The organism is Eubacteriales bacterium mix99, from assembly GCA_038396605.1.
Lineage (GTDB): Bacteria > Bacillota > Clostridia > Caldicoprobacterales > DTU083 > UBA4874.
This window is the reverse complement of sequence record CP121690.1, coordinates 2,595,216-2,652,886: the sequence shown is the minus strand read 5'-3', so window position 1 is coordinate 2,652,886 and position 57,671 is coordinate 2,595,216. Positions and strand designations below refer to the sequence as shown.

Sequence of the window (57,671 nt, the reverse complement as noted above, 5' to 3'; positions counted from 1 at the left end):
GTGCTGCTGGGAAGACTTGTTTCCGGTTTTGTTCCCATGAAAACCATTCAGATGATTGCGGGTTTTGCGTTCCTTTTGTTCGCATTCTGGTCCCTGAGGGTGGAAGAAGGAGGGGAAACGGAAAATAGCAGCCAAAAGATTCAACTCGGACCGGTTCTGACCGTTGCAACGGCTTATTTTATCGGTGAATTTGGAGATAAGACCCAATTGACGGCCATTGCGCTGGCGTCCGATGCTGACGCTCCCCTCGCCATTCTGGCAGGGACCGTATCCGGAATGATCGGGGCGGGAGGAATTGGAATTTTCATTGGGAAAAAGCTGGGGGATAAAATACCGGAAATGGCGCTGAAGCTGGCTTCCGCTGCTATTTTCCTGTTTTTCGGTATCTCAAAATTGATGCAAGGCGTTCCAAAGAAATACTGGACGGTTTGGAATGGTCTGTTGGCCGGCATTATCCTGACGATTGCCCTGACGGAATCGGTAAGGCGATTGATACGGGCACAGAAGCAGGGACGGGAATCTGCCCTGATCCGAAAATCCAGGGAACTGTATGATTATTATCATCAGATCGGCAGGGATTTCGACCGTATTTGCCCTGGTACCGGAAAGTGCGGGAAGTGCCAGGGAGACCACTGTATTGTCGGTTCCACCAAAACACTGATTCAGTCCTGTTTGAGCGGAAAGCCTCCAGCGTACAGGGATCCATCCGGCATAAACAAAAGCACTCTTCGCAAGCCCTTCAACAGGGAGCAGGCAATGAGAAGCCTGAGAATGACATGGGAAGTGCTGAAGGAGGATCCGGATAATCCGGGATACCAGTCGATTCATAAAATAAGAAAAAGTCTGGAAATCATTCTTTTTGGTCAAAGCATGGACCGGGTTCATGACTGGGAGGAATATGGAAGGTTTCTCTCACAAAAAGAGGCCAATATTTCCGCAGACCTTTCGCCCAACTTGAAAAAATCAAAAAATGACGGGTAGTTTATAACGGATAGCTTATAATATTGTGGGGAAGCTGTTTTCCTTCATTGCACTCTTCGAACGAAGAGTGTTTTTTTGTCCGGGAACAAGTATAACGAATGAATACTTACAAAACATAGTAGCAGGACTTTGATAGGAAAGGAGACGGAATTTTATGCACACAATGTGGAAAGGATCCATCAGTTTCGGATTGGTGAACATTCCCATTAAAATGTTTGCGGCAACGGAAGACAAGGATGTGCACTTCAAATATATTCATAAGGAATGCAGAACCCCGATTCGATATGAAAAAGTATGCCCCACCTGCAACAAGAAGATTAAACAGGAGGATATTGTCCGTGGTTACGAATATGAGCCTGGAAAATTTGTGATCATCGACGACAAGGATCTGGAATCCTTGCAGCAATCCACCGGCAAGGCAATAGAAATTCTTGATTTTGTAAATCTGACGGAGATTGATCCCATTTATTTTATAAAAACCTATTATCTGTCTCCCCAGGATACCGGGGAAAAGGCATATAATCTGCTGAGAGAAGCCATGAATCAATCCGAAAGGATTGCAATCGCAAAAATCACCATACGGAACAGGCAATCCCTGGCAGCAGTACGGGTTTATCAGAATCTGCTGGTTATGGAGACCATCTTTTATCCGGACGAAGTACGTGACATTGTGCAGGTGCCAAATATACCGGAGGCCGGCAAGACGGATGAAAAGGAGTTATCCATGGCGATGCAGCTGATTGATAATCTGACAACTGCATTCGATCCGGGAAACTATACGGATGAGTATCGGAAGGATCTTCTGGGACTGATCCATAAAAAGATCGAAGGGGATGAGGTAATCCTTCAGGAAAAGGCTCCCCGGCAGAATGTAATCGATTTGATGCAGGCTCTTCAGGAAAGCGTGAAGGAAACGGGACGGCTGAAACAGCCTACCGACTCTCCACCAAAGCCGGAACGAACTGCAAAAAAGAAAAAGACAACGAGCGGTTAAAGGAGGAAACACCATGGAATGGATTCCCCCTATGGAGCCGATATCAACCGGAACCCTGCTTACCGGGCCGGAGTGGGTACATCAGATCAAATGGGATGGGATCCGGGGCATGACCTATTATCAGTCCGGTTCCGACAGCGAAGGTCTGCATATTTTTACCAAAAGTGGCCGGGACCGGACACAATTCTATCCGGAATTGCATGGCATCCGGGATGGAATTCGGGCAAAGAACGCTGTTCTGGACGGAGAAATGGTGGTATTGGGACAGAATGGCAAGCCTTCCTTCCATTTTAGCCTGATACGGGAGCAGGTGCGCAATTCAAACCGGCTTGCCCATTATACCCGGGCTTATCCGGTTGCCTATGTCCTGTTTGATATTCTGTTTCGAAATGACCGCCTTCTTACCGGGCTGCCCTGGAAGGAGCGAGCGGAAATCCTGCGCGACACAATATCGTTCCCGGGAGGTTCCAATATTGCTATTACCGATGATTTCTCGGATGGACAGGCCTTGTTCCAGCTGATGAAGGAGAAAAACTGGGAAGGAATCGTATCCAAAAGAAGGAACAGCCTTTATTTTCCTTCAAAAAAGCACCATGACTGGTATAAGCATAAAGCCCTGAAAAGGATCCTGGGTGCAGTATGCGGCATTCAGTGGAAAGGTGATTCCCCAAATTCCCTGGTTTTGGGCATTCATCCCCAGAATCAATGGATCTGTGTCGGAAAGGTTTCTCTTGGCCTGACCCAGAAAGATCTGAAAAACCTGAAAAGATTTTCTCAGGTACAAAAAAAGGAAAGCTGTCCATTTCCCGATGCCGTCCGTTCCTTTGTGGAGGGTTCCTCCGGGCCCATCGTCTGGCTGAATCCGCAAATCACCTGCTGGGTTCGCTTTTTGGAATGGACGGATAAAGGCTACCTGCGGCACCCCAGGATTCTGGGGTTTACGGACCTTCGGGCAGAAGATGCAAACGGGAGGGAATGGTCGATGGATGAATGATTTGATGGTGGACGGCAACAGGGTGAGGATTACAAATCCGGAAAAGATGCTGTGGCCGGAACTGGGCATTCGGAAAATAGACTACATTACAAAACTGATCGAATTGGCGCCATATATATTACCTCATGCCAGAGACCGCCTGTTGACTGCAATCCGTTATCCGGACGGGGAGGGCGGAAAATCCTTTTTTCAGAAAAGCACGCCGGATTATGCACCGGAATGGCTGGAAAAAGCGGAGTGGAGGGAACACCGGTATACCCTTCTGAATTCCCTGTCCACACTGGCCTGGCTCGGTAATCAGGCGGCACTGGAGTTTCATACCGGCTTTAACCGGGTCCGGAAGGAAAATTATCCGACCGATCTGGTTTTCGATCTGGATCCTTCAGAGGGACAGGAGTTTGAAGATGTTATCGAAGTGGCACTGGATATCCACGAAACCCTGATGGGACTGAATATTCAAAGCTGGATCAAGACTTCCGGCGCTACGGGACTCCAGATTTACATCCCCATCGGGCAGCGCTATGATTACAATGCTGCCAGAAAAATCAATGAATTCTTTGGCCGTTATTTCAGTCAGAAATACCCTCAGAAAATCACCATAGAACGCATGGTAAAAAAAAGGGGACACAGACTGTATTTTGACTATCTGCAGATGTGGAACGGAAAAACCATAACCATGGTCTATTCCCCACGGGCTACACCCAAAGGAACGGTTTCCATGCCGGTCAGCTGGGAAGAAGTCCGGATGGGAATCCGTCCGGAGGATTTCCATCTGCTCAATGCAGCATCCCGGCTGAAGGAAAAAGGGGATCTGTTTCAACCGCTCCTGCTGCAGGAAAATGTGCAGAATATGGACTTCATACTGGAACACATCAATCAAGAAAAAAATAGCCAGATGACTGAAAAATAGAATATTCTGCTCCGGAAAGAACATCACCTGTTGGATTGCATATAATGTAATATCCAATTGGAGGTGATATTCCGTATGTATTATGACGAATACGATATGTTTCAGACCTGCCCGGCAGGGACGCAGCCTTATACGATCCGTGCGGGAGATACGTTTTACGCCCTGGCCCAGCGGTTCAATACCACCATGGCAGCCATTATAGCGGCGAATCCAGGAGTGGATCCGAACCGTCTGCAGATCGGGCAGCGCATCTGCATTCCCGGCGGCACAACGCCCGGACAATGCCCGGCAGGAACCACGCCCTATACGATCCGTGCGGGAGATACGTTTTATGTCCTGGCCCAGCGCTACAATACCACGGTGGCAGCGATCATGGCAGCTAACCCCGGAGTGAACCCGAACCGCCTGCAGATCGGGCAGCGCATCTGCATTCCCGGCGGCACGACACCCGGACAATGCCCGGCAGGGACCATGGCCTATACGATCCGTGCAGGAGATACGTTCTATGTTCTGGCTCAGCATTACAATACCACAGTGGCAGCGATTATGGCGGCCAACCCCGGAGTGGATCCGAACCGTCTGCAGATCGGACAGCGCATCTGCATCCCCGGCGGTACGACACCCGGACAATGCCCGGCAGGAACCACGGCTTATACGATCCGTGCGGGAGATACGTTCTATATCCTGGCCCAACGTTACAATACTACAGTGGCAGCGATTATGGCGGCCAACCCCGGAGTGGATCCGAACCGTCTGCAGATCGGACAGCGCATCTGCATTCCCGGCGGCACGACACCCGGACAATGCCCGGCAGGAACCATGGCTTATACGATCCGTGCAGGAGATACGTTCTATGTTCTGGCCCAACGTTACAATACTACAGTGGAAGCGATTATGGCGGCCAACCCCGGAGTGGATCCGAACCGTCTGCAGATCGGACAGCGCATCTGCATTCCCGGCGGCACGACACCCGGACAATGCCCGGGAGGAACCATGGCTTATACGATCCGTGCGGGAGATACGTTCTATGTCCTGGCTCAGCGTTACAATACCACAGTGGCAGCGATCATGGCGGCCAACCCCGGAGTGGATCCGAACCGTCTGCAGATCGGACAGCGCATCTGCATCCCTATGGCATAACAGTATAAAAAGGTATAGCAGTAGTTCCCTGGAACTACTGCTTGTTTTTATCCGCTTTCATCGTTTATCTGCCAGAAAGAACAGGCAAAGGCTGTCCGGACCGGCGTGGGCACCGATAACAGGGCCCATGGGGTGAATCCAGATGTCTTTTACCTTATATTTGGATCGAATCATATCGGCCAGATGATTGGCATCTGCCTCCGCATCTCCATGGCTGATGAACAGGATTTGATCCTCCGGATGGACAATGGTTTCCTCCATTTTTTCAAATAAGGCCCGAACGGACTTTTTCCTTCCTTTTACCTTGAATACCGGAATGAGCCTGCCTTCCTCATCCACATGCAGGATAGGCTTAATATCCATCATGGTACCAATAAAAGCCGAGGTGCCGGAAATGCGTCCGCCTCTTCTCAGATGATTCAGATCGCTTACGGTAAACCAATGGGCCAGCTTTGGCTTATTGCTTTCCACCCTTTGGATGATTTCGTCCTTGCCGGCCCCCTTTTCCAGCAGATCGACTGCATACCAGATCAGCAGGCCTTCTCCCATGGATGCAGAACGGGTATCAATGATCGTAATATCTGCGTCCGGATACTTTTCCAGCAGCATGCTCCGGGCCAGAACAGCACTGTTGTAACTGCCGCTCAGGGCGGAAGAGAAGCAGAGATAAATGATGGATCTTTTCTCTTTGACATGGGGGGTAAAAAATTCGGCATAGGTTTCGGCATTGACCTGGGTGGTGGTTGACATTTCCCCGTTACGTACCCCGTTGTAGAACGTCCTGTAATCCATACTTTGCCCGAAGTCATCCAAATGGTCCCATCCCCGGAAGCGATACATAAAATGGATGACGGGAATATTATGCTCTTTCACATAAGAATAGGGAAGATCAGCGCAGGAATCAATAAGAATAACCGGATTCATACAATCACCTCCTGTTTGATTGTACTGCTATAAATTATAAATATATTTCAAGGATTATTATAATATAGAAGAAGTCAGACCGGAAAAGTACAGAAAAACAGATCTTCCAGAGTATCCCTGTGTCGGATCATCAGGAGGATCCCATCGAGGAATATGCATAACGATACATGACGAATAAAACGATAGCTTATCAAACCGTAAAACCTTTGGTTTTCTGTCGTGGATTTTTGTGATAAACTGCATATAGGAAAACAGGGAGATCAACCACGTTTCTTATGTGGTCCCGTCCATGTATTCATTCGCAGATGGGAATGGTTTTCCAATTTCAGGACAAGTGGAGGGTATATGATAAATATTGCAAGTCAACTGGCAAAAGAGTTCCATATCCGAGAACACCAGGTTGAGAATACACTGAAATTAATTGACGAAGGGTGCACCATTCCCTTTATTGCACGATACCGGAAAGAAGCAACCGGCGGCCTGGACGATGCCGTCCTCCGGGACATGCATGACAGACTGCTCTACATCAGGGGCCTGGAAGCACGCCGGGAAGAAATTATCCGTCACATAGAGGATCAGGACAAGCTGACTACGGAACTGCGGCAGGAAATCGAAAAGGCGCGGACCATGACGGAACTGGAGGATCTTTACCGTCCTTTTCGCCCCAAACGCAGAACCAGGGCAACCATTGCAAAGGAAAAGGGTCTGGAGCCTCTTGCCGATATTCTGTGGAATCAGGACAGAAGGGAGGGCAAAGTGGAGGAACTGGCTCAAAGCTTCATAAATCCGGAAATAGGAGTCGATACAGCCGAAGACGCTGTACGCCTTGCCCTGGATATCCTGGCGGAACGAATCTCAGACGATGCAGAGCATCGCAGACTTGTCCGGGAATACACCTGGAACCATGGCATATTGGAAACAAAAGCGATAAAGGACGAATCATCCGTTTATGAAATGTATTACGATTACAGTGAGACAGTAAAACGGATCGTTCCTCATCGGATCCTGGCCTTGAACCGGGGAGAAGCAGAGGAATATCTTTCTGTAAAAATCCGGCTTGAGGAAGAAGAAATCATAGGACGGCTGTCCAAAAGAGTGATCCTCCGGCCCAGTATCGGCGTTGAACTTCTGCAGAAGGCAACGGAGGATTCCTACAAACGGCTGATTGCCCCTTCCATTGAACGGGAGATCCGCAGGGAACTGACGGAGAAGGCGGAAGAACAGGCCATCCGGGTTTTCGGGGAGAATCTGCGCAATTTGCTGCTGCAGCCACCGGTGAAAGGGAAAACCGTTCTGGGAATGGATCCGGGATTCCGGACAGGAAACAAAATCGCTGTGGTGGATGATACCGGAAAAGTACTGGACACGGCAGTGGTTTACATGACGCTGCCAAACCACGATAAGGCCGGGGCAATGGACATTCTTAAGAAACTGATCCGGAAACACCATGTGCAGGTGGTTGCCATTGGAAATGGGACAGCTTCCAGGGAAAGTGAAATGGGAACCGCGGAGCTGTGCAGGGAGCTGGACAGAAAGGTTTCCTATGTCATGGTAAACGAAGCGGGTGCTTCGGTCTATTCCGCTTCCAGGCTGGGCAGTGAGGAGTTTCCGGAGTATGATGTGTCCCTCCGCAGTGCTGTTTCCATTGCCCGGAGGCTTCAGGATCCCCTGGCGGAGCTGGTAAAGATTGATCCCAGGTCCATCGGTGTCGGTCAGTACCAGCACGATGTCAATCAGAAGCGGCTGACAGAGGCCCTGAAAGGTGTGGTGGAGTCCAGCGTCAACAGCGTGGGCATTGATTTGAACACTGCCTCGGTGTCCCTGCTTCAGTATGTTTCCGGCATTACCCCTGTTATGGCAAAGAATATCGTTTCCTTTCGGGAGGAAAACGGGAAATTTCGAGACAGAAAACAGCTTCTGCGTGTAAAGCAGCTGGGACCCAAAGCCTTTGAACAATGTGCCGGCTTTCTCCGGATACCTGGCGGAGAGAATATTCTGGATAATACCGGTGTCCATCCGGAGTCTTATGAAGCGGTGACCGGTTTGATGAAAAGGATGGATTGCCCAAAAGGCATGAACGAAAAAGGACTGAGGGAACTGGCTGCGAATTCAAAAAAGTGGGACTTAAAAGAAGTTTCCCATGCTCTGGGTCTGGGGCTTCCCACTCTTCAGGATATTGTCCGGGAATTGCAGAAGCCTGGGCGGGATCCAAGGGATGAGTTGCCACAGCCGATTCTTCGGACCGACGTCATGAGTCTGGAGGACCTGAAGCCGGATATGATTCTAACCGGTACGGTGCGGAATGTCATTGACTTTGGCGCTTTCATCGATATCGGCGTACACCAGGATGGGCTGGTTCATATCTCTCAGATGTCGGATCATTTCGTGAAACACCCGATGGATGTTGTACAGGTCGGTGATATTGTAACCGTAAAGGTACTGAGTGTGGATATTCCAAGAAAGCGGATTTCTTTGACCATGAAAGGACTGTAAAATACTGTAAAATTGTCTTGCTTTTCCTGTAATATTTATGATATAATCAAATAAATGAGTCATCAATAAACTTTCAGGGCAGGGTGCAATTCCCGACCGGCGGTAAAGTCCGCAAATCCTTGGAGAGTAGTCCTCAGAGGATGGATCCGGTGTAATTCCGGGACCGACAGTATAGTCTGGATGGGAGAAGGTGTTATGTTTGTTTTTTTGACGCTTCTGAAGGTTTTTCGGGAGCGTTTTTACGTTCACGGTATTTGTTGATTCTTTGTTATTTCTATTATTTTCAGGAGGAGATATCTATGAATCACGATCGTCAGGTCAGGGCAGCCGGGACTTTGAAAATGGAGTGGAACACCAGGAATCTGGTGAAGATTGCCATGCTTTCCGCTGTGTCCTTTGTACTGATGGTGCTTTCCTTTCCCATCGTCGCTGTTTTTCCGGCATTTCTGAAAATGGATCTCAGTGATCTTCCGGCACTGCTGGGTGGATTTGCCATTGGCCCGGCAGCAGGAGTTCTGGTTGAATTGATCAAGAATATCCTGAATATCCTGATTAAGGGGACCGATACCGGAGGAGTCGGGGAGCTGTCCAATTTTATCGTGGGGTGCTGTTTTGTCGTCCCGGCCTCCATGTTTTATTTACGGTACAAGGATAAAAAACATGCTGTTGTCGGGATGCTGATCGGTACTGTGGTTATGACGGTGGTGGCATGCTTTTCCAATGCTTTTCTGATCCTTCCCCTGTATCAGAAGTTCATGCCACTGGATCAGATTCTTGCCGCAGCGCCGGGCAATGCCGTTACCAGTGTAAGGACCCTGATTTTGTTTGGCATCGTTCCTTTTAACCTGTTCAAGAGCATCGTTCTGTCCGCAGCGACCATGCTGATCTATAAAAAGCTGTCCCCTGTTCTGCATAAATAACTCTCCACAGGAGATTGCTTATGATATAATATGGAATATCATACCGGAAGGATCGAAAGTTTCCTTTCAAAGATGAATTGATTTAGAGGTGAATGATCTTGATATGGATATCAGAGTCCGAAGAGGATACCCTGGGCTTCGGCAAACACATTGGAGAAAACGTAAGACCGGGGGATATCCTTTTGCTGTATGGAGACCTGGGAAGCGGCAAAACTGTTCTATCCAAGGGAATTGCCTGTGGCATCGGCGTTTCCGATATGGTTACCAGTGCGACTTTTACCCTGATGAATCCGTATGTCGGCAAATATCCGGTCTATCATTTTGATCTCTATCGGCTGACCCAGCCGGAAGAGCTTTACGACCTGGATTATGAAGAGTATTTTTATGGAGACGGAATTGCCATTGTGGAGTGGCCGGAGAGAATGGGCAGTCTGCTTCCGGGGGAATATATGAAAATAAGCCTGTCTAAAATGGATTCTGTGACCCGAAGGAAAATCACTCTGGAGCCATTTGGCAGAAGGTTCGAAGAATTGGAGGAGGTGCTTCGCCCGTATGAAGGTATTGGCCATTGATTCTTCTTCCATTGTTGCCGGCGTAGCCATTTTGGAGGCGGACCGGCTTTTGTATGAGGGCTATCAGCATCTTGAAAAGAATCATTCGGTGATCCTGATGCCCATGGTGGAGAAAGCATTGAACTCCTGTCAGATGACGCCGGACCAGATGGACCTGTTTGCAGTGTCCGGAGGGCCGGGATCCTTTACCGGCCTGCGCATTGGCATTTCCACCGTCAAGGGGCTGGCCCAGGCAGTGGAAAAGCCTGCAGCAGCCGTTCCTACCCTGGATGCTCTGGCCTACAACGTGACAGGCCCGGAGGACGCATTGGTTTGTCCCATTATGGATGCCAGAAGGGACCAGGTTTATACCTGCGTTTATCGGTGGGAAGGGAATCGCTATGTCCCGTTGATGCCTTATTCCGCACTTCCTGTGGGGAAGCTGACGGATCAGTTGATTCTTTCTCAAAAGCCCATATACTTTGTGGGAGATGGAATCCCGGTTTATCGGGATAAGCTGTCGGAAAGGCTGGGGAAGTCCGCACGGTTCGCTCCCCCTTATCTCACTTATCAACGTGCTTCGGTGATCGGATGGCTTGGCATGAGGGAAGCAGCAGAAGGAAAAGCAGTCCCATGCCAGAGTCTAAAGCCATTTTATCTGAGACCGTCGCAGGCCGAGCAAAAAAGATCCCGGCAGCAGCGGGCCAGTGGAAAAGAAATGGGGGAAACGCCATGAATGGACAAATCGGGCCTATGATCTCCGCAGAGCTGGAAGACATATCCCGGCTGGAAAAGCTGTGCTTCTCCCTGCCATGGTCCAGGGAGTCGTTACGGCTGGAGGTGGAGGAAAATAAGTGTGCCAGATACTTTACCGTCCGGACGGAAGGCAAAGTAGTCGGATACGGGGGAATGTGGCTGATACTGGACGAAGCGCACATTACCAATATCGCTGTTCATCCGGATTACCGGAACCGCGGGTTTGGCCGCCTGATTATGCAGACCCTGATGGAGGAAGCTTGCCGGCTGAGCATCGAGCGCATGACCCTGGAGGTCCGGGTGTCCAACTATCCTGCCATTCACCTGTACGATTCCATGGGATTTGAGAGAGGAGGAATCCGGAAGGGGTATTACAGCAACAATCGGGAAGATGCATTGATTATGTGGAATTTTCATATACAGGGGGAGGTCCGGATATCGGGATGAGAAACAAAATAAACTATCTGGCAGGCTTTCTGGTTTCCGTTCTTGTTTTCCCGGTTCTGCTGGTTACCGGGATTCAATGGACTGCCTATAACGAAGCATTTTATGAAAAACAGTATAACCGGCTGAATACCGCAGAGGCCATCGGGATCTCCCGGGAGGATCTGTCCCGTGTAACCGGAGTGCTGGTGGATTACATCCGGGGAAAGCGGGATTCCCTGGACGTGGAAGCGGAAATCCGGGGAAAACGCCGCCTGGTGTTCAATGACCGGGAAACCACCCATATGGTGGATGTCCGAAACCTGTTCGATTTTGCAGACAGGCTTCAGAAGTTTTCCATTGCCGGTATTCTGCTTCTCGGCGCGGTTCTGTATTTCAACAGCGGAAAGCATCCTCTCCGCTTCCTTGCTTCCTCTTACCTGGCAGCCGGTGTGGTTTTGCTGGTGCTGCTTGCCGTTCTGATTCCTTTGGTTCGTTCCAATTTTACTTACTACTGGGATCAGTTTCATTATTTGTTTTTCAATAATGATTTATGGCTGTTGAATCCGGAAACGGACATTATGATACAAATGCTTCCCGAATCCTTTTTCAGTCATGCAGTACAGTGTGTAATGGTATTTTTTGCGGGGGGAAGCATTATTTTGGCGATCCCGGCGATTTTTCTGCATCGGCAGGCCAGAAGGCAGCGCCGGAAGAATGCAGGACGGGAAAAGTCAGCTTGCAAATAAGAAGGAGAAAACATGTCGTATTTTCAACAAATGAAGGAAAAAGTGAGTTTCATAAAGGAACAAAAAGAAGTTTTCATTCTCGGCATTGAAAGTTCCTGCGACGAAACCTCTGCCGCTGTGATCCGAAACGGCCGGGAGGTATTGAGCAATGTCATTGCTTCTCAGATTGCCACTCACAGGATTTATGGAGGGGTGGTACCTGAAATTGCTTCCCGAAAGCATGTGGAGGCAATCAATGAAGTCATCGGAGAGGCCCTGCGGCAATCCGGTGTGCCAAAATCCCGGCTGGATGCTGTGGCAGTGACCTATGGCCCGGGTCTGGTGGGAGCCCTGCTGGTAGGGGTTTCCGCGGCCAAGGCGTTTGCATTTGGATTGAACAGGCCCTTGATCGGTGTCCATCATCTGGAAGGGCATATCAGTGCAAATTATATCCAGCACAAGGAACTGGTTCCTCCTTTCCTTTGCCTGGTTGTTTCCGGAGGTCATACCCAATTGGTTTCCGTAACGGATTACGGCTGTTATGAAATGATCGGGCAAACCCGGGACGATGCTGCAGGAGAGGCGTTCGACAAGGTGGCGAGGGCATTGGGACTGGAATACCCCGGCGGTCCGGCTGTGGATCGGCTGGCCAGACGCGGAAATCCCGATGCTGTGGCATTTCCGCGGTCCCATTTCAAGGATCATCCTTTTGACTTCAGCTTCAGCGGTCTCAAAACCTCCGTGATCAATTATCTGCACAACGAGGAGCAAAGGGGCGAGACGGTCTCCCGTGAGGATGTAGCTGCCAGCTTTCAGCAGGCAGTGGTGGATGTACTCACGGAAAATTCCATAAACAGTGCGCTCAGGCTGAATGGGAAGTATATTGCCATGGCAGGCGGAGTGGCGGCAAATTCTGCCTTACGGCAGGAAATGGAAAAAGAAGCGAAAAAAAGGCACATCCATGTACTCTATCCGCAGCCCGTTTTATGTACGGACAATGCTGCCATGATTGCCTGTGCCGGTTATTATCAGCTGCGAAAAGGCAATCTTTCCGATTTATCCCTGAATGCTGTTCCCCATGTTTCATTGCCTGGACGGGTTTATTCGGAACGTTCGGAAAGTTTATGAATGGAATCTTTCATAAACCTTTCAATGGACCAAAAGAAACGCTGGGAATAACCCATGGGGTCCGGATGTGGATAACGGGAGAGATCCTTTGAAATTTGGCTTCGAACCTGTGGATAACTCTGTGTATAATGTGGATATGCTGTTGTCTATAATATTCTAATAAATGAAGCACGGCATGATTCAACATTCTTCTTTCAAAAACAACAGGATTCGCATACTCTTTTGCTGTAAATACAGTATGCCGTAGTTTGCTCATGAAATCCGGATAATTTGAATCCATACGGAACATACTATATTTTGCCTTTATGAGAAAGAATCAAGGCTTATCTGATCCAAGCTGTTGATTCTTTTTTTGAACTGGAAAAATCCAGGTCATACCGTCGATGCAAAGGAGCATTTGTGATTATGCCAAACTTGGAACAACTGAAACAACTTGCTGAAGAAATGGCCGTAAAGCAGATAACCGCAGCTCCGGGCAGAAACAGAAGATGTAAGCTCCCCAGGCTGGGGGAAGCCAATCAGATTCTGATCCAGGCTTACCAATCCACAAGTGAGGACATCAAATCCAGAGGAAACATCGTTCCGGCTGCGGAATGGCTGCTGGATAATTTTTATGTAATAGAGGAACAGTTCAAGGAGACACAGTATCATATAACCAGTGATTTATCACGGAATCTTCCGGTTCTGACAAAGGGAGACCATGCAGGATTTCCAAGAATTTACGGAATGGCTGCAGAGCTGGTAGAATTTCTCAACGGAAGGCTGGAAGAGGAGACCATTGTTTCGTTTCTGGAGGAATATCAGGCTCACGCTCCGTTAACCTGCAGGGAACTTTGGGCGATTCCGTTGTTTCTTCGTATTTGCCTGCTGGAAACCATCAAGGATATCGCTGTGATGATTTCCGAATCCATAAAGCTGCGAAAGCAGGCGGATGAATGGGCTGTGAAACTGATGAACAGTCTGACCAGATCCAGAGAGGACCCGGACTATCGGGATGAATTCCGAAAAGTGATCACCGAACACGATGCAGCGAATAAAGTACTGAAACCGGTTTATGCAGAACGGCTGTTGCAGCGGCTGAGGGAGGAAGGAGGAGAAGCTGCACCCATTATCCGATGGGTGGATGGCAAGCTTGCCGTTCAGCACACCAGTGCAGATGAAATCGTGCAGCAGGTTCATCAGACCCAGGCGTCCAGTCAGGGTTCCATGGGAAATGCGGTAACCAGTCTGCGCCTCGTTTCCAATATGAGGTGGGATGAAATCTTTGAACAACTCAGCATTCTGGATCGGATCCTTCGTCAGGATCCCGCCGGCATATATTCTGCGATGGACTTTGCATCCAGGAACAGCTACCGTCACAGGGTGGAGCAGATTGCAAAAAAGCATCGTGCCAATGAATTGCAGGTTGCCGAAAAAGCATTGGAATGTGCAAGGGAAAATCAGGAGGATTCCCTGGAGAAAATGCGGCACATTGGATACTATATTGTCGATCAGGGCAGAAGTCTGCTGGAAGCAAAGATGAATGGGAGACTGTCCCGCCGGAAAACAGGAAAACGGAATGCATTCCTTTATTTTGGTTTCATCGGTTTGCTGACGGCGCTGGGTATGGTATTGTTCCTGGCTGCTGTCTTCCATACTTCCGTTCTCCCTGGTTTCTGGAATATGCTGCTTGCTGCCGTTTTGTCCTTTCTGCCGGTCTACAGCATTGCCATTGGTCTGGTTCATTGGGCTGCTGCCAGAATATGCAGGCCATTCCACATTCCCAAGCTGGAACTGAAAGAAGGAATTCCGGAGGAATACCGTACCATGGTGGTCATACCTGCCTTATTGACCAGTGAAAAACGGGTCATGGAGCTCATTGACCAGATGGAAGTGTTTTATCTTGCCAATCAGGAGGAAAACCTTCATTTTGCCCTGCTGGGGGATTATAAGGATGGACCGGAGGAAAAGACAGACAGCGACAATGTCATTGTGGATACGGCAAAACGGATGATTCACGAACTGAACCAGCGCTATGGACGGGAAAGGGAAGACATTTTCTATTTTTTTCATCGGTATCGCCAGTGGAACCCAAAGCAGAAATCCTGGATGGGCTGGGAAAGAAAAAGAGGGGCACTGGTTGAATTCAACGCCCTGTTGTCCGGAAGCAGGGACACCAGTTATTTCATCCAGGCAGGGGATTTGTCCGTCCTGAGCAAAATTGTATATGTTATCACCCTGGATGCTGACACCCAGCTGCCCAGGGATGCCGCAAAAAAATTAATCGGGGCAATTGCCCATCCATTGAACAAACCGGTACTGAGCGAAGACGGAACAAGAGTAGTGGAAGGTTATGGAATGCTCCAGCCCAGAATCGGCGTGTCTGTAGACAGCGCAAGCCGTTCGTTCTTTTCCCTGACCTTCTCCGGACAAACCGGCGTGGATCCTTATACCACTGCCGTATCCGACGTATATCAGGATTTGTTTCAGGAAGGAATCTATACTGGAAAAGGGATCTATCAGCCGGATGTGTTCAACAGGGTAATGAAGGACGCCATTCCGGAAAACAGTGTATTGAGCCATGACCTGTTGGAGGGCTGCTACGTAAGGGCCGGATTGGTCACGGATATTGAGCTGATCGATGGATATCCCGCCCACTATATCGGGTATACCATGCGACTTCACAGATGGACACGGGGCGACTGGCAGCTGCTCCCCTGGCTGGGATCCCAGGTTCGCAATCAGAAGGGCGAGCTGGCCGGAAACCCGTTGAATCGTCTCTCAAAATGGAAAATAACAGATAACCTGAGGCGGAGTCTGCTTTCTCCTGCTTTATATGTCATTCTTATCCTGAGCCTTCTTGTATTGCCGGGATCAGTAGCCCTGTGGATCGGACTTGTTTTCCTGACCCTTCTCTTTCCATTGATTACGGATCTGGCAGGAAAACTGCTGTCCCGTAAAAATGGCAATTATTCCGGGCAAAGACTGCCTGGTGTGTTGGAAGGCACCAAAAGCCTGCTCTTTCAGATCCTCCTGGGCTTTGTCTTTCTGGCGCATCAATCCTATGTCATGCTGGATGCTGTTTTCCGTTCCATCTGGCGGGTAATGGTCAGCCATCGGAACATGCTGGAATGGGTTACCGCTGCAGATTCTGATCGGAGATTTCGCGGGGAATTATCCGATTTCTGGGATAAAATGCGGGCTCCGGCTTTGCTGTCCGTTGTCTTTTTCATCGCCACGGTCACTGCAAGACCGGAATTCTGGCTGTACAGCCTGCTGTTCACCGTATGCTGGATCTTTTCCCCCTATATTGCCTATCTGGTCAGCAAGCCAAAGAACAAACACATTCCCAAGCTTTCTGCGGAACAGGATTTTAAAATCAGGGGAATCGCCTATAAAACATGGAATTTTTTCAACGAATTGGTTACCAACAAGGACAATTGGCTGCCGCCTGACAATTATCAGGAAGAACCTCCCATCGGGGTGGCACACCGGACTTCGCCCACCAATATCGGTCTCTATCTTTTATCCATATTGACTGCCCGGGATCTTGGTTATATCGGAACTTTGGAAGCTGTGGAGAGAACAGCGAACACCATCCAAACCATGCTTCGTCTGGAACAGTGGAAAGGCCACTATTATAACTGGTATCATACCCAGACTCTGGAACCGCTCCGGCCGTTGTATGTTTCCACCGTGGATAACGGAAATCTGATCGGCTATCTGATTACGTTGAGCCAGGGAATGGAAGAACTGTTCAAACGCCCCTTGATCGGAAAGGAAAACATCGCCGGACTCCGGGACGTTCTTTCCCTGAACAGCGGGGAGGAGGATATGGAGCATCAAAGCCTGCTGAATACGCTGATAGACAGCGAGACCGTCAGTGTATCGGAGTGGCGGATACTTCTGGACGACCTGAAAGGGCAGAGCAAGGCTGTGGACCAGCTGATTACGGCATATGAGACGGAGGAGGAACTGTTTTTCCCCTGGAGCCGGCTGCTTCAGAAGATTCCTGCCACTCTGCTGAGCGAAAAAGGAGTCTATCAGGAGACAGCCCGGAAAATGTCGAAGCTGCTGAAGCAGCTGAACGGGCCCATATCCCTTCAGAATATTTATGATCACTATCTGGGGATTTTAAAAAGCCTTTCTGAAATCATGGTATCCCTGAACCGGGATGCCTGTCAATCCTCCGGATTCCGGGAGTCCAGAAAATGGCTGAAGGATATGGAGATTTCCCTTGCCGGATCCTATTCCGCCATTCGGGATTTTGCCAGTCGATGCCGTCAGCTGCGCAGTGAAATAAAGGACATCATAGACAAAATGGATTTCCGGCTTCTCTATGATGAGAAGCAGGAGCTTTTATCCATCGGATATAATGTGGAAGACGGTCACCTGACAAAATCCTACTATGACCTGCTGGCTTCGGAAGCAAGGCAAAGCAGCTTTATTGCCATAGCCAAAGGGGACATTCCCCAAAAGCACTGGTTTAAACTGGGGAGGCCCCTGGCTCTGGTCGGGGATCTTCGGGTTCTCATTTCATGGAGCGGCACCATGTTTGAATATCTGATGCCCCTGCTCATCATGAGAAATTATGACCATACCCTGCTGGATGAAACGTATGCCGCTGTAATCCGGGGACAGAAACAGTTTTCGGAGCAGCGTCATCTTCCCTGGGGAGTTTCCGAATCCGGCTTTTATGCCTTTGACCTGCATCTCAATTATCAATACAAGGCTTTCGGCATTCCCCACCTGGGTCTGAAGAGGGGATTGATCAACGATATGGTTGTGGCTCCCTATGCCGGCATCCTTGCTTTGCCCCTGGAGCCTGCTGTTGCGTTCCGCAACATGGAGGTCCTGGCGTCGGAAGGTTTGGAAGGCCCTTACGGGTTTTATGAGGCGATCGATTATACACCGGAGCGATTGCCAAAAAAAAGAAAAAGCATGGTTGTAAAAAGCTTTATGGCCCATCATCAGGGCATGGCACTGATTGCCATCAACAATTACCTGAACAATAATGTCATGCAGGCACGTTTTCATTCTGCCCCCATGATAAAGGCCACCGAATTGCTGCTTCAGGAAAGGATGCCGCGCAGGGAAATCTATATAAAGGATTACGAAGAGATGGCGGGCCCGGATCTGGAGGAAGGAAGGAAGCATCAGGAATCCCAGGCAAAAAGAACCATCCATACGCCGCATACCGTTCTTCCGGAAACCGTTCTGCTGTCCAATGGCAATTACACCGTAATGCTGACCAACAGCGGGGGAGGGTTCAGCCAGTATTCCGGTCAGGCTGTCACCAGATGGCGGAAGGACGCTACCCGGGATGACTGGGGAGAGATGTTCTATATTGCGAATCTGAACTCCAATACTTACTGGTCCGCCGCTTATCATCCTGCAGGTATCCTGCCGGAGGATTACAAGGTCGTCTTTGAAACGGACCGTGCATCCTTTTATCGGAAAGACGGGAATATTGAAACCAGGATGGAGGTTGTGGTTTCTCCGGAGTATAATGGGGAAATCCGTCGCATTTCCCTTACAAATCATGGGGAAAACGGCAGAATGATGGAGGTAACCAGTTATTCTGAGATTGTATTGGCTCCCTTTTCAGCCGATCTTGCCCATCCCGCCTTCAGTAATCTGTTTGTCCAGACGGAATTTCATCCGGAGCGGAATATTCTGCTGGCAACCAGGAGACCGCGGGAAAAAACGCAGAAATCACTGTGGATGTTCCATACCGTTGTAACGGAAGGAGAAACGGTGGGCAGCATACAGTATGAAACGGACCGTGCCCGATTTATCGGAAGGGGAAGAACTCTGAAGGATCCGCAGGTAATGGATCCGGAATTCCCATTGTCTGATTCTGCAGGTGCCGTACTGGATCCCATTATGAGCATTCGCAGAAGAATTTATCTTTCCGCAGGAGAGACGGTTCGGATTTCCTATATAACCGGAGTTGCGGATTCCCGTGAATCGGCCATTGCCCAGGCCAGGGAATGTCAGAACAGCAATGTGGCAAATCGTGCCATGGAGCTGGCCTGGACACATTCCCAGGTGGAGCTCCGTTATCTGAATATCTCGGCAGGAAGGGCCAATCTGTATCAGGCCATGGCCTCACAGATTCTTTACAACAGGCCGCCGTCTGACTGGAAGCGGGAAATGATACGGAGAAACCGGAAAGGCAGGAGTACTCTGTGGACATATGGAATTTCCGGGGATTTGCCCATTGTCCTTCTGCGCGTCAGCAGGATGGAACATATGGAACTGGTGCAGCAAATGCTGACAGCCCATGAATATATGAGACTGAAAGGCCTGCAGGTGGATCTGGTGCTGCTGAATGAATATGGAAACAGTTATGAACAGCCGGTAAACGAACGCCTGAGGGAACTGGCCGGAATCAGTCATGCCCGCGACCTTATGGATAAGCCGGGGGGCGTGTTCCTCCGTCAAAGCAGCAATATACCGAAGGAGGATCTTTGTCTGCTGTTTTGCGCATCCAGACTGATTTTAAACGGGGAAGACGGATCGATTTCCTCTCAGCTGCTGTTGAATAAAAAATCCAATGAAACCATTCCTCTCCTGAACACGCAGGATATCGATTATCATGTGGTTTCCAAAAATGAAATTCCCCGGCCCGCGGGACTTGCCTATTTCAACGATATGGGAGGATTTTCAGAAGACGGGAAGGAATATGTCGTTTATTTAAAGGACAGGAAGGTAACGCCTCTTCCCTGGAGCAATATCATCTCCAATCCCGAGTTCGGATTTTTGGTCACTGAATCCGGTTCCGGCTATACCTGGTGTGGGAATAGCCGGGAGAACAAACTGACTCCCTGGTCCAATGATCCGATCCGGGATCCTTCCGGAGAAATTCTGTATGTCCGGGACGACAAAACAGGAGAATACTGGACCATTACTCCCATGCCGGTCCGTGAAGCGGAAAGTTACCGGATACGGCATGGGCAGGGATATACAGTATTTGAACATGCCAGTCACGGTATGATGATGCAGCAAACCATGCTGGTCCCCCTGAAGGATCCGGTAAAAATAATTGGTGTTTCCCTGAAAAACAATACGGATCGCCCAAGAAAACTTTCCCTGTTCTTTTATGTGGAATGGGTCCTGGGTGTGAATCGGGAAGAAAGCGGTCCCTTTATCCTGACAGAATTTGATGGGGAAACAAACAGTATGCAGGCATATAATTACTATCAGGAAGAATTTGCAGGGCGGACCGCATTTTTGTCCTGTAATCGGGATATCCATTCCTATACTTCGGACCGCAGGGAGTTTATCGGACGAAACGGCTCTCCGGACCAACCGGCGTGCATGACCAGAGCGCACCTTTCCAGCCGGGCCGATGAAGGGTTTGATCCCTGCTCAGCCATACAGGTGTCCATCGAACTTTCTCCCGGAGAAGAAAAAGATGTCCTGTTTTATCTGGGACAGGGAAAGAATCCGGATCAGGTCCGGGAGCTCCAAAGCCGGTATCCGGATCGAAAAAGCGCAGAAATTGCTTTGAAGGAAGTGAAAGCATTCTGGGAAAACATATTGGGGACCCTGCGCGTCAAAACGCCGGATCCTTCCATGGATCTTTTGTTGAACCGGTGGCTGCTCTACCAGGCCTATGCCTGTCGCATCATGGCGAGAACAGGCTTTTATCAGGCCGGCGGAGCCTTCGGCTTCCGGGATCAGCTTCAGGATGCAATGGCTCTTGTCTACAGTGCACCGGAGCGGACCCGAGAGCAGATCCTTTTATCCGCCGCCCATCAATTTCCGGAGGGGGATGTACTGCATTGGTGGCATCCGCCTTTTCGGGGAGTCCGGACCAGAATCACAGATGATCTGCTGTTTCTTCCGTTTGCAACTGCAGATTATATCGAAGAGACAGGAGATGAAAGCGTGTTGGAGGAGCCGGTGCCTTTTCTTTCGGAAACCGAGCCCCTTGGACCCGGCGAGCAGGACCGGTATGCCATTTATCAGGCTTCGGATGACCAATCCTGTGTCTATGATCATTGCATCCGGGCTTTGGAGCATGCCATGCAGTTTGGCAGCCATGGACTTCCGCTGATGGGGGGCGGGGACTGGAACGACGGAATGGATCGGGTCGGAATGGATGGCAAAGGGGAAAGTGTATGGCTGGGCTGGTTCCTGTATGACGTTTTGAATCGTTTTCTTTCCATTTGCGGAAAAAGGGGGGATACGGAACGGGCAGAGCGTTATGCGAAAACAGCGGAAACCCTGCGGATATCCATTGAGAAAAATGCATGGGATGGAGGATGGTATCGCCGTGCCTACTTTGATGACGGGACGCCTCTTGGTTCCGAAAAGAATGAGGAGTGCCGGATTGATCTGATATCCCAGTCCTGGGCAGCTCTGTCCGGGGGAGGAAAAAAGGAAAGAGTCCGGGAAGCCCTGCGGGCTGTTCAGAATTATCTGGTGGACGAGGATGCCGGCTTAATCCGGCTTCTGACTCCGCCTTTTGATCAGTCAAACCTGGAACCCGGTTATATCAAGGGCTATGTCCCCGGCGTCAGGGAAAACGGCGGACAGTATACCCATGCTGCCGTATGGTCGGTTCTGGCGTTCGCAGCGACAGGAGATGGCAATACGGCCTGGCGTCTCTTCCACCTGATCAATCCCATCAATCATACCAGGACCCATTTGGGAGCTTCCCGATACAAAGCGGAACCTTATGTTCTGGCTGCGGATGTCTATGCGATACCTCCTCATACCGGAAGAGGCGGATGGACCTGGTATACCGGAGCGGCCGGGTGGATGTACCGTACCGGGATCGGAGGAATGCTGGGCTTTCAGAGGAGGGCTTCCTCCTTCACCGTTCATCCATGTATACCGGAGGACTGGAGCGGATTTACCATGGAATATCATTATTGCGAAACAAAATACACCATTGATGTTGAAAATCCCAATAAGGTACAACAGGGAATTGCAGAAATGAAGCTGGACGGTCAGATCCTTGCCGATTCGGAAGTGCCCCTCTCCGATGACGGGAAGGAACATCATGTCAAGATCCTCATGGGAAACAGCCTGTAGATTCTGCAGATGCCTTTTTCCGCCGCCGCGGGTTATAAATCACCGGAGCCATGAATAATTTGTACTGACTGTGATACGACTGGGGGTGGAACGTTGAAGGTTTATTATCTGTCAAAGCGATGGATATCGGCATTCTGGATCCTGCTTGTCCTCCTGCTGCTTGTTCTTTTTTTTATGAAAAGCAGGGAGGATTCCCTGCAGCCCGCTTTTTCCATTTTATCCACTTCGGACCGGGTGATTGTTATCGATCCGGGACATGGCGGGTTTGATTCCGGCGCATTGAGTCCGTCCGGACTGAGGGAAGATGAACTGAATCTGAAAGTTGCCCTGAAGCTGAAGAAACTTCTTGCGGATAAAAAGAGTAAGGTGATTCTGACAAGGGATAACCAGCGTGGAACCGCATCCAATAAATCCGGGGATATGAAAAAAAGGGAGGAAATCATCCGGCAGAGCAACGCAGATATCGTACTGAGCATTCATATGAATCATTTCCCGGAAAGTCAGTATTTCGGCGCTCAGGCTTTTTATATGAGTGGCAGCGGAGAAGGAATGAGGCTGGCAAAATGTATTCAGGGGCGGATGGCGGAAGATCTGATCGAGGGCAATCACCGGGAAGCAAAAGCAGTGGATAATCTCCGGATTTTAAAAGCCAGCCCTGCGCCATCGGTCCTTGTGGAGTGCGGTTTCCTGTCCAACGCCGGGGAAGAAGCTCTCCTGAAAACGGAGGAATATCAGGAAAAGATCGCCTGGTCCATTTACAGCGGCATTCTGGAATATCTTTCAGAAGAAAAGGCATTTCATTGGGATGGGGATGGGAGGAATCCCCATCCTTTTCTTTTGCTGCATTCCTTCCGGGAATATCCCGGCCAACGATTATATAATATCCGGGAATATGGTATAATGAAACGGAAGGGATAAAGCATCAAATTGGTCCCTTCCTATCCGGTGGAAGTTGTTATATAATTAAAAGGTGTTTCCACCAAACGATACTTTAAAGCAAGGGGCGTACCAACATGTTGGATGGACTTTCCAGAATGTTTTCCTATATTGAACCGTATGTACAGTTTCCATGGGTCATCCGGCATATCATAGACATATCCATTGTGTCCTATGTGGTATACAAAATGCTTCTTTTAATCCGCGAAACCCGTGCAGAGCAGGTATTAAAGGGACTGACCATTCTGCTGTTTGTAACAAAGCTCAGCGAGTGGCTGCAGCTGAACACCATATACTGGATTTTAAAAAATACTGCCACGGTGGGTGTCATTGCCTTGCTGATCGTATTTCAGCCTGAGCTGCGTAAGGCATTGGAGCAGATCGGGCGGGGGCGTATCTTTGACCGATTTATGTTTATTCAGGACGAAAAGGATCCTCTTTTTTTTATCAATGAGATCGCAAGAGCTGTGCAGGATATGGCCAGGGCAAAAATAGGCGCCCTGATCGTTATTGAAAGGAAGACCGGTATCAACGATGTCATCGATACCGGTGTGAAGATTGATGGAGAACTTTCGGGATCCCTTTTGGAAAACATATTTGTACCCAATACTCCTCTTCATGACGGAGCCGTTATTGTGCGGGGATATCGGATTGCGGCTGCCGGATGCTTTCTTCCCCTTACGGACAACGGGAACATCAACAAGCAGCTGGGTACCAGACATCGGGCGGCTCTGGGCATTTCTGAGAATTCCGACGCCCTTGCCATTGTGGTATCCGAAGAAACCGGTGTCATATCCATAGCCAATAATGGAAAGCTTACCAGATATCTGGATTCCAAAGGCTTAAAGGAAATATTGAAAAAGGTGTATGTAAAGGAAAAGGAACCACGCTCCTTCATCGTGAAAAAGTGGAGGTCAAGGAATGAACAGGATGGACAATAAAAAACCATGGCAAAACGATCTGGTACTGAAAATAATTTCTGTTATCATAGCAGTTATTCTATGGCTGTACGCCATCAGTGAGCTGAATCCTGAAACAACCCGGCCCATTTCAGATGTTCCGATTGTTGTTGTCAATGAGGATGCATTGAACGACAAACAATTGACTTTGGTGGAAAAGCCGGTTGGCACCGTAACGGTCCGCATCCGGGGACTTGTGAATGACATCCGGAAAGTCAATACGGCGAATCTGAAGGCTGTCCTTGATCTGCAACACATAGACTGGACAGGGACCCGGAAAGTGGAGCTGAGGATCGAAGGGCTGCGCCCGCGGGAGGTAAAGCTGGATAAGATCCCGGAAGTGCCATTGACCGTGAATCGAATTACCTCCAGGAACATTCCGGTGAAAGTGAATCAGAAAGGGATTGGAAAGGCAGCAGATGGATATTCTGTTCATTCGCCAAGTGTGGAGCCCGAGAATGTTACCATATATGGTGCCCAGTCCCTGGTGGAACAGGTGGCGGAAGGTGTTGTGGAAGTAAAGCTGAATGGCGATGCGAGTACGATTGAACAGTCCATGCCTGTTCGGTTGATGGATTCCGAAAATAATGTTGTTTTCTCAGAATATCTGCATCTGCGTCAGGAAACCGTCATGGTGCGGATTCCGATTTATCCGATTCAGGAGATCCCGGTGAAGGTCAATATCACCGGTGTTCCCGCCAGCGGGTTTGTGGTGGATAAGGTGGAAGTCCGGCCGGACAGGTTAAAGGTCGACGCTTCTCCCGGTATAATGGAACAGCTGGAATCCTTGACTACCCAGGAAGTAAATATTCAGGGCGCAGCAAAGGATGTCCGAAAGACGGTGACGGTCAATAAAGTAAAGGGTTTATATTTATCTTCCGATCAGTCCTACCAGGTCAGTGTTGTGGTTCATATTCGGGAAACCACGGCAAACAAGGATATTGTCCTGAATCAGATTGATCTGAAGAATATTCCGGAAGGTTTTCATGCGGAAATCATCAGTGCACCGGTTACGGTTCAGTTGAAAGGATCGTATACCGCCATGAACTCCCTGAATGAGCAAAGCCTGACAGCCTCCGCTGATTTTGCAAAGATCAGCCCGGGGGACGGAGGCTTTCGTCCCGGCCAATATGATCTGTCTTTGGATCTAAAGGCTCCGAAGGAAGTACAGATTGTCAGCAAGTCCGCAGACAGGATAACCGTCCGGATTACATCGGTTGCTGAAGAAACGACATCCTCTGAAACGCCGAAGCCGACGAAAACACCGGAGCCGACGAAAACACCGGAACCGACAGAAACACCGGAGCCTACGGAAACGCCATAAGACGGGAACCAGGACATCTGTCCGGATATATAAAATGTGAATAGAAAAAGTACCTTCCAGAGTCAAAAGCCCCATAAAAGATGAAGGGGTAAGTTCCGGAAAGGGCTTGGAATAGAGGCTTGAAGAGATGATATTGAAGGTGTGGAAAGTGTGAAATTGATAAAAATGATCAATTGGAAGAAAATTTGGGCATGGCAAACAGACCTGAAAAAAATTAAAATTTCAAAGCTGAAAGATTAAATTCCACAAGTCAAAGATGAGCTGGAGTTGTCTGTGTACCGCCGGAAATAAATGCTGCAAAAGGTTGGGACTGTAGTTATTCCGCTATTTTGCGAAAATAAGTTCCGGTTTCAGCACTACATCATCACGATCTATTTCTCTTATGTTCAGAACCTTCGGCACGTCCTTACCGTAAAGAAAGCAAAAGACCTCAAAAGGTGTTTTATCACCAAGGGACTTTCGGGGTGCCGAATTAATGTGGGAAAACATAAGATCAATGCTTTCCTGCGTTAGACCGCTGAGGGGATAAGAGTTCGGGATGATATCACGCACGTAGTTGTGGTTGTTTTCGACATGTGGCTTTTGGCATGATTGCATAGGGTCGCAATAGAATATGCTAAGCCGCGAATTGCCGGATGGATTCAACTCAAAAAGTCGGTGCATCTCAAATTCGGGCCCACGGTCTGTGAGCAAGACAGGAAATAGTTTGGAGAATTGTTCCGCTCCAAGCTTTTCCTGAAGCCAGTCGATGCTTTTCGCCATGCTCTCACTGGTTTTATGCGGGTGCAGGAACCCAATCATGAAAGCAGTTTTGGGGAACAGGAAAGTCTGAATGTAAGGCCCTTCCTGACTATTGTAGACGGTATCCATTTCCACTGTTGGCGTTTCCGGATTTTCAGACAGGAAGTGCAGATAATCGGCGTATTTCCGTCCTTCATAGTTCGCCGGGGCCTTACGTTTTTTGTATTTTTGCCGGAACTGTTTGCGATTGACCTGTTCCTTGAGGGAAAAGTTGTCTACGCCATACTCTTTGAAGATTCCGCTTTCAATGTAATTATACAATGTCCTTTCACACTGTTTTACCTCTGGGTGCGCGGAAAGGATCTGATGAATGGACTGCCCTTTCTTAAGCAGGGGAACAAGGATTTGGGCAATGGAGTCACACTCTCCGGTTGTGAGGTTGACGCCCTCGCGGGTCTCGACAAGATCATCGTGGTATTTCTTATCAGCGGATACCGCGTTGTAGTAATACTTATCGAGATGGCATCCGGGGCTGTCCTTGCATTTGTTGCAGGCTCCCGGAGATTTGTCACGGCGATTACATATGGGCTCTTCATAGAAGGCGCATTTTTTAACGCAGGGCTTTGTTGGGCAGGTGCGCATTTTGGTGCACACAATGGGATGATTAAACGGATTGCGGGGTTTAAATCTGCGGTGCTTCCTGATTTCCTTTGCGACGGTGGTGGCATCTTTTCCGATGGTCCGTGCAATGGATGATTTGGTGGAATTGTTTTCAATTCCAACCTGGATGATCTTTCTGTCCTCCAAAGATAGATGAGTATTGTCATGAAGCAGTTGTCTCTTCATAATCATTGGCCTCCTTTGGCGGTACACCTTCATTATGAACTGTGGAACCTGGATTTGCAATCTTATTCTGGAATTTACCGTAAGACTTACGTCCAATGAGGTCGCTTGACTCTGGATGTTACTTTTTCTATTCACGCGGATATATAAAAGCAGAAATCCGGGGTTGTGGCTCTTTGAAATATATGATATAATAAATGTTGTTGGGCGTCTGTAGCTCAGGGGATAGAGCGTTCGGCTCCGACCCGAAAGGCCGCTGGTTCGAATCCAGTCAGACGCACCATTCATAGCGAATCCGAACCTGCTTCCAATTGGAGCGGTTCGGATTTCTGCTATCCTCCGGTGGAAAGAATAACGTGCGCATTTTCTTCGGACCGATCTGATATGACAGAACCATTTCTCCCAATTCAAGGCATGGGAAAACAGCAATATGCCAAAATATCATGAAATCAGTTTCCAACCAAATCATTCGGTGCTATAATCCTTATGAAGTGCAAAGGAAAGGAAGGAATGCATTGAATTTACGTGTGGTTATGGTGGACAGCAGTTACAATGCGCGCAGGGATATCGACAGCAAGGTGAAATGGGTGGAAAATGATTTTGAACTGGTCGGCGAAGCTTCCAACGGCGAGGAAGCGCTGGTACTTTTGCCCCATGTATCCCCGCATGTTATATTTACAGAGATCCGCATGCCGAAAATGGATGGTATCACCTTCATTGAAACGGCAAAAAAGCGCTGGCCGGATATCAAATATGTTATTGTCAGCAACTATGATAACTTTGACTATCTGCGGCAGGCCATGAAGGTCGGGGCATACGATTACATTCTCAAGCCGGTGAAGCCGGAAGAGATCAATCAGGTTCTGAAGCGGGCAAAGGCGGAAATTGAGACCAATGTAAGAAGATACTTTTAAAAGGCAGTTGGCAATGCACAACTGCCTTTCTTAATACGCTTTACAGAATGGGAGTGCTGTGAGCTTTTACCGGACCGCGCGATCCAGGCGGAAGCACGCCAGGATCATTTGTATTTTTTCCGTTCCCTGTTCTGTGATCTGAAAGCGATCTTCCTGTGATGAGGGACAGATATAATCCAAATCCCGAAGGGTCATGATGGTCTCCCATACCTGTGGCATATTCCGATGCCGAAAAAATGCCATCAGATCCTTTATGGACATTTCAGCCCGGTGACGGTATAATTGACACAGAATATCCGTTGCGTACAGGTATTGGGTCTGCCCGATTCCCTGTAATATAATGGGTATGAAATCAAACTGTTTCCGCACCTGGGTTTCCTCCTTTGTTGAAAGATGGATATTTAATTATTATGCTTTTCACCGTAAAATATTCCATTGGGGGAAGAAAAGCGGGAAAAGTATAACGGAAAGTGTTTGGTTCCTTGATGTTGAATGATTAAGAGCATTCCTTAAGTCATTCGGATGAGCGGGGTATTTCCTTGTGAACAGTAAACAGTATGAGATATTGGCTCTGACGCTTCGCTATTGGTTTGTATTTTTGTTGGCTTATGTTTTTATTCAGGCAACATACCGAACCTTGCGGGGCGTCATGTCCGGAAAATCGGACAGGCGTTCCACCGGCAACATTCCCTTTATATTGACTTTATTCTCTCTGAGTGCCTTTGGGTTGCTGGCCTTCCGGGATCCGTCCGGTTTTGATAAAGATACGGCGTTGCTGGGTGTCCTTGTCTCGGCGATGATCCTGTTTCAATTTTACTTTCTGTACTATGTATTCCGGGGCATGGATGAAATCCTTCTTTTGATGGTGGATACACTTGCCATACTGGGCTTTGTCATTTTACAGAGACTTACGCCGACGCTTGCCCTGCGTCAGGCGGAATGGTTTGCTGCCGGCAATATTGTCCTTTTTCTGGCCATGCTGGTGATTCCGCACATCCGCAAGCCTGGCTGGCTGCTTACTCCCCTGATGGTGCTGGGACCGGCGATCGTGTTTCTGGTGGCATTTTTTGGGGAAAAATCAGGTGGCGCGACCAGCAAACTGCCCATCGGAGATTTTTCCATACAGCCGGCAGAGTTTGCCAAGGTGATTTTTATCGTCGTGCTGGCTTACTCGCTGGAGGAAATGCAAACATTCCGGCAGCGAATCCCGGCATTGCTGTTTGCGATGTTTTCCATTCTTGGGGTGGCAATGCAGAAGGATCTGGGAGGTGCACTGCATTATTTTCTGGTGTTTCTCTTTATGTATTATATTGCAACCAGCGACTGGCTGGTTACCGCTGCTGCGGCTGGCGCCGGCATTGCTGCGTCGGTGATTGGGTATCACCTTTTTTCCCATGTTCAGGTGCGGGTGGAAGCCTGGAAAAATCCATGGGCGGATGTGGGAGGCAAAGGCTATCAGGTCGCTCAGTCCCTGATGGCCATGGGCAGCGGCGGCTGGTTCGGGATGGGCTTGAATCTTGGAGAACCGTATGCTATTCCGGCGTCCCGCACGGATTTTATTTTTGCCGCCATATGTGAAGAGTTCGGTATCCTGGTTGGAGGCATGGTGATTGGGTTATATATTCTTATTCTGATCCGGAGTATGCAGAAGGCTCTTCATGCACACCGGGCTTCCGACACGCTGCTTGCAAGCGGTGCTTCAATTTCCCTGGCAATTCAGGCTTTTATTATCATCGGGGGAGTGATTAAGATGATCCCTCTCACCGGCATCACCCTTCCTTTTGTGAGCTATGGGGGAAGCTCCATGATCGTCAGTCTCAGCATGATCGGTATCGTGGAAGGGGTATCCGTCAGAAATGACCGAACTGCCCGGGAGGAAGGGCAGGGGGATGGGACCGACGAGGAAAAATCGGATGAGGATGAGGATACATGAAGCATATAAAACGCAATGTTCGCAGCTCTTTGTTTGCACTGCTGGGGCTTTTTCTGATTTTAACCGGATATTACTTCTATAATTTATTCGTCTACAGTGACCGATGGTTTTCGGATCCCAACAACACGAGAATCAAGGTCGATATGGATAATCCCTCCATTCTGCCGGGCAATCTTCAGGATCGGAACCAAAACGTGCTGGTGGAAACAAAGTCCACTATCCGAAAAGATGGAAAGACCACCTATTATCGCAGTTACCGGGACAATTGCCGCTATGCGGCTCATGTGATCGGTTCCAAACGATACGGCATCGGTGCCGAGGCGCTTTATATCCGTTATCTTCTGGGATACAACAATAATCTGTTTGAGCGGATCTATCAGAAAGCATTTCTGGATCAGGAGGTGGGCAACAATGTGATCCTGACCATTGACATGCAGCTTCAGAAATACATCAATGAAGTGATGGGCTCCCGCAAAGGAAGCGTTGTACTTATGGATCCCCGGAGTGGTGAGATCCTGGCGATGGTCAGTCTTCCGTCCTTTAACCCTGCACAGGAAACAGAGGAGCCGGGGGAAGAAAGCCTGCTGAATAAGGCATCCTATGGAAGATATCCTCCCGGATCCATCATGAAAGTAGTCACAGCTGCAGCAGCATTGGAGTCCGGAAAAGATATCAGCAGGGATACATTGGACTGCAAGGGCTCTACGGACATTGGAGGCATCACGATCAACTGCTATGGCCAGGAAGCACACGGCATGGTGGATCTTCCCCGCGCCATGGAGGTTTCCTGCAACGCCTACTTTGCAAACCTGTCCCTGGATATGGGATGGAAGCAATTGCGGGAGACCGGTGAGAAATTCGGATTCAATAAAAATTTTCTTTTTTCGGATATCAAGACGGTCAAAAGCCAACTGCCTCTGACCAGGGACACCAGCCGGAAGGAACTGGCATGGTCCGGCGTCGGCCAGGGCAAGGTCCTGGTTTCTCCTCTCCATGTCGCCCTGATTGCGTCGTCCGTGGCAAACGGCGGGGAAGTGCCGGATCCGAAGCTGATTCATGGAATTCAGACACGGAACGGCAACATTCGGTACCTGCCGTCGCATGGCACGCTGTCGACACCTGTATCTCCGGAAACAGCAAAGAAGCTGACGGATATGATGGTTCAGGTTGTGGAAAACGGTACGGGGCGGAACGCACGAACGACCGGTATGATCATTGCCGGAAAAACCGGAACGGCGGAAACAAAGGAAGATCAGAGCCCCCATTCCTGGTTTATGGGATTTGCTCCTGCAGATAATCCTACACTGGCGATTGCCGTTGTCCTGGAAAACGCAGGCACCGGAGGTGCAAAAGCTGCCACCGTGGCCGGAAAAATACTTCGAAAAGCCATTCGGCTTGGATACTGATAAATAAAGGATGATCTGGCATGAACAAAGAGATGGAAACCAAGCTGAAAAATCTCCCGGATACCCCGGGAGTCTATATTATGAAAGACCAAAACGGCAAAATCATATACATCGGAAAAGCGATTTCCCTGAAGAACCGGGTCAGACAGTATTTCAGGACCACGCACACCGGGAAAGTGGGAGCCATGGTGGCCAATGTATCCGATTTTGACTATATTCTGACGGATACCGAAGTGGAAGCATTGATTCTGGAATGCAATCTCATAAAAAAGCATCGGCCCAGGTATAATATTCTGCTGAAAGATGACAAGCACTATCCCTATATCGAAGTCACTGCAGAGGAGGAATATCCCCGGATCCGCCTGACAAGAAAGATAAAAAAGGATAGGAACAAATACTTCGGCCCGTATACCAGTGCAAGAGCGGTTCGGGAAACCATGGAAGCCATTCGGAGAATTTTTCCAATCCGCACCTGTAACCGTAAGATCCGGGAAGGGCAGCCGGCAGAACGCCCCTGCCTCAACTATTATATCCGACAATGCTGGGGCCCTTGCCGCGGGAATGTGAAAAAGTCGGATTATCAGGCCATGATCAAAGATGTCTGCCGCTTTCTGGATGGCAGACAGGAGGATCTTCTGGACGAATTCCGCAGGAAGATGACGGAAGCATCTGAAAATCTGCAGTTTGAACGGGCGTCCGTCCTCCGGGACCAGATCCGAGCGGTGGAAAAAATACTGGAAGGGCAGAAGATTATCTCCACATCCATGGAGGATCAGGACGTGATTGCCCTGTTCCAGGGCTTCAATCGAACAGCTGTCCAGGTCTTCCTGATACGCGGCGGCAAGCTGATCTCATCCGAGCGCCACATTCTTGAGGAAACCGGGGAAACGCAGCAGAAGGACATCATTGGTTCCTTTCTCAAACAGTTTTATGCCGACTCCACTTTCTTTCCCAGGGAGATCTGGATCCAGCAGGATATTGATGATCATAAAGTCATCGAGGAGTGGCTTTCGGAAAGAAAAGGAAGCAAGGTAACCATTCGCTGCCCACAGCGCGGAGAAAAGCACAAGCTGGTTCAGATGGCCGAACGGAATGCAGAGGAGACACTTAAGACCTATGAGCGAAAGGAAGAACGGGAAAAGGAACGTACGGAAGGGGCCGTATTGGAACTGAAGGAAGCATTGAGTCTGGAACATGCGCCGGTCCGTATGGAGGCCTTTGATATTTCCAATACCCAGGGCGCCCAGTCCGTTGCTTCCATGGTGGTATTTGAGAACGGAAGGCCGGCCAGGAAAGAATACCGGAGGTTCCGGATAAAAATGGTGGAGGGACCCAACGATTTTGCAAGTATGGCTGAAGTCGTGGAAAGGCGATTTCGGAGGGGACTGGAAGAAAGAAAAAAGCTGAAGGAAGAAGGCAGGAATTTTTCGGAGGGTAAGTTTTCCAAATTTCCGGACCTTATTATTATCGACGGCGGCAAGGGACAATTGGGAGCCGCACTGGGATCCATGAGTAAGCTGGGGGTGGAGTGCATTCCGACATTCGGTCTGGCCAAGGAATTTGAAGAACTTTATGCCCGGGGGGAATCGGATCCCATTATCCTGCCGAGACGTTCCAATGCCCTTCACCTTGTCCAGAGAATCAGGGATGAAGCACACCGATTTGCGATTACCTTCCATAGGAGTCTGCGGGATAAAAACGACCTTCATTCCGTATTGCTGGATGTTCCGGGCATTGGTCCCAAAAGAATGAGAGAATTGATGAAGGCCTTTGGATCCGTGGAAAGGATGAAGCAGGCTGACCCGGAGGAACTGTCCAGGGTAAATGGGATGAACCATAAGGCTGCGGAATCTCTGATCCGCTTCTTCCGGGGCTGACATCTTTCCGGCAAGGTTGGCAGACCATGTTGCTGGACAGGGGAAATCAGAAAGTATATACTGAAACAGGCGAAAGCCTTTTGGTGTGACAGAGCAAAAAAGACCTGCGGTGAAACAGCTGCAGAAACAGGAGGCAAAAATGGCGAAAAAATTGTATCTGTCGGAAACGGATAAAAAGATCAGTGGTGTTTGCGGCGGAATAGGAGAGTATTTCGGGGTGGATTCCACCCTTGTGCGCCTGGTCTGGGTTGCCATTTCCCTGGTACTCGGATTCGGAATAGGGGGATTGATCCTCTATATCCTGGCCAGTCTGATCATACCCAAACGACAGGAGAATACTTGAATACACGGAGGAAAAAAGTTTGAAATATCGGTTGATTGCCGTCGATCTGGATGATTCTCTTCTGGATCATCACCAAAGGATCAGTGAAAGGAATAAGCAGGCTCTCCGGGCCGCACAGGAAATGGGAACCCACGTAACCGTTGCGACAGGGAGAATACCGGATTCTGCCATGCCTTTTATACGGGAATTGAATGTAGCGGTACCGGTTATCGCTTATCAGGGCGCATACATCAAGGATACCATGACCGGAAAAACTTTGATGAAATATCCGATTCCAATGGAGTATGCTCACCAAATCCTGGAGAAGTGCAAAGAGGACAATCTTTATACACAGGCTTATGTGGAGAATAACTACTTCTTCGAACAGGAATGCCCGTACAGCCAGCTCTATCGACGGATAAGCGGATTGAAGGGCAGAGCGGTGGGGGATTTGAGGACCTTTCTGAAGGAAGAGCCCGCCAAAATACTGATCATGGATGAGTCGGAAAGAATATCCTCTTATTTCCAGCTGTTTCGGGAATGGTTCGGCGGAAAATTGCAGGTTACGGTTTCCAAGCCGATCTTTCTGGAGCTGACTCATATCCATGCGACAAAAGGGAATGCCTTAAAGCAGCTTGGCTCCATGCTGGGTATCCCCCGGGAAGAAATCATCGCAATCGGAGACAGCTACAACGATCTGTCCATGATCGAATACGCAGGTCTTGGGGTAGCAATGGGAAACGCTCCGGATCCTGTAAAAGCCTCTGCGCAATATGTAACGTCAGGGAATGACGAGGATGGCGTGGCTGAGGTGGTGGAGCGATTTGTATTGAAGAGGAGGGGTTTAGAATGAGCAGCATCCCGATTGATCACCTCATCCAGGCTCTGGACCTGAATGTGATCTACGAGGGGAAGGCCAAGTCCGTGGACATCGGAACCAGTGATATAAACCGGCCTGGTCTGCAGCTTGCAGGATTTTTTGATTATTTTGCCAGGGATCGGATCCAGGTCATCGGAAAGGTGGAGATGACGTACTTGGATAGTATGGATCCGACGATTCGGGCAGAACGTCTGGACCGCTTTATCGGTTCCGGCATTCCCTGTCTGATTATTTCCCGGAACATGGACATTCCCCAATATCTGCTGGATTCTGCCAGAAAATTTGGCTGTTCCGTTCTCCGGTCCAAAAAAGTTACCACAAAACTGATTCATAAACTGATCAGCTATCTGGATTCCGAATTGGCACCAAGAATTACACGCCACGGGGTTCTGGTGGATGTATACGGGGTGGGGATCCTGCTGATGGGCGAAAGCGGCATCGGCAAGAGTGAAACCGCTTTGGAGCTGATTAAGCGCGGACACCGTCTGGTGGCGGACGATGCGGTGGAAATCAAGAAAGTAGCTGAGAACCGTCTGATTGGTGATTCTCCTGATTTGATCCGGCATTTTATGGAGATCCGGGGCATTGGCATCATAGATATCAAGGCAATGTATGGTGTCGGGGCGGTCATCAACAGCAAGGCAATCGATATCGTGGTTTACTTGGAGTTCTGGGACAACAACAAGGAATATGACCGCCTGGGCCTGCATGACGAATACACCGAGATTCTGGGAGTCAAGCTTCCAAAAATTGATCTGCCCGTCCGACCGGGAAGAAACCTGGCCATTATTGTGGAAGTGGCGGTCCGGAACTGGAGACTGCGGCATATGGGATACAATGCCGCACAGGAACTGGATAATCGATTGAATTCGCTGATACAAAACAGCGACGACAAGCAGGACTGAACCGGAGACATCCATCGCCGGGAGAAAACCTGGCATACCCTGGCAAGCCGACTAATATAAATGAAATAAGCGATTTTGCCAGGGAGGGAGAAATTGGATGCGGCGATGGAATCACGGTAAAGTGTTACCCGTTCTCTTATTGTGTCTCTCATTATTGTTTCTGCTGGCTGCTCCGCCTTTTCTGTTCCGCAGACTGAAAGATAAAAGGGCAGAGGATCCGTTTGAACCGGAAAAGCCCGAATGGACCGGGATTCTCACCCTTTGGGATATTCCCTATATCTCCACTGGAAAGGGAAGTACTGCCAGATGGCTGGAAGGTCCGATCCGTCATTTTGAAAAGGATTATCCCGGTGTATTTATTGATGTCCGGTCTCTTTCCACGGAAAGGCTGGCAATGTACCTGAGCGGGGGCAAATCAAATGATTTGCTGCCGGATATGATTTCACTGGGGATTTATGAGCAGCCCATACCGGAGGATGATTTGGTGGATTTGCTTCCGGGCTTTCCGGAAAAGGAACTGGATGGAATCCGTGATATTGCCGTGGAGCGTGTCCTGTCCGGAGACAGGATGATCGGCGTTCCGTGGATGATGGGATCCTATGGGCTGGCAGTGAAGGAAGAGGCCTTTTCGGACGAAGATTTAACATCTTCGTCGAAAACCCTTGATTATTCATCCCTGAATACTCTGGTGAAGAAGATGTCTTTCCCAAAAACGTCCGACGGGAAGAAAAAGGATTGTTACGGATTCTGTTCCTATGCAGACAGCAGCCGCCCCATTCTGAGTATGATTTATGGAAAAGATGGGAAAATAGAAGGGGATGACGGTTTCTCCCTGCTGGAGCGCTGGAGCCGGGAAGAAGGGATCCTGCCTCCGGATTGGGAGCAATTCTCTTATTCCACGGCTTTTCGTTTGTTTGCCGTTGAGCAGCAGACAGGGGTTCTGCTGGGAAGCAGTAAAATCATCTGCGATAACCGGAGCCTGCAGCAATCCGGTAAAGGTGTGGCGATGCAGGTTTTTCCTGTCCCCATGGAGAAAGGCGGGAAATTCTATCAGGATCAGATTGCTGCCTATGGAGTGTTACGACAGGATTCTTCTGAAAAGCAAAAGCTTTCCATTCTTTTTCTGCGAAGTCTTCTGGAAGAAGATACGCAAAAACAGCTGGTGGATCTGGGTATGTTTTCTGTTCGGAAAGACCTGCAGTTATACGCAGAAGATGAGGAAATGAAGATCCTTGAGGAATCCTTGTCACAGGCTGCAGCCGGTCCCTTTGGAGAAAACCGGGATCGGATCAATGCTTTTTGGGAGAAGCAGAAAAACAGGGAACCTGCCCCTGTCGATTGATGTTTTATAAAGGAATTCAATACGGAACAGCCAGATATCATTTTAATAACAGGAGTTTCAGAATATGAATCTTGATAATGTATTTGGAGCACTGAGTAAAATCCTTCCGCAGGATCAACTGCTGCGAAAGGAAAGCATGAAACGGCACACGTCCTTCCATATCGGGGGACCGGTGGATCTTATGATTTTACCGGAAAAAACAAAACAAATACAGGATGCCCTGACGATACTGAGGGAAAACGATGTACCGTTCATGATAATGGGAAACGGCACCAACCTTCTGGTGCGGGACAAGGGCATTCGCGGAGCCGTTATCAAGTTGGCGACGGATCGGTTCAGCCATGCAGAAGTAAAGGGAGAGACGATCCGGGCCCAGTCCGGCATCCTGTTATCTGCCCTGTCCGGACTCGCACTGCATTCCAGCCTGACCGGACTGGAATTTGCCAGTGGAATTCCGGGGTCGCTGGGTGGTGCAGTTGCGATGAACGCCGGAGCATACGGGGGAGAAATGAAGGATGTGGTTCAAAAAATTTCTATACTGGATGAAAATGGGAAGCAGACCGTATTGCAGGGGGAACAGATGGCACTTGGTTATCGGACCAGCATTGTTCAGAACAGCCGGAAAATCATTCTGGAAACTTTTTTATCGCTGAAGAAAGGCGATTATGAGGAATCCCGGAAAATGATTCGGGATCTTACCAAAAGGCGGCAGGAGAAACAGCCCCTGTCGTATCCCAGTGCCGGGAGTACTTTTCAGCGGCCTGTTGGATACTATGCAGGCAAATTGATACAGGATGCGGGGTTACGGGGACTCCGGGCAGGGGATGCCCAGATCTCGGAACTGCATTCCGGATTTATCATCAATCTGGGAAATGCAACAGCCCGTGATGTCCTTGAGTTGATTGATCAGGTGAAAAAGCGGGTCCGGGAGCAATCCGGCGTGGAATTGCAGCCTGAGGTTCGTATCGTAGGGCAGGAGTAGGGAAACAGGAGGATGCTTTTTGTATCATATCATAGCGGATTATCATACACACACACGGTATAGCCATGGAAAAGGCTCCATTCTGGACAATGTGGAGGCAGCCCGTAAAAAGGGGCTGAAACAAATTGCCATTTCGGATCATGGATTTGCTCATATGGGATTTGGTATGGCTCTTTCCGATATCAGCAAAATGAGAAAGGAGATCTGCAGCCTCAACCGGCGTTTTTCCGATATTGAAATCCTGATGGGGATTGAAGCAAACCTGACCGGCATGGATGGAACCATCGATATACCGGACAGTGAGCAGAATGCGTTTGATATGATTCTGATGGGGTTTCACAAGGCAGTAAAACCTGCCTGCATACGAGATGGATGGCAGCTTTTTGTTCGCAACGGGCTGGACAAGCTGTTTCCCTTTCGCAGGGAAGAACTGACGCAAAGAAATACAGAAGCCATGGGAAAAGCCATGGAACGGTATCCAATAAGAATTCTGACCCATCCCGGTGCAAAGATTCCCATCGACTCCGCAAAGCTGGCAAAGACAGCGGCAAGAACCGGCACCGCCCTGGAGATCAATGCAAGCCATGGCTATATGACAGTGGAATATGTCCGGACTGCGTTGAAGGGAGGGGCTTTTTTTGCAATCAGCAGCGATGCCCATGTGCCGGAGAAGGTCGGCGTATTTGACAGGGCCATCGCCATCGCAGAGGCAGCCGGTGTGCCCCCGCAGCGCATCATTAATACGGAAGAGTACATACGGCATTATTCTTTATGATTAGGGTCAAGAATAGGAATGGGAGGCACTCATGCGTTTCATCATTGTGACCGGTCTGTCCGGAGCAGGAAAAACTCTGGTGATACATTATCTGGAGGATATGGGCTATTTCTGCATTGATAACTTACCACCCAAGCTCATGCCTAAATTTGCGGAGCTGTGTTATCAGTCCCAGGGCAAAGTGGATCGGATTGCCATTGTGGTTGATATCCGCGGCGGAGGCTTTTTCGATGATCTATCCGAATGTCTGGACGTTATGAAGCAAAATGGCTATGCCTATGAGATCCTGTATCTGGAAGCTTCCGACGATGCTTTGGTGCGCAGATATAAGGAGAGCAGAAGAGTTCACCCCATGAGCAAGGAAGGACGGCTGATCGAAGGCATCCAGATGGAACGGGACAGGCTGAAGAATCTTCGAAAAAGAGCCACCAATATCATCGATACCAGCAATCTTCAGCCAAAGCAGCTCCGGGAGGTCATCCGGGAGTTGGTTTCTGACAACAATGCGTATGAGGGCCTTATTATATCCATTATCTCTTTCGGCTTCAAACACGGTATGTTGACGGATGCAGATATGGTATTTGACGTCCGTTTCCTTCCAAACCCCTTTTATATTGAAGAATTGAAGAATCACACAGGAAAGGAAGCAATCATCCGCAATTATCTGTCCAAATTTCCCGAAACGCATGTTTTCCTGAGAAAGGTGGATGAGATGCTGGAGTTTCTGATCCCTTACTTTATCAAGGAAGGAAAAAATCAGCTGGTTATCGGAATCGGCTGCACCGGCGGGCGTCACCGTTCGGTTGCCATTGCGGATTCGATCTGTGAAATGCTCCGTAAGAACGGTCATCATGTGATCCTGGAACACAGGGATATCAGTGGAAAGGGGGGATAATCTGATGAAAAGTAACGCCTCCACATCATTTTCATTCAAGACGAAGAGTGAGATCTGCCGCTCCATTCCAAAAAGAAACTGTTGCAGGCTGGCCGAGCTGGCTGCCCTGATTCATACGGGCGGTACCATCCATCTGGCAGGGAAAGAACAGGTCCGCCTGAAGATCAGTACGGAAAACGCATTTATCGCCCGTCGTATTTTTACACTGATTAAGGATCTTACCGGAGAAAGTCCGGAAATTCTGGTACGCCGGAATCGTCGTTTCCGAAAAAACAACAACTATGTTCTCCTGGTTGCAAAATCAGACGTTGCAAAAAAAATATTGGAGAACACTTATGTTTTATCCCGGGATGCCGATGGTAATATAGGGATTCATACGGACATTGACAAGAGACTGGTGCGCAGGCCATGCTGCAGGAAATCCTATCTGAGGGGAGCCTTTTTGGGGGGAGGGTCGGTCAGTGACCCCAGAAAAGCCTATCATCTGGAACTGATCGCTCATTCTGAAAAATACGGGGAAAGTCTTTGCAGGCTGATTCGTGAATTCGGGTTGCATGCAAAGCTGATTGAGCGGAAGAATAATTATGTGGTATATCTGAAGGAAGGAGAACACATCGTTACCCTGCTGAGCCTGATCGGTGCCCATACTGCGCTTCTCAATCTGGAGAATATCCGGATTTACAAGGATATGCGCAATCATATCAACCGAATCGTTAACTGTGAAACAGCCAATCTCGGCAAAACGATCAATGCTTCTGTCCGTCAGGTGGAGAATATCGAATATATCCGGGATCGGATCGGTTTTTCCGGTCTTCCGCCTAATCTGAGGGAAGTCGCCGAATTAAGGCTGGAGTATCCCGATGCCAGCCTGAGGGAGCTGGGGGAACGGATGACACCCCGGATGGGAAAGTCCGGAGTCAATCACCGTCTGCGGAAATTGGATCAGATAGCAGAGGAACACCGGGGAACCAGATGATTCCATGAATTTGAAGAGGAATATGGAAAAGGAAGAAATTTTGTGGTATAGTATATGTGGGGAAGTTGCTCAATGAAGTCAGGATAAACTGGAGGGCAGACGACTTATGAACAAGGATTTTCAGGAAACCATGAAGTTCAAGCTGGAAAAAGAGTCTTCGGATACGCCGAGAGAGATTTTCCAAAAAGTTTTCCAGGCTTTGAAGGAAAAAGGCTATGATCCCATTAATCAGCTGGTTGGTTATTTTATTTCAGGGGATCCAACCTATATTACCAGTTATCGGAATGCAAGGGCACTGATCCGCAGATTCGAGAGGGATGAGCTTTTGGAGGAGCTTGTCCGATTTTATATGGAAAACAATGTCGGGGAGGATAAATGAAGTATCATATTTTGGGAAATACCGGAATATCTGTTTCCGAGATATGTTTTGGATCTTTGACGATGGGCCCGATGCAAAAGAATCTTACATTGGAGGAAGGTTCCCGGGTATTGGATCGGGCAATCGATCTGGGGATCAATTTTATTGATACGGCAGATTTATATGATACCTATCCCTTCATCAAAAGGGCTTTGAAGAGAAAACCGGATCTTGTTGTGGCGACAAAGTCCTATGCATATGATATCCCTACCGCGGAGAAGACATTACACCGGGCCCTGAAGGAGACCGGCAGGGATTATGTTGATTTGTTCCTGCTTCATGAACAGGAAGGCCCTCTTACGTTAAAGGGACATGCAGAGGCCCTGGAATATTTCAACCGGCAGAAAGAAAAGGGAGTGATCCGGGCGGTTGGCGTTTCCACGCATTTTGTTGCCGCTGTCCGGGCAGCTGCCGAAATGGAAAACATTGATGTCATTTTCCCCATTCTGAATTACCGCGGATTGGGCGTTGTGGACGGGAGCAGGACGGATATGGAGCAGGCAATCGCGGAAGCCTGGCGCATGGGCAAGGGCATTTATACCATGAAGCCCTTTGGCGGAGGACACCTCATCAGGGATTACAAAAAAGCGTTGGATTATATTACTGCATTTCCCTATCATCATTCCGTTGCGATTGGAATGCAGCGTACGGATGAGGTGGATGCCAACGTACAGTATTTTGCAGATCACACCATACCCGACGGCCTGGCGGAAAAGCTTCGTCAATATGACAGGGAACTCAGCATTGAGTATTGGTGCCAGGGCTGCGGGGCCTGTGTGAAAAGGTGCAGGCAGGGCGCCTTGTATCTAAAGGATCACAAGGCACATGTGGATCGGAGCAAGTGCATATTGTGCGGGTACTGCGGATCCGTATGCAAAGAGCTTGCTATTAAGGTGGTCTGAGGACATTTCCGGGCATTGTGCGATGATGCCGGGGGAAACTGCAGGGCAAAAGAAGGGAGATACTCACTTGAAGATCCTATCCATGGATGTCGGTGACAGGAGAATCGGCATGGCCGTAAGCGATGATCTGGGCTATACCGCTCAGGGGATTACAACTCTAATGCGGCGCAGTTCTCAATATGATCTGCAGCAAATAAAAAAGACAGTGGATCAGTACCAGCCGGATTGCATTGTTATGGGACTTCCAAAGAATATGAATGGCACTCTGGGATTTCAGGGAGAAAAAGTAAAGCAATTTGCAGAAGAGTTAAAATCTATATTGCAACAGAAAATCGTGTTCTGGGATGAGCGGCTGACTACGGTATCGGCTCATAAGGCAATGCTGGAAGCGGACATGAGCCGGAAGAAACGGAAGGAACGGGTGGATCAGGTCGCAGCAGTATTGATTCTGCAATCCTATTTGGACTGTCAGAACCGAAAATGAGGAGGTTTATCATGGGAGACCAGCTGCCTCATTTCATCTGCAGAGATGGGTTAGAAATAAATCCACAGAAATAAGAACGGGATTCCGGCGTTTGAGGGCTTTCTGGAATTTACCGTAAGGCTTAGGTCCAATGAGGTCGCTTGACTCTGGATGTTACTTTTTCTATTCACGCGAAACTAATTCTGACAGATCGGGTATTGATTCTGAAAATCAGGTATGTTATACTAAGAATTGTGATTACGCACCTTGCCGGATTGTGCTGTGAGTGCCTGTTTCAGGTTACAGGGCAAGACGATGGCAGGGGAGGAAAAACTCGAGGAGGTGAAATCAAATGGCTGTTGTTACAATGAAACAGCTTCTGGAAGCAGGTGTTCATTTCGGACATCAGACCCGCAGATGGAATCCCAAGATGGCTCCTTACATTTTCACGGATCGGAATGGTATTTATATCATTGATCTGCAAAAGACCGTGCGCATGTTGGAGGAAGCCTATCATTTTATCCGGGATACTGTTATGGACGGAAAGGATATTCTGTTTGTCGGTACCAAGAAGCAGGCTCAGGAGTCCATTGAAACCGAAGCAAAACGCTGCGGTATGTTTTATGTCAACCAAAGATGGCTGGGCGGTATGCTTACAAATTTCAAGACCATACGTATGCGTATCGACCGTTTAAATGAACTGGATGACATGGAAACAAATGGCGCTTTCGATGTACTTCCCAAGAAGGAAGTCATCAAGCTGCGTCTGGAGCGGGGAAAGCTTGAAAAGAATCTGGGTGGTATCCGGGAAATGAAAAATTTACCCGCTGCATTGTTTGTGGTGGATCCGCGAAAAGAACATATTGCCATTGCAGAGGCTCGAAATCTGGGCATCCCTGTGGTAGCGATTGTGGATACCAACTGTGATCCGGATGAGGCGGATTATGTTATCCCCGGCAATGACGATGCGATTCGTGCAGTAAAGCTTTTTGCATCCAAGATTGCCGATGCTGTTCTGGAAGGCCGTCAAGGCGAGCAGATGAGCGAAGAATAGTTTGGATTGCATGGGGAAGAACGGGGTGGCAGGGCTCCATTCTTCCTTTTTTAATGAATATTTGTATTTTATTTTTACTTGAAGGAGGAAAATAATATGATTTCTGCATCCAGCGTGAAAGAGCTGAGAGAAATGACCGGTGCCGGTATCATGGACTGTAAAAGGGCATTGCAGGAAGCAGATGGCAATAAAGAAAAGGCAATCGATATCCTGAGGGAAAAGGGAATATCGGCTGCAGCAAAAAAGGCCGACCGTATCGCGGCGGAAGGAATCGTGGAGTCCTATATCCACATGGGCGGCAAGATCGGCGTTCTGGTTGAAGTGAACTGTGAAACCGACTTTGTTGCAAAAACACCGGAATTCAAGTCTTTCGTAAGAGATATTGCAATGCATGTTGCTGCAACCAATCCACAGTATCTCAGCAAGGAGGACGTCCCGGAAAAGGATGTAGCCAGGGAAAGCGAGATTCTCAGGGCGCAGGCATTAAGTGAGGGCAAGCCGGAGAAAATTGTCGATCGGATGGTGGAAGGCCGTCTTGAAAAATATTTCAAGGAAATATGCCTTTTGGAGCAGGCATTTGTCAAGGATCCGGACAAGACCATCCAGGATATTGTAAACGAACAAATTGCCAGGATTGGCGAAAATATCCGTATCCGAAGATTTGTCCGGTATGAAATGGGAGAAGGACTGGAAAAGAGACAGAACGATTTTGCAAAGGAAGTTATGGACCAGGCTCAGGGTTGAAAGGAGAAGAGGAACACTTCGTGTTTCTCTTTTTTTAAGAGGGAAGAAGGAGATTTCATATGAATGTAGAAAACACCAACAAACCCATCTATAACAGAGTCGTGCTGAAGCTGAGCGGTGAGGCGCTTGCCGGCAGGGCAGGCCACGGCTTTGATTACGATATCCTGAACGATATCTCCGATGAAGTCATTGAAATCAACAATCTGGGCGTACAGGTTGCCATTGTTGTCGGAGGCGGCAATATCTGGCGAGGGCGAAGCGGCGTCGGCATGGACCGGAGTACAGCGGATTACATGGGCATGCTTGCCACAGTCATCAATGCCCTTGCCATGCAGGATGCCCTGGAGAACAAAGGCATGCAGACCCGGGTCCAGACAGCCATTGAAATGCGGGAGGTAGCAGAGCCCTACATCCGGAGAAGGGCAATCCGCCATCTGGAGAAAGGAAGAGTTGTTATTTTTGCCGGTGGTACAGGAAATCCTTTCTTTTCAACGGATACCACAGCAGCTCTGCGTGCTGCGGAGATCGAAGCAGAAGTGATCCTGCTTGCCAAGAACATCGATGCGGTTTACGATGATGATCCCAATAAAAATCCAAATGCGAAAAAGCTGGACCGCATCCGTTATATTGAAGTCATTAACCGCGGCCTGGCCGTTATGGATACCACAGCCATTACCCTGTGCATGGAAAACAGAATACCGATACAGGTCTTTGGCCTGAAAAAGAAAGGCAATATAAAAGCTGCAGTATTGGGTAAAAGAATCGGAACGGTGATAAAGGAGGAATAAGTCATGGAGGAAGTGTACAAAGAAGCAAACAGCAAAATGTTGAAAACATTGCAGGTGTTGAAATCCAATTTGGCAGCCATAAGAGCCGGCAGAGCAAATCCTCATTTGTTGGACCGCATTGTGGTGGACTATTATGGCACTCCCACTCCGCTCAATCAGATTGGAAATATCTCCACTCCGGAGCCGAGGCAACTGGTTATTGCTCCCTGGGAGTCCAGGATGATCCCCTTGGTGGAAAAGGAGATCCTGAAATCGGATATCGGCATCACTCCCAACAACGATGGGAAGGTCATCCGACTTATTTTCCCGGAATTGACAGAAGAAAGAAGAAAGGGACTGGTAAAAACCGTAAGCCAATATGCGGAAGAATCCAAGATTGCCATCCGCGCCATCCGGAGAGAGGCCAATGATACCATAAAAAAGCAGAAAAAGCAGTCTGAGATTACAGAAGATGAACAAAAGAGCTGGGAGAACAAAATTCAGGATCTGACCGATGATCACATTAAAAAGGTGGACGAAATCGTAAAGGATAAAGAAAAGGAGATACTGGAATTTTAACCTATCCTGATTTTATTGGCAGAACTTTGGAAAGCGTAAAGGGAGTCCTTGCATCGGAATATCCGGAAGCCCAATATCAGATCCTTTATTATGGCCCTCCAAAAAATCGAATGGATGTTGCACCATCCGACCGCATCTGTCGGGTCATCCGGCAGAGAAGTAAAGGTGACAATCAGCTGGAATTTACCGTTTCTCCCTTTCAGGGGTTGGAATGAAAAAGCAGCATCTGGCTGCTTTTTCATCGTGTGGGAGACGAAAGAGAAGGATGAGATGATCAATGGGTTTAAAAAGTCTTGCTATGGGAAAAAATAGAAAACATAGCCGGGATTTGTATGCAAAGGTCCGCTCCAAACCGTTACCAGTGCATGTTGCCATCATTATGGACGGGAACGGCCGTTGGGCCAATCTCCGGAGTTTACCAAGAACGACAGGGCACCGCCGGGGTGTGGAAACCCTGCGCAGTGTCATCCGGACATCTTCAGAACTGGGTATCCGATATTTGACACTCTATGCTTTTTCCACGGAAAACTGGAAGAGACCAAAGTCGGAAGTCCGCTACCTGATGTCTCTTATCGTGGAGTTCCTGCAGAAAGAGATTGAGGAGCTGAACGAAAATGGAGTAAGGATCCATATGCTGGGCCAATTGGAGGAGCTCCCTTCCGATGCGGGGAAGGAGATCCGCAAAGCCATGGAAACAACTCGCAGAAACAAGGGCCTGCAGGTAAACATTGCAATCAATTATGGAAGCAGAATGGAGATTATCCTGGCTGCAAGGGCGATTGCGGAAGATGTATCCCGTGGCAGGCTTTCCGTGAAAGACATTGATGAGGAACAGTTCTCTCATTACCTGGAGACGGATGGCATACCGGACCCCGATTTGCTGATACGGACCGGCGGTGAATATCGTCTAAGCAATTTTCTGCTTTTTCAGTCCGCCTATACGGAACTGCTTTTTACAAGAAAGGATCTTTATTGGCCGGATTTCACCCGGGATCAGTACTTAAAAGCTCTTGCCGAGTATCAGAAACGGGTACGGAAATTCGGAGGAATTAAGTGAGAAGAGGAGGTCTTGGGTTGGAAAAGATGAGTGAGCTGAAAACCAGAATATTGTTTGGCGGGATTGGCGTGCTCCTTTTGATTTTGATGCTCTGGATCGGAGGATGGGTATTTGATCTGTTTCTGGTCGCAATCGCGCTGATCGGTGCCAGGGAGATTTATTCTGCTTTTGGCAAAAAGGGATACGTGCCTCAAGGTCGGGCCGGTTATCTGATGATTGTTATTTTCTATCTGCAGCATCTGCATTGGTCAGGCAAATATGATTTTGTCTTTACAATGGCCATGGTAATTTTTTCATTGTCCCTGTGCGTATGGAAAAAGGATGTACATCCCAATGATATGGCTGTAACGGTGCTTGGCTTTTTCTATCCCGGCATAGCCATGGTGTTTGCATTCCTTCTCCGGGATTTTACGCATGAGAATTACCTGCTGATATTGGCTCTGGCATCCACTTTTGCCACAGATACGGTTGCTTATTTTGTCGGAAGGAAATTCGGCAGGAAAAAGTTATGTCCTTCCATCAGCCCCGGTAAGACAGTGGAAGGAAGTGCAGGCGGTCTGGCAGGCAGTGTCCTTTTTGTTATCCTGACCGGGATTGTTTTAAACATGGTGTATCATAGTCATATTGCCTGGATCCATTTTGCCGCCATTGGCCTGCTGGGTGGTTCCGTTTCCCAGATAGGGGATTTGACGGCTTCTGCCATCAAGAGATATTGCGGGATAAAGGATTATGGGAATATCATACCGGGGCACGGCGGAGTTCTGGATCGGATTGACAGCTTGTTGTTCACCCTGCCTGTGGTATATATTTATTCCCTGTTATTTTTGATTTGATATAAACAGGAAGGGGGAGAATCACATTAAAAGAATTGCTGTACTTGGCTCCACCGGTTCCATTGGAACCCAGGCTCTGGACATTTTGGGACAATACCCGACGGAATTTGAAATCAAGGCCTTATGCGCCTATGAAAATATCGATGTACTGGAAAAGCAGGTTCTGCGGTTTCATCCCGGGAAAGTCGGTGTTGTTCTTCCCGAAAGGGCCAAAGCTCTGAAAAGCCGGCTTCCCCATAAGACGGCAGTCCTGTCAGGAAGAAAAGCCATGACAGAAATTGCCTCTCTTCCGGATATCGACATGGTCCTGGTGGCGGTTGTGGGAATTTCCGGTCTGGAGGCCACCATTGCATCCCTTGAGGCGGGGAACTGTGTTGCCCTGGCGAACAAGGAATCCCTGGTGACCGGCGGACAGTTGGTCATGGATGCAGCTCAAAAAACGGATACCAGGATTCTGCCTGTGGACAGTGAGCATTCCGCTATATTCCAATGTCTTCAGGGAAATCCCGGAGGAAAGGGGAAGGCCCATCCCTTCTGGGCTCCCGGAGAATCGGACCCTCCGCCCATCCGCAGGATCTTATTGACTGCCTCCGGTGGTCCTTTCCGCGGGTATGACCGGGAACGTCTCCGCCATGTCCGGGTTTCCAGTGCTTTGAAACATCCCAGGTGGAATATGGGAAAGAAAGTTACAGTGGATTCCGCCACACTGATCAACAAGGGGCTGGAAGTCATTGAGGCAAGATGGCTTTTTGGAGTGGATTTGGATCAGATCGAAGTTCTGGTCCATCCCCAAAGCATCATTCACTCCATGGTGGAGTTTCCGGACGGTGCGATTCTTGCTCAGATGGGGATGCCGGATATGAGGCTGCCCATTCTCTACGCCTTTACATGGCCGGAACGTTTTCCCACCCGGCTGTCTTCTGTCGACTTTTTTAAGCTGGGGAGTCTTACCTTTGAAAAACCGGATGTTTCCCGGTTTCCGGGCCTGGCTCTGGCAATGGAAGCTGCCCGGATCGGCGGTACCATGCCGACAGTGATGAATGCCGCCAACGAGGTCGCCGTGCAGAAATTTTTGAAAGAATCCATATCCTTTCCGGATATTCCCCAAATCGTGGAGAAGGCCATGGGATCCCATCGGGTGGTTTCTTCCCCTTCTCTGGAGGATATTCTTGGGGCGGATCAGGAAACCAGAGATCTATTACAATAAAGGATGATGGTAGATGAAGATTTTAATCTCTTTGGCCTTTTTCAGTATCATGATAATGATTCACGAAGTGGGACATTTTTTGGTTGCCAGGAGTGTTGGAATTTATGCCGAGGAATTATCCATTGGTATGGGGCCAAGATTGTTGAAGATTCCCGGTAAGGAAACGGAATATTCCCTGCGTCTGTTGCCCATAGGCGGTTATGTGCGGTTTTTGGGGGAAGACGAAGACAGTGATGATCCCAGGGCATTCAATAACACCAAAGTATGGAAAAGGATAGCTGTCGTTGTTGCAGGTCCACTGATGAATATCCTGCTGGCGGTTGTGTTGCTGACGGTTTCTTCCTTTACGTTCGGCATCTATGATGCGGACCTTCCCATCATAGAAGATGTCATTTCCGGTTATCCTGCCGAAAAGGCCGGTTTGCATCCGGGGGACCGCATTTTATCTGTTGGGGATATGGATGTTTCCAGATTGAAGGATTCGGAAGCCGTGCAGAAAATCCGTTCCTATATCAATGAAAACGGATCGGATCCATTTCGGGTTACCTTTGAACGAAGCGGGCAAACAAAGCATCTGAATGTTGTTCCCAGCTACGATAAGGAAAACAACCGGTATCAACTTGGCTTTTATTTCAAGGTACGGACCAGAAAACCAGGATTCTTTGAAGCGATTGGCATGTCGTTTCAGCAAACCTTCCAGTTAATCGGCGTGATGCTTACCGCACTGAAGGACCTGATCTTTTCCGGGACTGGCATAAATGGCCTGACAGGCCCGGTGGGTATTGTCGGTGAAATCGGGAAGGCAGCCCAGGCCGGGATACAGCAGCTTCTGAATCTGGGCATTGTTATTACGATTAATCTGGGAATCATGAATCTGGTCCCCTTTCCGGCACTGGACGGAGGAAAGCTGCTTTTGCTTGTAGTGGAAGGCCTGCGGGGGAAGCCCATGGATCAGAACAGGGAAGGCTATTTTAACCTGATCGGCTTTGTCCTGCTGATGATATTGATGGTTGTGGTAACCTACAAGGATATCATACGATTCTGATGAACCGTGGGGATAACGCTGCAGCCGGTCCATGCGACTGTTGTGGTGTGGCGGGATTTTTATTTCACTCTTGCACATCTTCCGATTGAATGGTATACTTTATGAGGTGTGAATAGGAATTCGGCGATAGAGTGGGTCAAACCCACTCTTTCATGTTATAGATGAAATTGGGAAAGAATAAAGCATAGGCAGGAATTCAACCTGCCTGAAAATGAGTTTACGGAGGGAATCATGTCAAAAGGCAGAGTGGAGCACCTGACGGAGCAGATGGCACTTCCCGTCGTGGAGGACTTGAACTGCGAGTTGGTGGATATTGAGTACAAAAAGGAAGGAAGCCAATGGTACCTGCGTATCTATATCGACAAACAACCCGATGGGGTAACAGTGGAGGATTGTCAGGCAGTAAGTGAACGGCTCGGGGAATTGCTGGACGAGAACGATCCGATTCCTCACAGCTATTTTCTGGAGGTTTCTTCTCCGGGGTTGGACCGGATTCTGAAAAAAGATTCTGATTTTGAACGATACAAAGGCTCCAGGGTAGATGTTTCCCTGTACCGGCCAAGGAAAGGCAAAAAAAAGTTTACAGGCGAACTGATTGGATGGAAGGACGATCAATTGATAATCCGGGATCAGAAAGAAGTCTATTCCTTCCCGCGATCAGAGGTTGCTGTTGTCAGATTGTCGATAGAATTTTAAGCAGCTGTCAAGGAGGAGAAAAATGTCTGGGGAGTTTTTAGAAGCGATTGAGCAAATATGCCGGGAAAAGGGCGTTGACAAGGACGTCCTGCTGGAGGCCATCGAAGCGGCCCTGGTATCCGCATATAAAAAGAATTTTGGCTCTGCGCCCAATGTGAAGGTAATCATTGATCGTCAGGCCGGAGATGTCCGGGTATTTTCCCAAAGGAAAGTCGTGCCGGAAGTCCAGGATTCCCTGCTGGAGATTGACGGGACAGAAGCCAGGAAACTAAGCCCCGGAGCCCAGCTGGATGACATCGTGGATGTGGAAGTAACTCCCAGGCACTTCGGCAGAATCGCAGCTCAGAATGCAAAGCAGGTTGTCGTGCAACGTATCCGTGAAGCGGAAAGGGAACAGATTTTCAATAAATACAGTGAGCAGGAAAATGAAATTGTAACCGGATTGGTTCAACGTGTGGAGAAGCGGAACGTATTCATTGATCTGGATAAAACGGAAGCCATCCTTCCTCCTGGTGAGCAGATGCCGGGAGAGAGGTACCGGGTCAACAATCGCCTTAAGGTCTATATCACGGAGGTAAAAAGAACGACAAAGGGGCCGCAGATTACAGTTTCCCGCTCTCATCCCGGTCTGGTCAAGCGATTGTTTGAGCTGGAGGTTCCGGAAATAGCGGAAGGAGAAGTATTAATAAAAAATATTTCGCGGGAAGCAGGTTCCCGTACCAAAATCTCGGTTTATGCGGAAGATCCGAACATTGATCCGGTTGGATCCTGCGTCGGCCACAGAGGAATTCGTGTCCAGAAAGTCGTTGAGGAACTCCGTGGGGAAAAGATTGATATCATCAAATGGAGTGAAGATCCTATGGAGTATATATCCAGTGCCCTGAGTCCTGCCAGGGTTCTGAATGTTTTGCCTTCCTCATCGGAAAAATCCGCCATGGTCATTGTACCGGACAATCAATTGTCACTTGCCATTGGGAAGGAAGGACAAAACGCCAGACTGGCTGCCAAGTTGACAGGCTGGAAGATTGACATAAAAAGTGAATCCCAGATCCGTCCATCCTATGAAGATCCGATACCGGAAGAGATGAATGAACAAATGGGAGGGCAGGAGCAGGTGGATCCGGAGGACGGTGAACCCGATTGAAAAAGCGAAAAGTTCCCATGAGAATGTGCATTGGTTGTCGTCAGATGATGCCGAAAAAGGAATTGATTCGTGTCGTGAAAAGCCCGGAGGGATCCATTGAGCTGGATCCAAAGGGTAAAGCCCCGGGACGGGGAGCCTATCTTTGCCGGAAGGAAGCCTGCATTGACAAGGCAGCAAAAAACAGGTTACTGGAGAAGGCCTTTCATCAGAAGATGGAGCAGGAAGTATATGATAAGCTGAAAACACAATTGAATGAAGGTGAATCCTATCGGTGAAAAGTTTTTTTCTCTGTTGGGACTATGTCAAAAAGCAGGAAAAGTGATTTCCGGAAGTATGCTGTGTGAAAAAAATATCCGATCCGGCAAAGCCCGGCTGGTTATCATCAGCAGCGAGGCTTCCGAAGCGACAATAAAAAATTTTTCCTCTCTGAGCCATGCCTGCCAGGTGCCTGTGATCATCGCAGGGACCAGGGAGCAGCTCGGCAGGGCGATTGGTAAATACAACAGAACAGTATTGGTCATATTGGACCGATCCTTTAAGGATATGCTATTGAAAGAACAGAATGAAATCCAGCACGGGGGTGATGAAAATGGCAAAAATCAAAGTGTATGATACAACAAAAAAGGTAAACAGAAATGCCAGAGAGCTTATCGGTAAGGTGGAGGAACTGAAGTCCGATGTGGATCAGTACATCCATTTACTGAATGAAGCAAAAGCAAAAACAGAGAGGGAAGCCCGCGAGTTGGAAGAAAAAAAGCGGCAGCAGGCATTGGCTGCAGAGCGAAAGCGTCAGGAGGAGGAATCCCGACTGAAAGACCAGAAGCAGGAAGAGGAAAAGCAAAGGGAAGAGCAGACGAACGCTCTGAAGGAGCAGGAGTCCAGACAAAAGTCTGCAGAGAAGGCTTCAGAGCAGCAGAGAGAGCAAAAAGAGCAGCCAAAGCAAGAGAAGGCAGAGCAAAAAAAGAAGGAATCCGTGAGCCGGAAACCATTGCAGGATCGAAACAGGAAAAATCAAAAGGCGACAAAGCCAGAGGACCGCAGACATCGTGAAACGCAGGAGAACGGGAATCGTTCCGGTAAACCAAAATCTGACAGTCCCCGTAAAGAGGGCCGTACAAAAAGAAGCGGAAATCCTCACAGCGGGGATATCGTGGGCCAGTTTTTGGCACAGCCTCCCGTGACTGCAGAAAAAGAGAAAAGCGACAGCGGAAAGGGATCCGGCCGATATAGTGGCCCAGGCAAAGGCAAAAATAAGAAAAGCAGAAAAGATTACTGGGAAGAATCCAATTATCATAAATTAACCAAACGAAGCCGAAAGGCCAAAAAGGGAAAACAAAACAAATCCCATTCCGCCATGGTGATACCGGAACGGAAAAAAGCCATAACCATGGGTGACAGGATCACCGTAAAGGAACTATCCGAAAAAATCGGAATACAGGTGGCGGAAATCATCAAGAAATTGATGAGTCTTGGCATTATGGCGACCATCAATATGGATCTGGATTACGAAACGGCGAATCTGATTGCCTCCGAGTTTCATATTGAGCTGAAACGAAAAGCGGTAAGGACCTACGAAGAACAGTTGAAGGAGGAAGACACCCAGGACACGGGGGAGAATCTTATCAAGCGCCCTCCTGTCGTAACGGTAATGGGACATGTGGATCATGGCAAAACCTCTCTGTTGGATGCCATCCGTCATTCCCACGTAATTGAAGGAGAAGCCGGAGGAATTACACAGCACATCGGGGCCTATACGGTAAACGTCCAGGATAAGATGATTACCTTCCTGGATACACCCGGTCATGAAGCCTTTACTTCCATGCGGGCCAGAGGAGCCCAGGTTACGGATGTGGCAGTCCTGGTGGTGGCAGCCGATGACGGGGTTATGCCTCAGACCATTGAAGCAATCAACCATTCGAAGGCAGCCGGGGTACCCATCATTGTTGCCATCAATAAAATGGATAAACCAGGCGCCAATCCGGACCGGGTCAAGAAAGAATTGTCGGAGCATGGTCTGGTAGTGGAGGAATGGGGCGGTGATACCATAGCCGTACCGATTTCTGCCCTGAAAGGGGAAGGCATATCGGATGTACTGGAAATGATTCTGCTGGTGGCAGAAGTGCAGGACCTCAAGGCGAATCCAAACCGGCTGGCGAAAGGCACCATTATTGAAGCCCAGCTGGACAAGGGCCGCGGACCGGTGGCGACAATACTGGTACAGAATGGAACCTTGCGTGTAGGCGATTCCATAGTGGCCGGGACAACTTATGGGAGAGTCCGCGCCATGATGGACGACAAGGGACAGCGGATCGAAAAGGCAGGCCCTTCCATGCCGGTTGAGGTACTGGGGCTGAATGATGTCCCGGATGCTGGAGACATCATTTATGCCGTGGAGGATGATAAGCTGGCAAAGCAAGTCAGTGAGGAACGAAAAGCAAAAAAGAAGGCCGAGCAGGTTAAAGTTGCACCAAAAGCGACTCTGGATGAATTATTCAGTCAGCTCAAGGAAGGTGAGATAAAGGATCTGAACCTGATCATCAAGGCGGATGTGCAGGGCTCTGCAGAAGCGGTCAAGCAGGCTCTGGAGAAATTGTCCAACGATCAGATCCGGGTTCAGGCCATTCATGACGGTGTCGGCGCCATTACAGAATCCGATGTCTTGCTTGCCGTGGCCTCCGATGCCATCATTATCGGCTTTAATGTCAGGCCGTCCATGAGCTCCCTGGATCTGGCAGAGAAGGAAGGCGTGGATATCCGTACCTATCGGGTGATTTATCAGGCTATCGAGGATATCGAAGCTGCCATGAAAGGAATGCTGGATCCGGAATTCAGGGAAGTCATCATCGGCCATGCCTCTGTACGGACAACCTTTAAGATATCCGGTACGGGGACGATAGCAGGCTGCTATGTAAACGATGGGAAAATTTCCAAAAGTGCCAGTGTTCGGATTGTCCGGGATGGTGTTGTTGTAAACGAGGCAAAGATAGAATCCCTGAAGCGATTCAAGGATGACGTCCGGGAGGTAGCCTCCAATTACGAGTGTGGAATCGGACTGGAGAACTATAATGACATCAAGGAAGGCGATGTTTTTGAAGCCTTTGTTCAGGAAGAAATCAAGAGATAAAGGATGATGAAGAATGGCCCAATATCGGATCAATCGGATTTCAGAAGAAATTACCAGGGAAGTCAGTGAGATTGTTCGTACCGAAGTCAAGGATCCTCGGATTTCAAAACTGTTTTCCATCGTAAAAACGGAGGTCTCCGGTGATCTGCACTATGCCAGGATCCATTTCAGCGTCATGGACACAGAAGAAGACAGGGAAAACACCCTGAAAGGATTGAAGAAAGCTTCCGGATTTATTCGCAGCGAACTGGCCAGACGTCTGAGTATCCGATTTACGCCGGAATTGCAGTTTATACCCGACCAGTCCATCGAATACAGTGTGGAAATTTCCAAAAAAATAAAGGAGATTCATCAGAATGAGGGGAATGGAGAAAATAAAAATGACGATTGATACCGCCCTTTCCCTCCTGAAAGAGTCCGTAAGAATTGCCATAATTGCCCATATCATGCCGGATGGAGATACCATAGGATCCTGCCTTGCCCTGGCAGATATGCTGCGGGAAGGCGGAAAATCCGTTTCCCTTTTTTGCCAGGACTCTCCGTCAGCGACACTGGGTTTTCTGCGTGGCCTGACGGATTTTAAACGGGAAGAAAGGATGGGGCAGCCTTATGATCTTGCCATTGCAGTGGACTGCAGCGACATGGAACGTATGGGGATATGCTCTGCCGCTTTCCGGAACAGCAGACATACCATGAATCTTGATCATCATCCCGGTAATACTTACTTTGCGCAAGCAAATTATGTGGATCCAAAAGCATCGGCAACCGGTGAGATCGTCTACCGAATTGCCGTCCGCATGCCCGGTACCATTGGAAGATATACGGCAGAAGCCCTTTATACCGCGATCAGTACGGACAGTGGCCGGTTTTCCTTCAGCAATACCACTTCCGATACGTACCGTATTGTTGCAGAACTGGTGGATTGCGGCATAAATGTGGAGGAAATCAACGATTTTCTCTATCAATCCTATCGTGTGGAAAGAATTCGTCTTTTGTCGAAGGCCTTGAACTCCCTCACGCTTTATGAGAATGGAAAAGTTGCCCTGATGACAATATCCAGGGAAGATCTTCATGAGGCAGGAGCAAAGGATTCTGATACGGAAAACATTGTAAACTATGCAAAGAACATTGTAGGTGTCCAGCTGGGCATCTTTCTCCGGGAGATGCCGGATGGCACCACAAAAGCCAGTTTTCGTTCCAAGGGGGATATGGATGTCAATAAGCTGGCTGGGCTGTTTGGCGGAGGAGGTCATAATAAAGCCTCCGGGGCAAATATTGCAACAAGTCTGACTGAGGCAAGGAATGAAATACTTGCTGCATTTCATTCCCGATACAAGGAGTGGGTATAAGGATTGAACGGTGTAATCAACGTCCTGAAGCCTCCCGGAATGACATCCAGTGATGTTGTGGTTTACCTGAGAAGAAAACTGGGAATCCGGAAAGTCGGCCATACCGGAACTCTGGACCCGGAAGCGGCCGGTGTTTTGCCTGTATGCCTGGGAAAGGCAACCAGAATATCTGATTATCTCATGCACCAGGACAAAGTATATCGCTGCGGTATGAAACTGGGTATTCAGACGGATACTTCCGATCTGACCGGAAAGGTGACTGCAAGAACAGATAAATTCCCCGCAGAAAAGCAAATTGTGGAATCTATGATGTCTTTTCTGGGTGAGTCGGATCAGATCCCACCCATGCATTCCGCAATCAAAATGGGAGGAAAAAAGCTTTATCAGCTGGCCAGACAAGGCGTTGAGCTGGAGATTCCCCCAAGGAGAATACGGATTCATCAAATACGGTTGCTTTCCTATCATCCGCCTGATTCTATACAGTTTGAAGTCTCCTGTTCCAAAGGCACCTATATCCGTGCATTGTGCAGGGATATCGGCAACGATCTTGGATGCGGTGCGGTGATGAGTTTTCTGATCCGTACGGGAACCGGATCGTTTTCCGTTCAGGAATCCAACTCACTGGATGAAATTCTGCTGGCCATGGAGCATGGGCATTTGTTCCGGTTGATCCAGCCAATGGAGACGGTTTTGAATCCGATTCTGCCGACCATTGTCCTGAAGGAGGAATGCCATGAAAAGATCTCTCATGGAAATTCCGTTGGTGTGGAATCCGTTCAAAGCAGCATGGTTGGCATTGCCCCCGGAGAGCCTTGCTGCATCTTCTGCGGAAAGACTTTTATGGGAATTGGATACTGCCAGTCAACCGGCAAAAATGAGTTCATAAGAATGAAGAGTGTACTTTTGTGAGGAGATTATGAGGGTAATTTTTAATTATGACAAAAATAACAGAATAAGCCAGCCCTGCGCCATTGCACTTGGCACTTTTGATGGCATCCACCAGGGACATCGTCAACTGATTGCAGAACTGAAAAAGCAAAAGCAACGATATGGCCGCCAAACCATTGTCTATACATTTTTAACTCATCCACTGCAGGTTCTGGAGCCGGAAAAGGCTCCTTCCCAGATTATGCTTCTGAGCGAAAAAATAAAGGAATTTTCCAGACTGGGAATTGATATTTTGGTACTGAATTCCTTTGATCATGCTTTTTTACATCAAACGCCACGCGTTTTTATGGATCAATTGTATGATAGATACCATATTAAAACCATTGTCGTCGGATTTAATTTTCATTTTGGATATCAGGGAACCGGGGACAAAACCTTTCTGGAGGCGGAGTCGAGAGAGAAAGGCTGGGATTTGATCTGTGTTCCCCCTGTCCGATTCGGAGATAGGGTGGTGAGCAGCTCCCTGATTCGAAGCTCCCTTTCAGAAGGCAGAGTGGAGGAAGCTGCAAAGATGCTGACCAGACCATATTGCATCAAGGGAAAGGTGATTCACGGATATGGAAGGGGAAGGAAGATGGGTTTTCCCACTGCAAACCTTCAGTTTTCCAATCGAAAGGTCCTTCCAAAATTCGGAGTTTATCTGACGAAATGCCGTTTGAATGGGAAAATGTACTGGGGAATGACCAATGTAGGACAAAATCCCACCTTTTCAGCGAAGGGGCTGAGCATTGAAACTTACCTTCCGGATTTCGATGGTGATCTATATGGGCAGACGCTCAATATTTCCTTTCTTATCCGTCTGCGGGGGGAAATGAAATTTGAGGGCATTCCGGATTTGGCAAAGCAGATGCAGCAGGACGTAAAAAATGTCAAAAAGTTGATTTACATTTCCAATTGGTTATGATAAAATAAACTTTGTGGCTTACAGGCCAGTAAACCATTTTCCCGGTTCTTCGCATCTCCGACGTTTTACTGGGATTATGGGGATAAAGGATGAGGAGGTGAAATTCATGGATCAGAAAAGAAAGCAAGAGATTATCGAAACTTATCAGCTCCATGATGGGGATACCGGTTCAGCCGAAGTGCAGATTGCCCTTCTGACAGAGCGAATCAACCATTTAAACGAGCATCTCAAGTTGCACAAAAAGGATCATCACTCCAGAAGAGGATTGTTGATGATGGTTGGGCGCAGAAGAGGCTTTTTGAATTATCTGGCAAAGAAAGATATCAATCGTTACAGAAAGATCATCGAGGAATTGAATTTGAGAAAATAGCGGGGGCGGAGTTTCCGCTCTCTTATTTTGCATGTATTAAGGCGTACCTGTGTTTTGTCCTCAGGATGAATAATACAGGCCGTGGAAA

Annotated in this window: 52 protein-coding genes, 1 tRNA gene and 1 riboswitch (1 of these 54 only partly in view); of the genes, 50 read left to right on the top strand and 3 right to left on the bottom strand. The window is 48.7% G+C overall.

Annotated features, from left to right (window positions below):
* The 5 genes from QBE55_11870 to QBE55_11850 form a co-directional block, all read left to right on the top strand.
* Nucleotides 1-981, top strand: partial view of a TMEM165/GDT1 family protein gene (locus tag QBE55_11870; GenBank protein WZL78206.1) — the 3' portion only. Its footprint begins 159 nt before the window's first position; only the last 981 of its 1,140 coding nucleotides appear in the window; its start codon lies beyond the left edge, outside the window; its stop codon occupies nucleotides 979-981.
* 154 nt (nucleotides 982-1,135) lie between these two features.
* A complete protein-coding gene (locus tag QBE55_11865; protein WZL78205.1) occupies nucleotides 1,136-1,975 on the top strand; it encodes a Ku protein in 840 nt (279 codons plus the stop codon).
* A 13-nt stretch (nucleotides 1,976-1,988) separates the two neighbouring features.
* On the top strand, nucleotides 1,989-2,969 hold the full coding sequence (locus QBE55_11860; protein WZL78204.1) for an RNA ligase family protein: 981 nt from the start codon (nucleotides 1,989-1,991) through the stop codon (nucleotides 2,967-2,969).
* Nucleotides 2,962-3,879, top strand: coding sequence for a non-homologous end-joining DNA ligase (ligD, locus tag QBE55_11855; GenBank protein WZL78203.1), 918 nt, complete (start codon nucleotides 2,962-2,964; stop codon nucleotides 3,877-3,879). The genes QBE55_11860 and ligD overlap by 8 nt, the downstream gene beginning before the upstream one ends.
* A 75-nt stretch (nucleotides 3,880-3,954) precedes the next feature.
* Complete coding sequence (locus QBE55_11850) at nucleotides 3,955-5,019, top strand: LysM peptidoglycan-binding domain-containing protein (GenBank protein WZL78202.1); 1,065 nt, start codon at nucleotides 3,955-3,957, stop codon at nucleotides 5,017-5,019.
* A 57-nt stretch (nucleotides 5,020-5,076) separates the two neighbouring features.
* Here the strand turns inward: QBE55_11850 and QBE55_11845 are convergent, their stop codons facing one another.
* Nucleotides 5,077-5,943 carry a DegV family protein gene (locus tag QBE55_11845; GenBank protein WZL78201.1) on the bottom strand — a complete coding sequence of 289 codons (867 nt, stop codon included), beginning with the start codon at nucleotides 5,941-5,943 and terminating at the stop codon, nucleotides 5,077-5,079.
* Nucleotides 5,944-6,288: 345 nt separating this feature from the next.
* Between QBE55_11845 and QBE55_11840 the strand changes: the two genes are divergently transcribed.
* The 11 genes from QBE55_11840 to QBE55_11790 all read left to right on the top strand — a co-directional run bounded on the left by QBE55_11840 (nucleotide 6,289) and on the right by QBE55_11790 (nucleotide 25,188).
* A complete protein-coding gene (locus tag QBE55_11840; GenBank protein ID WZL78200.1) occupies nucleotides 6,289-8,436 on the top strand; it encodes a Tex family protein in 2,148 nt (715 codons plus the stop codon).
* A gap of 65 nt (nucleotides 8,437-8,501) precedes the next feature.
* A riboswitch (FMN riboswitch) is annotated at nucleotides 8,502-8,632 on the top strand.
* 103 nt (nucleotides 8,633-8,735) lie between these two features.
* Nucleotides 8,736-9,356 carry an ECF transporter S component gene (locus QBE55_11835; protein WZL78199.1) on the top strand — a complete coding sequence of 207 codons (621 nt, stop codon included), beginning with the start codon at nucleotides 8,736-8,738 and terminating at the stop codon, nucleotides 9,354-9,356.
* A gap of 92 nt (nucleotides 9,357-9,448) precedes the next feature.
* Nucleotides 9,449-9,928: a tRNA (adenosine(37)-N6)-threonylcarbamoyltransferase complex ATPase subunit type 1 TsaE gene (tsaE, locus tag QBE55_11830; protein ID WZL78198.1), complete on the top strand. Its 480-nt coding sequence runs from the start codon at nucleotides 9,449-9,451 to the stop codon at nucleotides 9,926-9,928.
* Nucleotides 9,909-10,643, top strand: coding sequence for a tRNA (adenosine(37)-N6)-threonylcarbamoyltransferase complex dimerization subunit type 1 TsaB (gene tsaB / locus QBE55_11825; protein ID WZL78197.1), 735 nt, complete (start codon nucleotides 9,909-9,911; stop codon nucleotides 10,641-10,643). The genes tsaE and tsaB overlap by 20 nt, the downstream gene beginning before the upstream one ends.
* Nucleotides 10,640-11,110, top strand: coding sequence for a ribosomal protein S18-alanine N-acetyltransferase (gene rimI, locus QBE55_11820; protein WZL78196.1), 471 nt, complete (start codon nucleotides 10,640-10,642; stop codon nucleotides 11,108-11,110). The genes tsaB and rimI overlap by 4 nt, the downstream gene beginning before the upstream one ends.
* Nucleotides 11,107-11,835, top strand: a complete 729-nt coding sequence (locus QBE55_11815; protein WZL78195.1) for a TIGR01906 family membrane protein — start codon at nucleotides 11,107-11,109, stop codon at nucleotides 11,833-11,835. The genes rimI and QBE55_11815 overlap by 4 nt, the downstream gene beginning before the upstream one ends.
* 30 nt (nucleotides 11,836-11,865) lie before the next feature.
* On the top strand, nucleotides 11,866-12,942 hold the full coding sequence (gene tsaD, locus QBE55_11810) for a tRNA (adenosine(37)-N6)-threonylcarbamoyltransferase complex transferase subunit TsaD (protein ID WZL79935.1): 1,077 nt from the start codon (nucleotides 11,866-11,868) through the stop codon (nucleotides 12,940-12,942).
* A gap of 405 nt (nucleotides 12,943-13,347) precedes the next feature.
* Nucleotides 13,348-21,969: a glucoamylase family protein gene (locus QBE55_11805; GenBank protein WZL78194.1), complete on the top strand. Its 8,622-nt coding sequence runs from the start codon at nucleotides 13,348-13,350 to the stop codon at nucleotides 21,967-21,969.
* A gap of 93 nt (nucleotides 21,970-22,062) precedes the next feature.
* A complete protein-coding gene (locus QBE55_11800; GenBank protein WZL78193.1) occupies nucleotides 22,063-22,887 on the top strand; it encodes an N-acetylmuramoyl-L-alanine amidase in 825 nt (274 codons plus the stop codon).
* Between the two features lie 95 nt (nucleotides 22,888-22,982).
* Nucleotides 22,983-23,846 carry a diadenylate cyclase CdaA gene (gene cdaA / locus QBE55_11795; protein ID WZL78192.1) on the top strand — a complete coding sequence of 288 codons (864 nt, stop codon included), beginning with the start codon at nucleotides 22,983-22,985 and terminating at the stop codon, nucleotides 23,844-23,846.
* The gene (locus QBE55_11790) at nucleotides 23,827-25,188 is read left to right on the top strand and encodes a CdaR family protein (GenBank protein WZL78191.1); all 1,362 of its coding nucleotides are present in this window, start codon (nucleotides 23,827-23,829) and stop codon (nucleotides 25,186-25,188) included. The genes cdaA and QBE55_11790 overlap by 20 nt, the downstream gene beginning before the upstream one ends.
* A gap of 324 nt (nucleotides 25,189-25,512) precedes the next feature.
* Here the strand turns inward: QBE55_11790 and QBE55_11785 are convergent, their stop codons facing one another.
* Nucleotides 25,513-26,775, bottom strand: a complete 1,263-nt coding sequence (locus QBE55_11785; GenBank protein ID WZL78190.1) for an IS30 family transposase — start codon at nucleotides 26,773-26,775, stop codon at nucleotides 25,513-25,515.
* Between the two features lie 204 nt (nucleotides 26,776-26,979).
* On the opposite strand from QBE55_11785, the gene QBE55_11780 reads away from it, so the two are divergent.
* Nucleotides 26,980-27,055, top strand: a tRNA-Arg gene (locus QBE55_11780).
* Nucleotides 27,056-27,287: 232 nt separating this feature from the next.
* A complete protein-coding gene (locus QBE55_11775) occupies nucleotides 27,288-27,686 on the top strand; it encodes a response regulator (protein ID WZL78189.1) in 399 nt (132 codons plus the stop codon).
* A 66-nt stretch (nucleotides 27,687-27,752) separates the two neighbouring features.
* Here QBE55_11775 and QBE55_11770 read toward each other — a convergent pair whose 3' ends face one another.
* Nucleotides 27,753-28,055, bottom strand: a complete 303-nt coding sequence (locus tag QBE55_11770; protein WZL78188.1) for a hypothetical protein — start codon at nucleotides 28,053-28,055, stop codon at nucleotides 27,753-27,755.
* A gap of 172 nt (nucleotides 28,056-28,227) precedes the next feature.
* Here QBE55_11770 and QBE55_11765 point away from each other — a divergent pair, with 172 nt between their 5' ends.
* The 32 genes from QBE55_11765 to rpsO all read left to right on the top strand — a co-directional run bounded on the left by QBE55_11765 (nucleotide 28,228) and on the right by rpsO (nucleotide 57,583).
* Nucleotides 28,228-29,619, top strand: coding sequence for an FtsW/RodA/SpoVE family cell cycle protein (locus QBE55_11765; GenBank protein WZL78187.1), 1,392 nt, complete (start codon nucleotides 28,228-28,230; stop codon nucleotides 29,617-29,619).
* On the top strand, nucleotides 29,616-31,025 hold the full coding sequence (locus QBE55_11760) for a penicillin-binding protein 2 (GenBank protein ID WZL78186.1): 1,410 nt from the start codon (nucleotides 29,616-29,618) through the stop codon (nucleotides 31,023-31,025). Before QBE55_11765 ends, QBE55_11760 begins: the two co-directional genes overlap by 4 nt.
* A 20-nt stretch (nucleotides 31,026-31,045) precedes the next feature.
* Complete coding sequence (gene uvrC / locus QBE55_11755; GenBank protein ID WZL78185.1) at nucleotides 31,046-32,902, top strand: excinuclease ABC subunit UvrC; 1,857 nt, start codon at nucleotides 31,046-31,048, stop codon at nucleotides 32,900-32,902.
* A gap of 139 nt (nucleotides 32,903-33,041) precedes the next feature.
* Nucleotides 33,042-33,245 (top strand): PspC domain-containing protein, encoded by a 204-nt coding sequence (locus QBE55_11750; protein ID WZL78184.1) that lies wholly within the window; start codon nucleotides 33,042-33,044, stop codon nucleotides 33,243-33,245.
* Nucleotides 33,246-33,264: 19 nt separating this feature from the next.
* On the top strand, nucleotides 33,265-34,077 hold the full coding sequence (locus QBE55_11745; GenBank protein ID WZL78183.1) for a Cof-type HAD-IIB family hydrolase: 813 nt from the start codon (nucleotides 33,265-33,267) through the stop codon (nucleotides 34,075-34,077).
* On the top strand, nucleotides 34,074-35,009 hold the full coding sequence (gene hprK / locus QBE55_11740; GenBank protein WZL78182.1) for an HPr(Ser) kinase/phosphatase: 936 nt from the start codon (nucleotides 34,074-34,076) through the stop codon (nucleotides 35,007-35,009). The genes QBE55_11745 and hprK overlap by 4 nt, the downstream gene beginning before the upstream one ends.
* Nucleotides 35,010-35,106: 97 nt before the next feature.
* The gene (locus tag QBE55_11735) at nucleotides 35,107-36,351 is read left to right on the top strand and encodes a hypothetical protein (GenBank protein WZL78181.1); all 1,245 of its coding nucleotides are present in this window, start codon (nucleotides 35,107-35,109) and stop codon (nucleotides 36,349-36,351) included.
* A 64-nt stretch (nucleotides 36,352-36,415) separates the two neighbouring features.
* Nucleotides 36,416-37,333, top strand: a complete 918-nt coding sequence (gene murB, locus QBE55_11730; protein ID WZL78180.1) for a UDP-N-acetylmuramate dehydrogenase — start codon at nucleotides 36,416-36,418, stop codon at nucleotides 37,331-37,333.
* Nucleotides 37,334-37,352: 19 nt separating this feature from the next.
* Complete coding sequence (locus QBE55_11725) at nucleotides 37,353-38,108, top strand: PHP domain-containing protein (GenBank protein WZL78179.1); 756 nt, start codon at nucleotides 37,353-37,355, stop codon at nucleotides 38,106-38,108.
* A gap of 31 nt (nucleotides 38,109-38,139) precedes the next feature.
* The gene (rapZ, locus tag QBE55_11720; GenBank protein ID WZL78178.1) at nucleotides 38,140-39,003 is read left to right on the top strand and encodes an RNase adapter RapZ; all 864 of its coding nucleotides are present in this window, start codon (nucleotides 38,140-38,142) and stop codon (nucleotides 39,001-39,003) included.
* Between the two features lie 4 nt (nucleotides 39,004-39,007).
* Complete coding sequence (gene whiA / locus QBE55_11715; protein ID WZL78177.1) at nucleotides 39,008-39,979, top strand: DNA-binding protein WhiA; 972 nt, start codon at nucleotides 39,008-39,010, stop codon at nucleotides 39,977-39,979.
* 106 nt (nucleotides 39,980-40,085) lie between these two features.
* Complete coding sequence (locus QBE55_11710) at nucleotides 40,086-40,358, top strand: IreB family regulatory phosphoprotein (protein WZL78176.1); 273 nt, start codon at nucleotides 40,086-40,088, stop codon at nucleotides 40,356-40,358.
* On the top strand, nucleotides 40,355-41,299 hold the full coding sequence (locus QBE55_11705) for an aldo/keto reductase (protein WZL78175.1): 945 nt from the start codon (nucleotides 40,355-40,357) through the stop codon (nucleotides 41,297-41,299). The genes QBE55_11710 and QBE55_11705 overlap by 4 nt, the downstream gene beginning before the upstream one ends.
* Nucleotides 41,300-41,366: 67 nt before the next feature.
* A complete protein-coding gene (gene ruvX, locus QBE55_11700; GenBank protein WZL78174.1) occupies nucleotides 41,367-41,783 on the top strand; it encodes a Holliday junction resolvase RuvX in 417 nt (138 codons plus the stop codon).
* Between the two features lie 331 nt (nucleotides 41,784-42,114).
* Complete coding sequence (rpsB, locus tag QBE55_11695; GenBank protein WZL78173.1) at nucleotides 42,115-42,816, top strand: 30S ribosomal protein S2; 702 nt, start codon at nucleotides 42,115-42,117, stop codon at nucleotides 42,814-42,816.
* 96 nt (nucleotides 42,817-42,912) lie between these two features.
* A complete protein-coding gene (gene tsf / locus QBE55_11690; protein WZL78172.1) occupies nucleotides 42,913-43,560 on the top strand; it encodes a translation elongation factor Ts in 648 nt (215 codons plus the stop codon).
* A 59-nt stretch (nucleotides 43,561-43,619) separates the two neighbouring features.
* The gene (gene pyrH / locus QBE55_11685; protein ID WZL78171.1) at nucleotides 43,620-44,348 is read left to right on the top strand and encodes a UMP kinase; all 729 of its coding nucleotides are present in this window, start codon (nucleotides 43,620-43,622) and stop codon (nucleotides 44,346-44,348) included.
* Nucleotides 44,349-44,351: 3 nt separating this feature from the next.
* Nucleotides 44,352-44,906 carry a ribosome recycling factor gene (gene frr / locus QBE55_11680; GenBank protein WZL78170.1) on the top strand — a complete coding sequence of 185 codons (555 nt, stop codon included), beginning with the start codon at nucleotides 44,352-44,354 and terminating at the stop codon, nucleotides 44,904-44,906.
* 277 nt (nucleotides 44,907-45,183) lie between these two features.
* Nucleotides 45,184-45,963, top strand: coding sequence for an isoprenyl transferase (locus QBE55_11675; GenBank protein ID WZL78169.1), 780 nt, complete (start codon nucleotides 45,184-45,186; stop codon nucleotides 45,961-45,963).
* A 26-nt stretch (nucleotides 45,964-45,989) separates the two neighbouring features.
* Nucleotides 45,990-46,796, top strand: coding sequence for a phosphatidate cytidylyltransferase (locus QBE55_11670; protein WZL79934.1), 807 nt, complete (start codon nucleotides 45,990-45,992; stop codon nucleotides 46,794-46,796).
* A 25-nt stretch (nucleotides 46,797-46,821) separates the two neighbouring features.
* Nucleotides 46,822-48,003 carry a 1-deoxy-D-xylulose-5-phosphate reductoisomerase gene (locus QBE55_11665; protein WZL79933.1) on the top strand — a complete coding sequence of 394 codons (1,182 nt, stop codon included), beginning with the start codon at nucleotides 46,822-46,824 and terminating at the stop codon, nucleotides 48,001-48,003.
* 13 nt (nucleotides 48,004-48,016) lie between these two features.
* Complete coding sequence (rseP, locus tag QBE55_11660; GenBank protein ID WZL78168.1) at nucleotides 48,017-49,048, top strand: RIP metalloprotease RseP; 1,032 nt, start codon at nucleotides 48,017-48,019, stop codon at nucleotides 49,046-49,048.
* 231 nt (nucleotides 49,049-49,279) lie between these two features.
* Nucleotides 49,280-49,744, top strand: a complete 465-nt coding sequence (gene rimP / locus QBE55_11655; GenBank protein ID WZL78167.1) for a ribosome maturation factor RimP — start codon at nucleotides 49,280-49,282, stop codon at nucleotides 49,742-49,744.
* A gap of 22 nt (nucleotides 49,745-49,766) precedes the next feature.
* Complete coding sequence (gene nusA, locus QBE55_11650) at nucleotides 49,767-50,888, top strand: transcription termination factor NusA (GenBank protein ID WZL78166.1); 1,122 nt, start codon at nucleotides 49,767-49,769, stop codon at nucleotides 50,886-50,888.
* A complete protein-coding gene (locus QBE55_11645) occupies nucleotides 50,885-51,163 on the top strand; it encodes a YlxR family protein (protein ID WZL78165.1) in 279 nt (92 codons plus the stop codon). The genes nusA and QBE55_11645 overlap by 4 nt, the downstream gene beginning before the upstream one ends.
* 43 nt (nucleotides 51,164-51,206) lie before the next feature.
* The gene (locus tag QBE55_11640; GenBank protein WZL78164.1) at nucleotides 51,207-51,500 is read left to right on the top strand and encodes a ribosomal L7Ae/L30e/S12e/Gadd45 family protein; all 294 of its coding nucleotides are present in this window, start codon (nucleotides 51,207-51,209) and stop codon (nucleotides 51,498-51,500) included.
* Nucleotides 51,478-54,012 carry a translation initiation factor IF-2 gene (infB, locus tag QBE55_11635; protein WZL78163.1) on the top strand — a complete coding sequence of 845 codons (2,535 nt, stop codon included), beginning with the start codon at nucleotides 51,478-51,480 and terminating at the stop codon, nucleotides 54,010-54,012. Before QBE55_11640 ends, infB begins: the two co-directional genes overlap by 23 nt.
* Nucleotides 54,013-54,025: 13 nt before the next feature.
* On the top strand, nucleotides 54,026-54,403 hold the full coding sequence (rbfA, locus tag QBE55_11630) for a 30S ribosome-binding factor RbfA (protein ID WZL78162.1): 378 nt from the start codon (nucleotides 54,026-54,028) through the stop codon (nucleotides 54,401-54,403).
* Complete coding sequence (locus QBE55_11625; protein WZL78161.1) at nucleotides 54,369-55,361, top strand: bifunctional oligoribonuclease/PAP phosphatase NrnA; 993 nt, start codon at nucleotides 54,369-54,371, stop codon at nucleotides 55,359-55,361. The genes rbfA and QBE55_11625 overlap by 35 nt, the downstream gene beginning before the upstream one ends.
* A 3-nt stretch (nucleotides 55,362-55,364) precedes the next feature.
* On the top strand, nucleotides 55,365-56,270 hold the full coding sequence (gene truB / locus QBE55_11620) for a tRNA pseudouridine(55) synthase TruB (protein ID WZL78160.1): 906 nt from the start codon (nucleotides 55,365-55,367) through the stop codon (nucleotides 56,268-56,270).
* Between the two features lie 7 nt (nucleotides 56,271-56,277).
* Nucleotides 56,278-57,213: a bifunctional riboflavin kinase/FAD synthetase gene (locus QBE55_11615; protein ID WZL78159.1), complete on the top strand. Its 936-nt coding sequence runs from the start codon at nucleotides 56,278-56,280 to the stop codon at nucleotides 57,211-57,213.
* Nucleotides 57,214-57,319: 106 nt separating this feature from the next.
* On the top strand, nucleotides 57,320-57,583 hold the full coding sequence (gene rpsO, locus QBE55_11610; GenBank protein ID WZL78158.1) for a 30S ribosomal protein S15: 264 nt from the start codon (nucleotides 57,320-57,322) through the stop codon (nucleotides 57,581-57,583).
* The last annotated feature ends 88 nt before the right edge of the window (nucleotides 57,584-57,671 follow it).

Bases quoted from the DNA above. Each gene is read 5' to 3' on its own strand.
- QBE55_11785 (WZL78190.1), bottom strand. From the start codon at position 26,775: ATGAAGAGACAACTGCTTCATGACAATACTCATCTATCTTTGGAGGAC.
- rapZ (WZL78178.1), top strand. From the start codon at position 38,140: ATGCGTTTCATCATTGTGACCGGTCTGTCCGGAGCAGGAAAAACTCTG.
- QBE55_11805 (WZL78194.1), top strand. From the start codon at position 13,348: ATGCCAAACTTGGAACAACTGAAACAACTTGCTGAAGAAATGGCCGTA.
- cdaA (WZL78192.1), top strand. From the start codon at position 22,983: ATGTTGGATGGACTTTCCAGAATGTTTTCCTATATTGAACCGTATGTA.
- nusA (WZL78166.1), top strand. From the start codon at position 49,767: ATGTCTGGGGAGTTTTTAGAAGCGATTGAGCAAATATGCCGGGAAAAG.
- hprK (WZL78182.1), top strand. From the start codon at position 34,074: ATGAGCAGCATCCCGATTGATCACCTCATCCAGGCTCTGGACCTGAAT.
- rseP (WZL78168.1), top strand. From the start codon at position 48,017: ATGAAGATTTTAATCTCTTTGGCCTTTTTCAGTATCATGATAATGATT.
- QBE55_11760 (WZL78186.1), top strand. From the start codon at position 29,616: ATGAAGCATATAAAACGCAATGTTCGCAGCTCTTTGTTTGCACTGCTG.
- uvrC (WZL78185.1), top strand. From the start codon at position 31,046: ATGAACAAAGAGATGGAAACCAAGCTGAAAAATCTCCCGGATACCCCG.
- pyrH (WZL78171.1), top strand. From the start codon at position 43,620: ATGAATGTAGAAAACACCAACAAACCCATCTATAACAGAGTCGTGCTG.
- rimI (WZL78196.1), top strand. From the start codon at position 10,640: ATGAATGGACAAATCGGGCCTATGATCTCCGCAGAGCTGGAAGACATA.
- QBE55_11615 (WZL78159.1), top strand. From the start codon at position 56,278: ATGAGGGTAATTTTTAATTATGACAAAAATAACAGAATAAGCCAGCCC.
- QBE55_11865 (WZL78205.1), top strand. From the start codon at position 1,136: ATGCACACAATGTGGAAAGGATCCATCAGTTTCGGATTGGTGAACATT.
- tsaE (WZL78198.1), top strand. From the start codon at position 9,449: ATGATCTTGATATGGATATCAGAGTCCGAAGAGGATACCCTGGGCTTC.
- ligD (WZL78203.1), top strand. From the start codon at position 2,962: ATGAATGATTTGATGGTGGACGGCAACAGGGTGAGGATTACAAATCCG.
- QBE55_11675 (WZL78169.1), top strand. From the start codon at position 45,184: ATGGGTTTAAAAAGTCTTGCTATGGGAAAAAATAGAAAACATAGCCGG.
- frr (WZL78170.1), top strand. From the start codon at position 44,352: ATGGAGGAAGTGTACAAAGAAGCAAACAGCAAAATGTTGAAAACATTG.
- QBE55_11790 (WZL78191.1), top strand. From the start codon at position 23,827: ATGAACAGGATGGACAATAAAAAACCATGGCAAAACGATCTGGTACTG.
- QBE55_11815 (WZL78195.1), top strand. From the start codon at position 11,107: ATGAGAAACAAAATAAACTATCTGGCAGGCTTTCTGGTTTCCGTTCTT.
- rpsO (WZL78158.1), top strand. From the start codon at position 57,320: ATGGATCAGAAAAGAAAGCAAGAGATTATCGAAACTTATCAGCTCCAT.
- tsaB (WZL78197.1), top strand. From the start codon at position 9,909: ATGAAGGTATTGGCCATTGATTCTTCTTCCATTGTTGCCGGCGTAGCC.
- QBE55_11845 (WZL78201.1), bottom strand. From the start codon at position 5,943: ATGAATCCGGTTATTCTTATTGATTCCTGCGCTGATCTTCCCTATTCT.
- tsf (WZL78172.1), top strand. From the start codon at position 42,913: ATGATTTCTGCATCCAGCGTGAAAGAGCTGAGAGAAATGACCGGTGCC.
- murB (WZL78180.1), top strand. From the start codon at position 36,416: ATGAATCTTGATAATGTATTTGGAGCACTGAGTAAAATCCTTCCGCAG.
- infB (WZL78163.1), top strand. From the start codon at position 51,478: ATGGCAAAAATCAAAGTGTATGATACAACAAAAAAGGTAAACAGAAAT.
- QBE55_11670 (WZL79934.1), top strand. From the start codon at position 45,990: ATGAGTGAGCTGAAAACCAGAATATTGTTTGGCGGGATTGGCGTGCTC.
- QBE55_11710 (WZL78176.1), top strand. From the start codon at position 40,086: ATGAACAAGGATTTTCAGGAAACCATGAAGTTCAAGCTGGAAAAAGAG.
- whiA (WZL78177.1), top strand. From the start codon at position 39,008: ATGAAAAGTAACGCCTCCACATCATTTTCATTCAAGACGAAGAGTGAG.
- QBE55_11835 (WZL78199.1), top strand. From the start codon at position 8,736: ATGAATCACGATCGTCAGGTCAGGGCAGCCGGGACTTTGAAAATGGAG.
- QBE55_11735 (WZL78181.1), top strand. From the start codon at position 35,107: ATGCGGCGATGGAATCACGGTAAAGTGTTACCCGTTCTCTTATTGTGT.
- QBE55_11850 (WZL78202.1), top strand. From the start codon at position 3,955: ATGTATTATGACGAATACGATATGTTTCAGACCTGCCCGGCAGGGACG.
- QBE55_11860 (WZL78204.1), top strand. From the start codon at position 1,989: ATGGAATGGATTCCCCCTATGGAGCCGATATCAACCGGAACCCTGCTT.
- tsaD (WZL79935.1), top strand. From the start codon at position 11,866: ATGAAGGAAAAAGTGAGTTTCATAAAGGAACAAAAAGAAGTTTTCATT.
- rbfA (WZL78162.1), top strand. From the start codon at position 54,026: ATGGCCCAATATCGGATCAATCGGATTTCAGAAGAAATTACCAGGGAA.
- QBE55_11625 (WZL78161.1), top strand. From the start codon at position 54,369: ATGAGGGGAATGGAGAAAATAAAAATGACGATTGATACCGCCCTTTCC.
- rpsB (WZL78173.1), top strand. From the start codon at position 42,115: ATGGCTGTTGTTACAATGAAACAGCTTCTGGAAGCAGGTGTTCATTTC.
- QBE55_11840 (WZL78200.1), top strand. From the start codon at position 6,289: ATGATAAATATTGCAAGTCAACTGGCAAAAGAGTTCCATATCCGAGAA.
- rimP (WZL78167.1), top strand. From the start codon at position 49,280: ATGTCAAAAGGCAGAGTGGAGCACCTGACGGAGCAGATGGCACTTCCC.
- QBE55_11750 (WZL78184.1), top strand. From the start codon at position 33,042: ATGGCGAAAAAATTGTATCTGTCGGAAACGGATAAAAAGATCAGTGGT.
- QBE55_11705 (WZL78175.1), top strand. From the start codon at position 40,355: ATGAAGTATCATATTTTGGGAAATACCGGAATATCTGTTTCCGAGATA.